46 protein-coding genes, 2 tRNA genes, 4 pseudogenes and 1 riboswitch (1 of these 53 running past the window's edge) are annotated in these 57,671 nt (G+C 60.7%); of the genes and pseudogenes, 29 read left to right on the plus strand and 23 right to left on the minus strand.

What is annotated here, in order from left to right:
- From PHF15_RS13295 to PHF15_RS13365, 15 genes and pseudogenes are all read left to right on the plus strand, one after another.
- Window positions 1-126: pseudogene (locus tag PHF15_RS13295) on the plus strand (elongation factor Tu); the annotation flags it as partial.
- A gap of 30 nt (window positions 127-156) precedes the next feature.
- Window positions 157-232, plus strand: a tRNA-Trp gene (locus PHF15_RS13300).
- A gap of 111 nt (window positions 233-343) precedes the next feature.
- The gene (gene secE / locus PHF15_RS13305; protein WP_300121836.1) at window positions 344-727 is read left to right on the plus strand and encodes a preprotein translocase subunit SecE; all 384 of its coding nucleotides are present in this window, start codon (window positions 344-346) and stop codon (window positions 725-727) included.
- 23 nt (window positions 728-750) lie between these two features.
- Complete coding sequence (gene nusG, locus PHF15_RS13310; protein ID WP_300121837.1) at window positions 751-1,335, plus strand: transcription termination/antitermination protein NusG; 585 nt, start codon at window positions 751-753, stop codon at window positions 1,333-1,335.
- A 130-nt stretch (window positions 1,336-1,465) separates the two neighbouring features.
- Complete coding sequence (gene rplK / locus PHF15_RS13315; RefSeq protein WP_300121765.1) at window positions 1,466-1,897, plus strand: 50S ribosomal protein L11; 432 nt, start codon at window positions 1,466-1,468, stop codon at window positions 1,895-1,897.
- Entirely contained in the window at window positions 1,898-2,593 is a 696-nt protein-coding gene (rplA, locus tag PHF15_RS13320) for a 50S ribosomal protein L1 (protein WP_300121767.1), read from the plus strand.
- A gap of 254 nt (window positions 2,594-2,847) precedes the next feature.
- Window positions 2,848-3,369, plus strand: coding sequence for a 50S ribosomal protein L10 (gene rplJ, locus PHF15_RS13325; protein ID WP_300121838.1), 522 nt, complete (start codon window positions 2,848-2,850; stop codon window positions 3,367-3,369).
- A 42-nt stretch (window positions 3,370-3,411) separates the two neighbouring features.
- Window positions 3,412-3,786: a 50S ribosomal protein L7/L12 gene (gene rplL / locus PHF15_RS13330; protein WP_300121769.1), complete on the plus strand. Its 375-nt coding sequence runs from the start codon at window positions 3,412-3,414 to the stop codon at window positions 3,784-3,786.
- A gap of 239 nt (window positions 3,787-4,025) precedes the next feature.
- Window positions 4,026-8,138 (plus strand): DNA-directed RNA polymerase subunit beta, encoded by a 4,113-nt coding sequence (gene rpoB / locus PHF15_RS13335; protein WP_300121770.1) that lies wholly within the window; start codon window positions 4,026-4,028, stop codon window positions 8,136-8,138.
- Window positions 8,139-8,158: 20 nt separating this feature from the next.
- Window positions 8,159-12,373: a DNA-directed RNA polymerase subunit beta' gene (rpoC, locus tag PHF15_RS13340; protein WP_300121772.1), complete on the plus strand. Its 4,215-nt coding sequence runs from the start codon at window positions 8,159-8,161 to the stop codon at window positions 12,371-12,373.
- A 70-nt stretch (window positions 12,374-12,443) separates the two neighbouring features.
- Entirely contained in the window at window positions 12,444-13,766 is a 1,323-nt protein-coding gene (gene rsmB, locus PHF15_RS13345; RefSeq protein WP_300121774.1) for a 16S rRNA (cytosine(967)-C(5))-methyltransferase RsmB, read from the plus strand.
- Window positions 13,723-14,355, plus strand: a complete 633-nt coding sequence (locus tag PHF15_RS13350; RefSeq protein ID WP_300121776.1) for a DUF4390 domain-containing protein — start codon at window positions 13,723-13,725, stop codon at window positions 14,353-14,355. The genes rsmB and PHF15_RS13350 overlap by 44 nt, the downstream gene beginning before the upstream one ends.
- Window positions 14,352-16,640 (plus strand): ATP-binding protein, encoded by a 2,289-nt coding sequence (locus PHF15_RS13355; RefSeq protein WP_300121778.1) that lies wholly within the window; start codon window positions 14,352-14,354, stop codon window positions 16,638-16,640. The genes PHF15_RS13350 and PHF15_RS13355 overlap by 4 nt, the downstream gene beginning before the upstream one ends.
- Before the next feature lie 40 nt (window positions 16,641-16,680).
- Window positions 16,681-17,352, plus strand: a complete 672-nt coding sequence (locus tag PHF15_RS13360; protein ID WP_300121780.1) for a response regulator — start codon at window positions 16,681-16,683, stop codon at window positions 17,350-17,352.
- Window positions 17,353-17,407: 55 nt separating this feature from the next.
- Window positions 17,408-17,483: transfer RNA gene (locus PHF15_RS13365), tRNA-Phe, on the plus strand.
- 462 nt (window positions 17,484-17,945) lie between these two features.
- On the opposite strand, the gene PHF15_RS13370 is transcribed toward PHF15_RS13365, so the two are convergent.
- The 7 genes from PHF15_RS13370 to PHF15_RS13400 all read right to left on the minus strand — a co-directional run bounded on the left by PHF15_RS13370 (window position 17,946) and on the right by PHF15_RS13400 (window position 23,514).
- Window positions 17,946-18,836, minus strand: a complete 891-nt coding sequence (locus tag PHF15_RS13370; protein WP_300121782.1) for an aminotransferase class IV — start codon at window positions 18,834-18,836, stop codon at window positions 17,946-17,948.
- Window positions 18,837-18,869: 33 nt separating this feature from the next.
- Entirely contained in the window at window positions 18,870-20,105 is a 1,236-nt protein-coding gene (gene glcF, locus PHF15_RS13375; RefSeq protein WP_300121783.1) for a glycolate oxidase subunit GlcF, read from the minus strand.
- 68 nt (window positions 20,106-20,173) lie between these two features.
- Window positions 20,174-21,304 carry a glycolate oxidase subunit GlcE gene (glcE, locus tag PHF15_RS13380; protein WP_300121784.1) on the minus strand — a complete coding sequence of 377 codons (1,131 nt, stop codon included), beginning with the start codon at window positions 21,302-21,304 and terminating at the stop codon, window positions 20,174-20,176.
- Window positions 21,305-21,411: 107 nt separating this feature from the next.
- Complete coding sequence (locus PHF15_RS13385; RefSeq protein ID WP_300121785.1) at window positions 21,412-21,726, minus strand: YqjK family protein; 315 nt, start codon at window positions 21,724-21,726, stop codon at window positions 21,412-21,414.
- A complete protein-coding gene (locus tag PHF15_RS13390; RefSeq protein ID WP_300121786.1) occupies window positions 21,713-22,108 on the minus strand; it encodes a phage holin family protein in 396 nt (131 codons plus the stop codon). The genes PHF15_RS13385 and PHF15_RS13390 overlap by 14 nt, the downstream gene beginning before the upstream one ends.
- Window positions 22,109-22,112: 4 nt before the next feature.
- A complete protein-coding gene (locus tag PHF15_RS13395; protein WP_300121787.1) occupies window positions 22,113-22,424 on the minus strand; it encodes a DUF883 family protein in 312 nt (103 codons plus the stop codon).
- Between the two features lie 112 nt (window positions 22,425-22,536).
- Entirely contained in the window at window positions 22,537-23,514 is a 978-nt protein-coding gene (locus PHF15_RS13400) for an SMP-30/gluconolactonase/LRE family protein (RefSeq protein WP_300121788.1), read from the minus strand.
- Between the two features lie 167 nt (window positions 23,515-23,681).
- Between PHF15_RS13400 and PHF15_RS13405 the strand changes: the two genes are divergently transcribed.
- Window positions 23,682-24,287, plus strand: a complete 606-nt coding sequence (locus PHF15_RS13405; protein WP_300121790.1) for a retropepsin-like aspartic protease — start codon at window positions 23,682-23,684, stop codon at window positions 24,285-24,287.
- 113 nt (window positions 24,288-24,400) lie between these two features.
- Here PHF15_RS13405 and amt read toward each other — a convergent pair whose 3' ends face one another.
- Complete coding sequence (gene amt, locus PHF15_RS13410) at window positions 24,401-25,939, minus strand: ammonium transporter (RefSeq protein ID WP_300121792.1); 1,539 nt, start codon at window positions 25,937-25,939, stop codon at window positions 24,401-24,403.
- 28 nt (window positions 25,940-25,967) lie between these two features.
- On the minus strand, window positions 25,968-26,306 hold the full coding sequence (locus tag PHF15_RS13415; RefSeq protein WP_300121795.1) for a P-II family nitrogen regulator: 339 nt from the start codon (window positions 26,304-26,306) through the stop codon (window positions 25,968-25,970).
- Between the two features lie 338 nt (window positions 26,307-26,644).
- Here PHF15_RS13415 and PHF15_RS13420 point away from each other — a divergent pair, with 338 nt between their 5' ends.
- The gene (locus PHF15_RS13420) at window positions 26,645-28,180 is read left to right on the plus strand and encodes a YifB family Mg chelatase-like AAA ATPase (protein ID WP_300121797.1); all 1,536 of its coding nucleotides are present in this window, start codon (window positions 26,645-26,647) and stop codon (window positions 28,178-28,180) included.
- Window positions 28,181-28,197: 17 nt separating this feature from the next.
- Window positions 28,198-29,463 (plus strand): MFS transporter, encoded by a 1,266-nt coding sequence (locus tag PHF15_RS13425; protein WP_300121798.1) that lies wholly within the window; start codon window positions 28,198-28,200, stop codon window positions 29,461-29,463.
- Window positions 29,464-29,490: 27 nt separating this feature from the next.
- On the opposite strand, the gene metH is transcribed toward PHF15_RS13425, so the two are convergent.
- From metH to PHF15_RS13445, 4 genes are all read right to left on the minus strand, one after another.
- Complete coding sequence (gene metH / locus PHF15_RS13430) at window positions 29,491-32,349, minus strand: methionine synthase (RefSeq protein ID WP_300121799.1); 2,859 nt, start codon at window positions 32,347-32,349, stop codon at window positions 29,491-29,493.
- Window positions 32,350-32,375: 26 nt separating this feature from the next.
- A riboswitch (S-adenosyl-L-homocysteine riboswitch) is annotated at window positions 32,376-32,447 on the minus strand.
- A 130-nt stretch (window positions 32,448-32,577) separates the two neighbouring features.
- Complete coding sequence (gene gap, locus PHF15_RS13435) at window positions 32,578-33,576, minus strand: type I glyceraldehyde-3-phosphate dehydrogenase (RefSeq protein WP_300121800.1); 999 nt, start codon at window positions 33,574-33,576, stop codon at window positions 32,578-32,580.
- 38 nt (window positions 33,577-33,614) lie between these two features.
- Window positions 33,615-35,612 (minus strand): transketolase, encoded by a 1,998-nt coding sequence (gene tkt, locus PHF15_RS13440; protein ID WP_300121839.1) that lies wholly within the window; start codon window positions 35,610-35,612, stop codon window positions 33,615-33,617.
- Between the two features lie 197 nt (window positions 35,613-35,809).
- Window positions 35,810-36,277 carry a CreA family protein gene (locus PHF15_RS13445; RefSeq protein WP_300121801.1) on the minus strand — a complete coding sequence of 156 codons (468 nt, stop codon included), beginning with the start codon at window positions 36,275-36,277 and terminating at the stop codon, window positions 35,810-35,812.
- 254 nt (window positions 36,278-36,531) lie between these two features.
- Here PHF15_RS13445 and PHF15_RS17025 point away from each other — a divergent pair.
- Window positions 36,532-36,869 (plus strand): annotated as a pseudogene (locus PHF15_RS17025) (type I restriction endonuclease); the annotation flags it as partial.
- Window positions 36,870-36,961: 92 nt separating this feature from the next.
- Here PHF15_RS17025 and PHF15_RS13460 read toward each other — a convergent pair.
- Complete coding sequence (locus PHF15_RS13460; RefSeq protein ID WP_300121840.1) at window positions 36,962-37,270, minus strand: hypothetical protein; 309 nt, start codon at window positions 37,268-37,270, stop codon at window positions 36,962-36,964.
- Between PHF15_RS13460 and PHF15_RS13465 the strand changes: the two are divergent.
- Together PHF15_RS13465 and PHF15_RS13470 are read left to right on the plus strand one after the other, a co-directional pair.
- A pseudogene (locus PHF15_RS13465) lies at window positions 37,152-37,760 on the plus strand (transporter substrate-binding protein); the annotation flags it as partial. The gene PHF15_RS13460 and the pseudogene PHF15_RS13465 sit on opposite strands and share 119 nt — an antisense overlap.
- 162 nt (window positions 37,761-37,922) lie before the next feature.
- Window positions 37,923-38,348 (plus strand): annotated as a pseudogene (locus PHF15_RS13470) (IS630 family transposase); the annotation flags it as partial.
- A 178-nt stretch (window positions 38,349-38,526) separates the two neighbouring features.
- Here PHF15_RS13470 and gyrB read toward each other — a convergent pair.
- The 3 genes from gyrB to dnaA all read right to left on the minus strand — a co-directional run bounded on the left by gyrB (window position 38,527) and on the right by dnaA (window position 43,796).
- Complete coding sequence (gene gyrB / locus PHF15_RS13475) at window positions 38,527-41,121, minus strand: DNA topoisomerase (ATP-hydrolyzing) subunit B (protein WP_300121806.1); 2,595 nt, start codon at window positions 41,119-41,121, stop codon at window positions 38,527-38,529.
- A gap of 48 nt (window positions 41,122-41,169) precedes the next feature.
- Window positions 41,170-42,276, minus strand: coding sequence for a DNA polymerase III subunit beta (gene dnaN, locus PHF15_RS13480; RefSeq protein ID WP_300121808.1), 1,107 nt, complete (start codon window positions 42,274-42,276; stop codon window positions 41,170-41,172).
- A gap of 110 nt (window positions 42,277-42,386) precedes the next feature.
- Window positions 42,387-43,796 (minus strand): chromosomal replication initiator protein DnaA, encoded by a 1,410-nt coding sequence (dnaA, locus tag PHF15_RS13485; protein WP_300121810.1) that lies wholly within the window; start codon window positions 43,794-43,796, stop codon window positions 42,387-42,389.
- A 224-nt stretch (window positions 43,797-44,020) separates the two neighbouring features.
- On the opposite strand from dnaA, the gene rpmH reads away from it, so the two are divergent.
- From rpmH to mnmE, 5 genes are all read left to right on the plus strand, one after another.
- The gene (gene rpmH, locus PHF15_RS13490) at window positions 44,021-44,155 is read left to right on the plus strand and encodes a 50S ribosomal protein L34 (RefSeq protein WP_006299042.1); all 135 of its coding nucleotides are present in this window, start codon (window positions 44,021-44,023) and stop codon (window positions 44,153-44,155) included.
- Window positions 44,156-44,205: 50 nt separating this feature from the next.
- Entirely contained in the window at window positions 44,206-44,625 is a 420-nt protein-coding gene (locus PHF15_RS13495) for a ribonuclease P protein component (protein WP_300121812.1), read from the plus strand.
- A complete protein-coding gene (gene yidD, locus PHF15_RS13500) occupies window positions 44,622-44,906 on the plus strand; it encodes a membrane protein insertion efficiency factor YidD (protein ID WP_300121814.1) in 285 nt (94 codons plus the stop codon). Before PHF15_RS13495 ends, yidD begins: the two co-directional genes overlap by 4 nt.
- Window positions 44,903-46,630 (plus strand): membrane protein insertase YidC, encoded by a 1,728-nt coding sequence (yidC, locus tag PHF15_RS13505; protein WP_300121815.1) that lies wholly within the window; start codon window positions 44,903-44,905, stop codon window positions 46,628-46,630. Before yidD ends, yidC begins: the two co-directional genes overlap by 4 nt.
- 93 nt (window positions 46,631-46,723) lie before the next feature.
- The gene (gene mnmE / locus PHF15_RS13510; protein WP_300121817.1) at window positions 46,724-48,130 is read left to right on the plus strand and encodes a tRNA uridine-5-carboxymethylaminomethyl(34) synthesis GTPase MnmE; all 1,407 of its coding nucleotides are present in this window, start codon (window positions 46,724-46,726) and stop codon (window positions 48,128-48,130) included.
- Here the strand turns inward: mnmE and PHF15_RS13515 are convergent.
- The gene (locus tag PHF15_RS13515; protein ID WP_300121818.1) at window positions 48,107-48,934 is read right to left on the minus strand and encodes an ATP-binding cassette domain-containing protein; all 828 of its coding nucleotides are present in this window, start codon (window positions 48,932-48,934) and stop codon (window positions 48,107-48,109) included. The genes mnmE and PHF15_RS13515 overlap by 24 nt on opposite strands.
- Window positions 48,931-50,058, minus strand: a complete 1,128-nt coding sequence (locus tag PHF15_RS13520) for an ABC transporter permease (protein ID WP_300121819.1) — start codon at window positions 50,056-50,058, stop codon at window positions 48,931-48,933. Before PHF15_RS13520 ends, PHF15_RS13515 begins: the two co-directional genes overlap by 4 nt.
- A 142-nt stretch (window positions 50,059-50,200) precedes the next feature.
- On the opposite strand from PHF15_RS13520, the gene PHF15_RS13525 reads away from it, so the two are divergent.
- Both PHF15_RS13525 and PHF15_RS13530 read left to right on the plus strand, forming a co-directional pair.
- On the plus strand, window positions 50,201-51,874 hold the full coding sequence (locus tag PHF15_RS13525) for a GMC family oxidoreductase (protein ID WP_300121820.1): 1,674 nt from the start codon (window positions 50,201-50,203) through the stop codon (window positions 51,872-51,874).
- A gap of 223 nt (window positions 51,875-52,097) precedes the next feature.
- Entirely contained in the window at window positions 52,098-52,856 is a 759-nt protein-coding gene (locus tag PHF15_RS13530; RefSeq protein WP_300121821.1) for a TSUP family transporter, read from the plus strand.
- A gap of 20 nt (window positions 52,857-52,876) precedes the next feature.
- Here PHF15_RS13530 and mrdA read toward each other — a convergent pair whose 3' ends face one another.
- From mrdA to PHF15_RS13550, 4 genes are read right to left on the minus strand one after another with little or no spacing between them, the layout of a single operon-like run.
- On the minus strand, window positions 52,877-54,883 hold the full coding sequence (mrdA, locus tag PHF15_RS13535; RefSeq protein WP_300121823.1) for a penicillin-binding protein 2: 2,007 nt from the start codon (window positions 54,881-54,883) through the stop codon (window positions 52,877-52,879).
- A 34-nt stretch (window positions 54,884-54,917) separates the two neighbouring features.
- Window positions 54,918-55,448 (minus strand): rod shape-determining protein MreD, encoded by a 531-nt coding sequence (gene mreD / locus PHF15_RS13540; RefSeq protein WP_300121825.1) that lies wholly within the window; start codon window positions 55,446-55,448, stop codon window positions 54,918-54,920.
- Window positions 55,445-56,365 (minus strand): rod shape-determining protein MreC, encoded by a 921-nt coding sequence (mreC, locus tag PHF15_RS13545; RefSeq protein ID WP_300121826.1) that lies wholly within the window; start codon window positions 56,363-56,365, stop codon window positions 55,445-55,447. The genes mreD and mreC overlap by 4 nt, the downstream gene beginning before the upstream one ends.
- Window positions 56,366-56,380: 15 nt before the next feature.
- Window positions 56,381-57,424, minus strand: a complete 1,044-nt coding sequence (locus PHF15_RS13550) for a rod shape-determining protein (protein WP_300121827.1) — start codon at window positions 57,422-57,424, stop codon at window positions 56,381-56,383.
- A gap of 199 nt (window positions 57,425-57,623) precedes the next feature.
- On the opposite strand from PHF15_RS13550, the gene gatC reads away from it, so the two are divergent.
- A protein-coding gene (gene gatC / locus PHF15_RS13555; protein ID WP_300121828.1) for an Asp-tRNA(Asn)/Glu-tRNA(Gln) amidotransferase subunit GatC crosses the window boundary here: on the plus strand, window positions 57,624-57,671 show its start. The gene runs 252 nt beyond the window's last position; the window shows 48 of its 300 coding nt (coding positions 1-48); it begins with the start codon at window positions 57,624-57,626; its stop codon lies off the right edge, out of view.

Genomic DNA, 57,671 nt, shown 5'->3' on the forward strand with positions numbered 1-57,671 from the left:
GGTGACAACGTGTCGATCACGGTCAAGCTGATTGCCCCGATCGCCATGGAAGAAGGCCTGCGCTTTGCCATCCGTGAAGGCGGTCGTACTGTCGGCGCCGGTGTCGTGGCCAAGGTGATTGCGTAAGTCATCGGCGAAAGACAGACGAAATAACAAAGGGGCATAGCTCAATTGGCAGAGCGTCGGTCTCCAAAACCGAAGGTTGTAGGTTCGATTCCTACTGCCCCTGCCACCTGACGAAGCTTGTCAGGTGTTCAAAAAGCCCGCTACTCACCTGGCGGGCTTGCGCATCTTAGGATCGCAAAATTTTGGTGACAGATTAAACGGGCAATATCAACATAACATGGCCACCCCTCAAGTTCAAACCGTCAATACCACTGCCGATAAAGCCAAGCTGGCGGCGTCGATTGCTTTGGTGATTGCTGCCCTGGTTGCCTACTACGCGTTGAGCAAGCAGGGTCCGTTGTTCCAGTGGTTGGGATTGCTGGCCTGCCTGGCCCTGGCTGTTGTGATTTTCCTGGTCTCGGAATCCGGAAAGGCGCTGACGGCTTTTGCCCAGGATGCCGTTCGTGAAGTCAAAAAAGTCGTTTGGCCTGCCCGCAAGGAAGCCATCCAGATGACGCTTTATGTGTTTGGTTTCGTATTGATCATGGCGCTCTTTCTGTGGTTGACCGACAAAACGCTGGAATGGTTTTTTTATGACCTTATTTTGGGGTGGAAAAAATAATGACAGATGTGATGGAAACCCCGATGGATGGTGCCGAAGGTAGCCAGGCTGCGCCAGTGGTGGTGCCTGTGAACCCTGATCTGCGCTGGTATGTGGTCCATGCCTATTCGGGCATGGAGAAAACCGTTGAGCGCAACATTCAGGAACGCATCAACCGCTCCGGCATGGAGAACAAGTTCGGCCGCATTCTGGTGCCCATGGAAGAAGTGGTCGAGATCAAGAACGGCCAGAAGAAGACCACCGAGCGCAAATTCTTTCCGGGTTATGTGCTGGTCGAAATGATCATGGACGATGACACCTGGCATCTGGTCAAGCACACCAACAAAGTGACAGGTTTTGTCGGTGGCGGAAAAACACGCCCGTCGCCTATTTCAGAAGCCGAAGTCCAGAAAATCGTCAGCCAGATGCAGGAAGGCACTGAAAAGCCGCGTCATAAGGTCGAATTCGTGGTGGGCGAGTATGTGCGCGTCAAGGAAGGTCCTTTTGCCGACTTCAATGGTTCGGTGGAAGAAGTGAATTACGAGAAAAGCAAGGTCCGGGTCGCGGTCACCATTTTTGGTCGCGCGACACCTGTCGAGCTTGAGTTTTCCCAAGTGGAAAAAGCCTGATCAGGCGCATTTGAATTTGTATTTCGCACTTTCCGACTCGGTGCGAATGTCGAAGAAGCGAGTCGTTAATGTCGGGGAGCCCGAACTGCAGTTTGCAGATGAAGGCGTTAGTACCCGTTAGGAGTTAAACATGGCGAAAAAAATCGTCGGTTTTGTCAAGCTGCAAGTGCCAGCTGGTAAAGCCAACCCATCCCCTCCCATTGGCCCGGCCCTGGGTCAACGTGGCTTGAACATCATGGAATTCTGCAAGGCATTCAATGCCCAGACCCAGGGTGTCGAGCCCGGACTGCCACTGCCTGTGGTGATCACCGCCTTTGCTGACAAGAGCTTCACTTTTGTCATCAAGTCGCCGCCGTCTTCGGTGCTGATCAAAAAAGCCGTCAAGCTCGACAAGGGTTCGGCCAATCCGCTCAAGACCAAGGTCGGCAAGATCACCCGTGCCCAGCTCGAAGAAATCGCCAAGACCAAAATCAAGGACCTGACCGCTGCCGACATGGATGCAGCCGTTCGTACCATCGCCGGCTCTGCCCGCTCGATGGGTGTGACCGTGGAGGGTGTTTAAATGACGCGCTTGACTAAAAAACAAAAAACCCAGCAAGGCAAAGTGGACAGCGGCAAGCTGTACGCGATTGGCGACGCTCTGGGTCTGGTGAAAGAGTTTGCCAACGCCAAGTTCGATGAATCCATCGACGTGGCGGTGCAGCTCGGCATCGATGCCAAGAAATCCGACCAGGTGGTGCGTGGTGCCGTCGTGTTGCCCAACGGCACCGGCAAGACCAAACGCGTTGCCGTGTTCGCCCAGGGCGCCAAGGCTGAAGAAGCCAAGGCTGCCGGCGCTGACATTGTTGGCATGGACGACCTGGCTGCCATGATCAAGGCCGGCGATATGCCGTTTGACGTGGTGATTGCCGCCCCTGACGCCATGCGTGTCGTGGGTACCCTGGGCCAGATCCTCGGTCCACGTGGCCTGATGCCCAACCCCAAGGTGGGTACCGTCACGCCCGATGTGGCCACTGCCGTCAAAAACGCCAAGGCCGGTCAGGTCCAGTTCCGTGTTGACAAGGCTGGTATTGTGCATTCCACCATTGGTCGCCGCTCGTTTGACAGTGACAAGTTGCAAGGCAATCTGGCCGCTTTGGTCGATGCCCTGGTCAAAGCCAAGCCTGCCACCAGCAAGGGTCTGTATTTGCGCAAGGCTGCTATTTCCAGCACCATGGGTGTTGGCGTGCGCGTCGATCTGCAAACGATCGCCGCGTAAGGTGAGAAATTGGGCTGTCTGAAAGGACAGCCTGACGTGGTGGGCTGCGGTGGCTTCCAGGCTGCCGCAGGCCATCCGAGACCGTTGGTGTGCCGAACCGCAAGGTGATGGCGCTTAATCAATGAAAACCAACGCAGATGGCGATCCCGCTGCCCAAGAATTTAAAAGTTCCCAAACAGTTGGTCGCTGCAATATGGTGTGCCCTGATGTGAGATTTAAAACAGCACAAACGGGTACTTTTTAAGGAGTTGACCTTGAGTTTAAATCGCAGTGAGAAAGAAGCGGTCATCAGTGAAGTGACTGGCCTCGCCGCTAAAGCTCAAACGCTCGTGATAGCGGAATACCGTGGCATCACGGTCGCTGATATGACCAAATTGCGCACGACCGCGCGCAGCAATGGTGTGGCCCTGAGCGTGTTGAAAAACACGCTGGCCCGTCGTGCTGTCGCCGGTAGCAGCTTTGAAGTCGTGTCCGACCAGATGACCGGTCCGCTGATCTATGGCTTTTCTGAAGATGCTGTAGCGGCTGCAAAAGTAGTCGCTGACTTCGCCAAAACCAACGACAAGTTGGTGATTCGCGGTGGCGCATTTGCGGGCAAGGCCCTGGACGTGAACGGCGTGAAGCAGTTGGCAAGCATCCCTTCCAAGGAAGTGTTGCTGGCACAGTTGCTGGGCTTGATGCAGTCTCCCATTTCGCGCATTGCGCGTGTGATGGCGGCTTTGGCAGAGCAAAAAGGAGGCGGCGCAGAAGCTCCCGCAGAGGCCGTTGCAGCGTAACGCTTGCAATGAACAGAAATTAATCAATTGTTAGGAAACAAAATGGCATTCGATAAAGACGCATTTTTGACCGCGCTCGACAGCATGACGGTCATGGAACTCAACGACCTGGTGAAAGCCATCGAAGAGAAGTTTGGTGTCAGCGCTGCGGCCATGTCCGCACCCGCTGCCGGTGGTGGCGCTGCCGCTGCCGTGGCCGAAGAAAAGACCGAATTCAACGTGGTTCTGCTTGAAGCAGGCGCCCAAAAGGTGTCGGTCATCAAGGCCGTGCGCGAGATCACCGGTCTGGGCCTGAAAGAAGCCAAAGACATGGTGGACGGCGCTCCGAAAAACGTCAAGGAAGGCGTTTCCAAGGCTGATGCTGATGCCGCTTTGAAGAAGCTGGTTGACGCTGGTGCCAAGGCCGAACTCAAGTAATTGAGTCGTCCCGCGGGCTGGAGTGCTGTCACAGGCCTCCAGCCCTTGGTGTTTTTGCAGAACACACTGGAAAGCGACTTTTTTAAGAGTTTTCCAGTGTCTTCTAACCCCGACAGCAGAAGATACCTTGGTTCGGGTTGCATGCAAGGTGCAACCGTCCGCCATTGATTGGTAGTGGCCAATCACCAAGCGTTAACGTCGTCCAGGACCGTCACAGTCCTCATTTGCCCGGAGATTTCATGGCTTATTCATACACCGAACGCAAACGGATACGTAAAAACTTTGGCAGCCGCGACAGCGTGCTGGCGATCCCCTACCTGCTGCAAATGCAGAAAGATGCCTACACGGCCTTTTTGCAGATGGACGTTTCGGCTAAAAAGCGCACCGACGAAGGCCTGCAAGCTGCCTTCAACGCGGCGTTCCCAATCATCTCGCATAACGGTTTTGTCGAGATGAAGTACCTTGACTACAACCTCGCCAAACCGGCCTTCGATGTGCGTGAATGCCAAACACGCGGCCTGACCTTTTCCTCGGCCGTGCGCGCCCGCGTTCAGCTGATCATTTATGACCGCGAGTCATCCACGTCGCAAAACAAGGTGGTCAAGGAAGTCAAGGAGCAAGAGGTTTACATGGGCGAAGTGCCCCTGATGACCGAAAAAGGCTCGTTTGTCATCAACGGCACCGAGCGTGTCATTGTGTCGCAGCTGCACCGCTCGCCCGGCGTGTTTTTCGAGCACGACAAGGGCAAGACCCACAGCTCGGGCAAGCTGCTGTTTTCGGCGCGCATCATCCCCTACCGCGGCTCCTGGCTCGACTTCGAGTTCGACCCCAAGGACATCCTGTATTTCCGGGTAGACCGCCGCCGCAAGATGCCGGTCACCATTTTGCTCAAGGCCATCGGCCTGAACAACGAGTCGATCCTGGCCAACTTCTTTGTCAATGACAACTTCCGCCTGATGGACAGCGGCGCGCAAATGGAATTTGTCGCCGAGCGCCTGCGCGGTGAAGTGGCACGCTTCGACATCACCGACAAGAGCGGCAAGGTGATCGTGGCCAAGGAAAAGCGCGTCACTGTGCGCCATACCCGCGAGCTGGAGCAGTCCAATACCACGCATATTTCGGTGCCCGAAGACTTTTTGGTGGGCCGCATCGTGGCGCGCAACGTGGTCGATGCCGAGACCGGTGAAATCATTGCCAAGGCCAACGAAGAGCTGACTGAAGTGCTGCTCAAGAAACTGCGCACGTCGGGTGTGCAGGAACTGGCCTGCATCTACACCAACGAGCTCGATCAGGGCCCCTACATTTCGCAGACCCTGCGCACCGACGAAACGGCCGACGAATTTGCCGCCCGTGTCGCCATCTACCGCATGATGCGCCCCGGCGAGCCGCCGACCGAAGACGCCGTGCAAGCCCTGTTCCAGCGCCTGTTCTACAACCCCGACACCTACGATCTGTCGCGCGTCGGGCGCATGAAGTTCAACGCCAAGATGGGACGCCCGGAATCGACCGGCCCGATGGTGCTGACCAACGAAGACATCCTGGCCGTGGTCAAGGTGCTGGTCGATCTGCGCAACGGTCACGGCCAGGTCGATGACATCGACCACCTTGGCAATCGCCGTGTGCGCTGTGTCGGCGAACTTGCCGAAAACCAGTACCGCATGGGTCTGGCCCGTATCGAAAAAGCAGTCAAGGAGCGCCTGGGTCAAGCCGAGCAGGAACCCCTGATGCCGCACGACCTGATCAACAGCAAGCCGATTTCGGCGGCGTTGAAAGAGTTCTTCGGTGCGTCGCAGTTGTCCCAGTTCATGGATCAGACCAACCCGCTGTCCGAGATCACCCACAAGCGTCGCGTCTCTGCCCTCGGCCCGGGTGGTCTGACGCGTGAACGTGCCGGCTTCGAGGTGCGCGACGTGCACGTCACCCATTACGGTCGTGTCTGCCCCATTGAAACGCCCGAAGGCCCGAACATCGGCCTGATCAACTCGCTGGCCCTGTACGCGCGCCTCAACGACTACGGCTTTATTGAAACGCCGTACCGTCGCGTGGTCGATGCCAAAGTCACGATGGACATCGATTACCTGTCGGCCATTGAAGAAGGCAAGTACGTCATCGCTCAGGCAAATGCCGTGCTGGACAAGGAAGGCCGCCTCACTGGCGACCTGATTTCGGCGCGTGAAGCCGGCGAAACCGTCATGGTCACCGCCGACCGCGTGCAGTACATGGACGTGTCGCCGGCGCAAATCGTGTCGGTGGCAGCCTCGCTGGTGCCGTTTCTGGAGCACGACGACGCCAACCGCGCCTTGATGGGCGCCAACATGTCGCGCCAGGCCGTGCCCGTGCTGCGTCCGGAAAAACCGATGGTCGGCACCGGCATCGAACGTGTCGCCGCCATTGACTCCGGCACCGTGGTGGTCGCCACCCGGGGCGGCGTGGTGGACTATGTCGATGCCACCCGTGTCGTGATCCGCGTCAACGACGCCGAAGCGCAGGCCGGTGAAGTGGGGGTGGACATCTACAACCTCATCAAATACCAGCGCTCCAACCAGAACACCAACATCCACCAGCGTCCGATCGTCAAAAAAGGCGACCACCTGGCCAAGGGTGATGTGATTGCCGACGGCGCCTCCACCGACCTCGGTGAACTGGCGCTGGGCCAGAACATGCTGATCGGCTTCATGACCTGGAACGGCTACAACTTCGAAGATTCGATTTTGATCAGCGAGCGCGTGGTGGCCGACGACTGCTACACCTCCATCCACATCGAAGAGCTGGTGGTGATGGCGCGCGACACCAAGCTCGGTGCTGAAGAAATCACGCGCGACATTCCCAACCTGAGCGAGCAGCAACTCAATCGCCTGGACGAGTCGGGCATCATCTATGTCGGGGCAGAAGTGCAGCCCGGCGACACGCTGGTCGGCAAGGTCACGCCCAAGGGCGAGACCACCCTGACGCCCGAAGAAAAACTGCTGCGCGCCATCTTTGGTGAAAAAGCCAGCGACGTCAAGGACACGTCGCTGCGCGTTGACCAGGGCTCGCAGGGCACGGTCATCGACGTGCAGGTGTTCACCCGCGAAGGCATCACCCGTGACCGCCGCGCCCAGCAGATCATCGACGATGAACTCAAGCGCTTCCGGCTGGACCTGAACGACCAGTTGCGAATTGTCGAGGCCGACGCGTTTGCCCGTATCGAGAAACTGCTGGTCGGCAAGGTCGCCAACGGCGGTCCGCAAAAACTGGCCAAGGGCAGCAAGCTCGACACCGCCTACCTGGCTGCGGTCGAGAAGTTCCACTGGTTCGATATTCGTCCGGCCGACGAAGACGTGTCGGCACAACTCGAGAGCATCAAGAATTCGCTCGAACAAACCCGCCACCGCTTTGACCTGGCGTTCGAAGAAAAACGCAAGAAGCTCACGCAGGGCGACGAGTTGCCCGCGGGCGTGCTGAAAATGGTCAAGGTGTATGTGGCCGTCAAGCGCCACCTGCAACCCGGTGACAAGATGGCCGGCCGTCACGGCAACAAGGGTGTGGTTTCCAAGATTGTGCCGGTGGAAGACATGCCGCACATGGCTGACGGTACCCCTTGCGACATCGTGTTGAACCCGCTGGGCGTGCCGTCACGGATGAACGTGGGTCAGGTGCTCGAAGTCCACCTGGGCTGGGCTGGCAAAGGCATCGGCCAACGCATTGGCGACATGCTGCAGCATGAAAGCCGCGTTGCCGAGTTGCGCGAATTTCTGGGCGAGATCTACAACAGCACCGGCCGCAAGGAAGACCTCGCGCAGCTCGACGATGGCCAGTTGCTCGCCATGGCAGAGAACCTGACCACCGGCATGCCGTTTGCCACGCCGGTGTTCGATGGTGCCACCGAGGACGAAATCCGCGCCATGCTCAAGCTGGCTTACCCGGATGACATCGCAGCCGCCAAGGGCCTGACGCCCACGCGCACGCAGGCTTACCTGTACGACGGTCGCACCGGCGACCGCTTCGAGCGCCCGGTCACGGTGGGTTACATGCACTACCTCAAATTGCATCACCTGGTCGATGACAAGATGCATGCCCGCTCCACTGGCCCCTACAGCCTGGTCACGCAGCAGCCGCTGGGCGGCAAGGCGCAGTTTGGCGGCCAGCGCTTTGGTGAAATGGAAGTGTGGGCACTCGAAGCCTACGGTGCAGCCTACACCTTGCAGGAAATGCTCACCGTCAAGTCGGACGACGTGCAGGGCCGCACCAAGGTCTATGAGAGCATCGTCAAGGGTGAGCACTCGATCGAAGCCGGCATGCCGGAGTCGTTCAATGTGCTGGTCAAGGAAATCCGCTCATTGGGTCTGGATATCGAGCTGGAACGCTCGTAATTGATTAAAGGAAAAAAGTTATGAAATCATTACTCGACCTGTTCAAGCAATTTACGCCCGACGAGCATTTTGATGCCATCAAAATCGGCATGGCTTCGCCCGAGAAAATTCGTTCCTGGTCTTTTGGCGAGGTCAAAAAACCGGAAACCATCAACTACCGCACCTTCAAACCCGAGCGTGATGGTCTTTTTTGCGCCAAGATTTTTGGCCCCATCAAGGACTACGAATGCCTGTGCGGCAAATACAAGCGCCTCAAGCACCGCGGGGTCATTTGCGAAAAATGCGGCGTTGAAGTCACCCAGACCAAGGTGCGCCGTGAACGCATGGGCCACATTGATCTGGCCGCGCCGTGCGCCCACATCTGGTTCCTGAAGTCCCTGCCCAGCCGTTTGGGCCTGGTGCTGGACATGACCCTGCGTGACATCGAGCGCGTGTTGTACTTTGAAGCCTATGTGGTGACCGACCCCGGCATGACCCCGCTGAAGAAATACAGCATCATGTCGGAAGACGACTTCGACGCCAAGTTCAAGGAATACGGCGACGAGTTCCAGGCCAAGATGGGTGCCGAAGGCGTCAAGGATTTGCTGCAAAACCTCGACATCGACAGCTCCATCGAGAAGCTGCGCAACGATCCCACCGGCTCTGATCTCAAGATCAAGAAGAACACCAAGCGCCTCAAGCTGCTCGAAGCGTTCAAGAAATCCGGCATCAAGCCCGAGTGGATGGTGCTCGATGTGCTGCCGGTGCTGCCGCCTGACCTGCGCCCCCTGGTGCCGCTCGACGGTGGCCGTTTTGCCACCTCCGACCTCAACGACCTGTACCGCCGCGTCATCAACCGCAACAGCCGTCTGCGCCGCCTGCTTGAACTCAAGGCACCGGAAATCATTGCCCGCAATGAAAAGCGCATGCTGCAGGAAGCGGTTGACTCACTGCTCGACAACGGCCGTCGCGGCAAGGCCATGACCGGCGCCAACAAGCGCGCGCTCAAGTCGCTGGCCGACATGATCAAGGGCAAGGGCGGTCGTTTCCGTCAAAACCTGCTGGGCAAGCGCGTCGATTACTCTGGTCGTTCCGTGATTGTGGTCGGCCCCACGCTCAAACTGCACCAGTGCGGTCTGCCCAAGCTGATGGCCCTGGAGTTGTTCAAACCCTTCATCTTTGCGCGCCTGGAAGCCATGGGCATTGCCACCACCATCAAGGCAGCCAAGAAGGAAGTTGAAACCGGCACGCCGGTGGTCTGGGACATCCTCGAAGAGGTCATCAAGGAGCACCCCGTCATGCTCAACCGGGCGCCCACGCTGCACCGTTTGGGTATCCAGGCTTTTGAGCCGATCCTGATCGAAGGCAAGGCCATCCAGCTGCATCCGCTGGTCTGTGCCGCGTTCAACGCCGACTTCGACGGTGACCAGATGGCCGTTCACGTGCCCTTGTCCGTCGAAGCACAGATGGAATGCCGCACCCTGATGCTGGCCTCCAACAACGTGCTGTTTCCGTCCAACGGCGAGCCCTCCATCGTGCCGTCGCAAGACGTGGTTCTGGGCTTGTACTACACCACCCGCGACCGCATCAACAGCAAGGGCGAAGGCCTGGTGTTTGCCGATACCGGTGAAGTGCAACGCGCCTTTGACGCGGGCGAAGTCGAAATGAGCTCGCGCATCAGCGTGCGCCTGACCGAGTACACCAAGGACAAGGAAACCGGCGAACTCACGCCCAGCACCAGCCTGGTCGAAACTTCGGTCGGCCGCGCCCTTTTGTCGGAAATTCTGCCCAAGGGCCTGCCCTTCGCCTTCATCAACAAGGCCCTGAAGAAAAAGGAAATCTCGCGCCTCATCAACGCTTCGTTCCGCAAGTGCGGCCTGAAGGAAACCGTGGTGTTTGCCGACAAACTGCTGCAATACGGCTTCCGCCTGGCCACCCGTGCCGGCATCTCGATCTCGATCGAGGACATGCTGGTGCCCACGGAAAAACCGGGCATCATCGAACGCGCCGAAGCCGAGGTCAAGGAAATTGCCACCCAGTACACCTCCGGTCTGGTGACCGCCGGCGAGCGCTACAACAAGGTGGTGGATATCTGGGGCAAGGCCGGTGACGAAGTCTCCAAGGTGATGATGGGCCAGCTTTCCAAAGAAACCGTCATCGACCGCCACGGCAACCAGGTGCCGCAAGAGTCGTTCAACTCCATCTACATGATGGCCGACTCCGGCGCCCGCGGTTCTGCAGCCCAGATCCGCCAGGTGGCGGGTATGCGCGGTTTGATGGCCAAGCCTGACGGCTCCATCATCGAGACGCCCATTACGGCCAACTTCCGAGAAGGCCTGAACGTGCTGGAATACTTTATTTCCACCCACGGCGCGCGTAAGGGTCTGGCTGACACGGCGTTGAAAACCGCCAACTCGGGTTACCTGACCCGTCGTCTGGTCGACGTGACCCAAGACCTGGTAGTGACCGAACAAGACTGCGGCACCCACGCTGGCTACCTGATGCGCGCCATTGTGGAGGGCGGCGAAACTATCGAATCACTGCGTGACCGCATCCTGGGCCGCACTGCCGCTGACGATATCCTGCACCCCGAGAACCAGTCGGTGCTGGCACCGGCCGGCACCATGCTTGATGAAGACATGATCGACGGGCTGGAACTGGCGGGTGTCGACGAAGTCAAGGTGCGCACCGCGCTCACCTGCGAAACCCGCTTTGGCATTTGCGCCCGTTGCTACGGCCGCGACCTGGGCCGTGGTGGCTTGGTCAACGGCGGTGAGGCAGTGGGTGTGATTGCGGCCCAGTCGATTGGCGAGCCCGGCACCCAGCTGACCATGCGGACCTTCCACATCGGTGGTGCTGCGTCTCGTGCGGCCATTGCTTCCAGTGTCGAAGCCAAGTCCAACGGCAACATCGGTTTTAACACCACGATGCGTTATGTGACCAACGGCAAGGGCGAACTGGTGGTCATTTCCCGCTCTGGCGAGATCGTCATTCATGACGAGCATGGCCGTGAACGTGAGCGCCATAAAGTGCCTTACGGCGCCATCCTGACGATCAAGCCAGACCAGACCATCAAGGCCGGGACCATTCTGGCCAACTGGGATCCGCTGACGCGCCCCATCATCACTGAATACGCGGGACAGGCCCGATTTGAAAACGTCGAAGAAGGACTGACCGTGGCCAAGCAGGTTGATGAGGTGACCGGCTTGTCAACCCTGGTGGTGATCGACCCGAAGCGCCGCGGCTCTGCCAAGGTGGTGCGTCCGCAAGTCAAGCTGATCGATGCTGTAGGCAACGAGGTCAAGATCCCGGGCACCGACCATGCGGTGACGATCGGTTTCCCGATTGGCGCATTGGTGCAGGTGCGTGACGGCCAGGACGTGGGACCCGGCGAGGTGCTGGCCCGGATTCCGGTCGAGGGTCAGAAAACCCGCGACATTACCGGCGGTTTGCCGCGCGTGGCCGAGTTGTTCGAAGCCCGCTCGCCCAAAGACAAGGGTGTGCTGGCCGAGATGACCGGCACCATTTCATTCGGCAAGGAAACCAAGGGCAAGATCCGCCTGCAGATCACCGACCTCGAAGGCAAGGTCTGGGAAGAACTGGTGCCCAAGGAAAAGAACATGTTGGTGCACGAGGGCCAGATCGTTAACAAGGGCGAAGTGGTGGTGGACGGCCCGGCCGACCCGCAGGACATCCTGCGCCTGCTGGGCGCCGAAGAACTGGCGCGCTACATCGTCGATGAAGTGCAGGACGTGTACCGTTTGCAGGGCGTGAAGATCAACGACAAGCACATTGAAGTGATCGTGCGCCAGATGCTTCGCCGCGTGGTGGTCGAGGCCGCGGGGGATTCCAACTACATCGTGGGTGAGCAGGTGGAACGTTCGGAAATGCTCAATACCAACGACGCCTTGCGTTCTGAGGGCAAGATTCCGGCGACATTCACCAACCTGCTGCTCGGTATCACCAAAGCCTCGCTGTCAACCGATAGCTTCATCAGCGCGGCTTCCTTCCAGGAAACCACCCGCGTGTTGACCGAAGCCGCCATCATGGGCAAACGCGACGGCCTGCGCGGCCTGAAGGAAAACGTCATTGTGGGTCGCCTGATCCCGGCCGGTACCGGTCTGGCGTATCACGAAGCCCGCAAGGTGCGTGAAAACATGGACGACGCCGAGCGTCGCGCCATTGCTGAAACCGAAGCGGCCGAACTGGCGCTGGCCAGTGAGCAGGACCAGGATGAAAGTGCCGACGTCAAGTAATTGACCCTCAAGCAAAAAAACGCCTCACGCCCTGTTTTCAAGGGCCTGAGGCGTTTTTTCATACTGAATCATGAACACGCATTCCCAGATTCCCCTTTGGCGACAATTGCAGGCCTGCGCCAGGGTGTTGCAGGCGATCCTCGGCGGCGCTTCTGGCACGGCGGCGATCGGTGCTGTGGATGCAGCGCTGCGCCCCGGCGTGCAGGCGCTCAGCTTTGCGGTGCTGCGCTCGCTGGGGCGGGCACAGGCCCTGCGCTGTCTGCTGGCGCCGCGCAAGCCATCGGCGCCGGTGGATGCCTTGCTGTGCAGTGCGCTGGCCTTGCTGTCGCAGGAATCAGAGGCGCCTTATGACGCGTTTACCCTGGTCAATCAGACGGTGGAAGCGGCCAAGAAAACGCCCAAGTTGAAAGCCCAGGCTCCTTTTATCAATGCTTGCTTGCGGCGTTTCTTGCGTGAGCAGGCGACCCTGCTGGCGCAAGTGGCGCTGGACCCGGTGGCGCGCTGGAACCACCCGGCCTGGTGGCTGGCCCGGACGCAGGCCGAGTGGCCGACGCACTGGCAAGCCCTCCTGGAGGCCAACAACGCCCAGGCGCCGATGGTGTTGCGCGTCAACACTCGGCGCACCAGTGTGGCCGACTACCTCAAAAAGCTCCAGGCGGCTGGCCTGGAGGCACAACCATTGGGTTTGGTGGGCGTGGTGTTGCAGCACGCCAGCGCGGTGGGGCAGATTCCGGGTTTTGCTGACGGACTGGTATCGGTGCAGGACAGCGCAGCGCAATGGGCCGCGCCCCTGCTGTTGACGGGTTTGCGCGGCCAGACGCCACTGCAGGTGCTTGATGCCTGCGCCGCGCCCGGCGGCAAAACGGCGCATTTGCTGGAGTTTGCCGATGTGGCGCTCACCGCGCTCGACATCGACGCCGAGCGTTGCCAGCGCATTTACGACAACCTGCAGCGTCTTGGGCTCGTGGCCCGGATCGTGGCCGCCGATGCGGCTGATCTGCCGTCCTGGTGGACGGGCCAGTTTTTTGATGCGATTTTGCTCGACGCCCCTTGCTCGGGCTCCGGCGTGGTGCGCCGCCACCCCGACATCCGCTGGTTGCGCCGGCCCACCGACATGGCGCAACTGGCCCGGCAGCAGGCCAGGCTGCTCGCGGTACTGTGGCCCTTGCTTAAACCCGGTGGCCGCTTGCTGTATGGCACCTGTTCGGTCTTTCATGCCGAGGGGCAAGATCAGATCAAGGCGTTCCTTGGCAACAACAACAATGCCATATTGTTGCCATCGCCCGGGCATTTGTTGCCGGGGCAGGTCGCGCAATGGCCAGGTGTCGATGACAATCCAAATCGTGAGCATGATGGTTTTTATTACGCGCTGCTGGAAAAGTCTGCTGCCTAGTCTGTTGCTGGGCTGGCTGGCTACGGCTGTGCTTGGTCTCGGCCTGGCGCAGGCGCAGGCGCCGTCTTCTGAGGCACCGCAGTCGTTGCGCCTGGAGCGTGCCGATGACGCGCTCTGGCTTTCCACCCAGCTTGAATTCGAGTTGTCGCAGGCGGTGGTCGATGCGCTGCACAAAGGCATCCCGATCTATTTTGTGGCCGACGCCGATGTGTTGCGGGAGCGCTGGTACTGGACCAACAAAAAAGTGGCCACAGCCAGGCGCCAGTTTCGTCTGGCCTACCAGCCCTTGACGCGCCAGTGGCGGCTCAACATCATCTCCGGCCAGATCGTCGAAGCTGAACTGGGTCTGTCGTTGAACCAGAATTTTGAATCCTGGAGCGAGGCGCTCAACGCCGTGCGCCGCATTTCCAGGTGGAAGATTGCCGATGCCGCAAACCTGGCGGCAGATGCCCGGCACATTGTCGATTTCCGTTTCAGGCTCGATCTGGCCCAATTGCCACGGCCCCTGCAGATTGGCACTCTGGGTCAATCGGACTGGTCAATCGAGCTCAGCAGAGAGCAGATTCTTGAAGGCGAGACGGTCAAATGAGACTGCCGTCGAGCGCCACAGTTCCGTCTGAAAAGCATTCCAGGGCGGTGCGCTGGCTGCTGGTTCTGGGTCTTGTGGTGATGGTGGCCATTGGCCTGATCCTGCTTTTTTTATTGACCCAGGCCACCACCAACCGCGACCTGTACGAGCAAAACTACGCCAAGCTGTTTGCCGTCAACGTGGTGGTGGCGGTGCTGCTGTTGGGGGTCATCAGCTGGATCGCGGTGCGCTTGATCCGGCGGTTGATGAAGAAAAAATTTGGCAGCCGTTTGTTGGTCAAGCTGGCCGCCATTTTTGCCCTGGCCGGTTTTGCCCCGGGCGTGCTGATCTATGTCGTGTCGTACCAGTTTGTGACGCGCTCCATCGAGAGCTGGTTCGATGTCAAGGTGGAGGGCGCGCTGGACGCCGGCCTGAATCTGGGGCGAACCACGCTGGAGGCCTTGTCGGCTGATCTGGCGGGCAAGGCCCGCGCCGGGGCTGCCAGGCTTGCCGACACGCCTGACGTCAGTGCCGCCTTGCCACTGGAGCGTGCGCGTGATGCCATGGGCGCCGATGATCTTATTTTGTGGGGTTCCTCCGGCCGTTTGATTGCGGCGTCCGGTCAGTCGCGCTACCAGCTCAATCCGGAGTTGCCCAACGCCCAGCAGTTTCGCGCCGCGCGGACGCAAGGCGTCATCACCTGGATCGAGGGCCTGGACGATGCCGTGGTGAGCGACCAGAACCCGTCCCGCATCAAAGCCCTGGCGCTGGTCACGAGCAATCAATTGGGCTCATTCAATGAGCCGCGCTACGTGTTGGCGGTCAAGACGCTGCCCGACACCCTGGTGGCCAATGCCATGGCGGTGACACAGGCCAACCGTGAATACCAGGAGCGGGCGCTGGCCCGCGACGGCCTGCGCCGCATGTACATTGGCACGCTCACGCTAAGCCTGTTCATGGCGGTTTTTGGCGCCGTGCTGCTGGCGGTGCTCATTGGCAACCAGTTGGCCCGGCCCTTGCTGCTGCTGGCCGATGGCGTGCGCGAAGTGGCCGCTGGCGACCTGACGCCAAAGGCATTTCTGCGCGGCACCGATGAACTCGACGGGCTGACCCGATCCTTTTCACAAATGACGCAGCAACTCTCCGATGCACGCCAGGCGGTGCAGACCAGCATGGCGCAGGTGAGCGCGGCGCATGCCAATTTGCAAACCATTCTGGACAACCTGACCGCCGGTGTCATGGTGCTCGACGCCAAGGGGGTGATCAGCGCCTCCAACCCCGGTGCCACCCGTATCTTGCGGGTGCCAATGGCAGCGCATCAGGGCCAGCCCCTGGCCGAGGTGGAAGGGCTGCAGAGCTTTGGCCAGCAGGTGCAGGAACAGTTCGACAATTTTTTCAGCACGCACAGCGAACGCACGCTGGACCACTGGCAGCAGTCCTTTGAATTGGGCGGGATAGGCCGGGCCCAAAGCGGCCGTCCGCCCAACGATGTGATCACCCTGGTGACGCGCGGTGCCGCCCTGCCGGGTGAGCAGCGCTTGCTGGTGTTTGACGATATTTCAGAAATCGTTTCTGCCCAACGGGCGCAGGCCTGGGGCGAAGTGGCACGGCGCCTGGCGCACGAGATCAAGAACCCGCTCACCCCCATCCAACTGTCAGCCGAGCGACTGGAAATGAAGCTAACTGGCAAGCTGGGCGCCACCGAGCAGGCCATGCTGACCAAATCGGTCAAAACAATTGTCGATCAGGTCGATGCCATGAAACGCCTGGTCAATGAATTCCGCGATTACGCGCGCTTGCCGGCTGCAGAACTCAAGCCGGTCAAGCTCAACGACCTGGTGGCGGATGTCCTGCACCTGTACGCCAACGACCTGGAGCAGGTGCCTGTCATGACCGAGCTCGACCCCGACTGCCCCGTCATCATGGGCGATGCCCAGCAATTGCGCCAAGTGCTGCACAACCTGCTGCAAAACGCGCAGGATGCCACCTTGAGCGCCGGGCATGCGGATGCCGATCATGCGGTGCTGATCAAGACCCAATGCCAAGCCAGCACACGCCGTGTCCGCCTGGCGGTATTGGACTGCGGCACCGGGTTTCCGGACCACATTCTGAAACGGGCGTTCGAACCCTATGTGACCACCAAGGACAAGGGCACCGGACTGGGCCTGGCGGTGGTCAAGAAAATTGCGGATGAGCACGCCAGCCGTGTGACGATCTCGAACCGGCTGGAGAACGATACGATCGTCGGAGCGCAAGTGTCGTTATCATTCGCGGTAGAGCAGACGCCAAACCCGCAGGTCATTTGATGGGACATGCTGATACCATTTTCAAGGGAAATAAAAGTACATGGCTAACATTCTGGTAGTGGATGACGAACTGGGCATTCGTGATTTGCTCTGTGAGATTCTTAACGACGAAGGACACACCGTCGAGTTGGCCGAAAACGCCGCGCAGGCCCGCGCCGCACGCTTGCGCGAGGCGCCTGATCTGGTGCTGCTCGACATCTGGATGCCCGACACCGACGGCGTCACGCTGCTCAAGGAATGGTCAGCCGCCGGCGCCCTGACCATGCCGGTGATCATGATGAGCGGGCACGCCACCATCGACACTGCGGTCGAAGCCACCCGCATTGGCGCGCTGGCATTTCTGGAAAAACCGATCACCCTGCAAAAGCTGCTCAAGGCGGTTGAACAGGGCCTGACGCGTGGCGCGCTACGCAAATTGACGCAGTCGATGCCTTCGGTGGGCCTGAAAAAAGGCACGGTGGCGCTGGCCGACATGCCCATCAGTGCGGTCGAACTGGCGCCAGAACCAGGCATGCAGGCCACGCAAAATTTCATGCTCGACAAGCCGCTGCGCGAAGGTCGCGATGAATACGAAAAAGCCTATTTTGAATTTCACCTGGCCAAGGAAAATGGCTCCATGACCCGCGTTGCCGAAAAGACCGGCCTCGAGCGCACCCACTTGTACCGCAAGCTCAAGCAACTCGGTGTTGACCTGACGCGCAAACGCGGCTGAAAAATCAAATCTGCGCCTCAAAACGACCCTTTGCGCTGCTAGAATACGCCCCTTAGGCCTGGTAGCTCAGTCGGTAGAGCAGAGGATTGAAAATCCTTGTGTCGGTGGTTCGATTCCGCCCCGGGCCACCAAATAGCAAAATGGTTCGTTACTGTAGAAGCAGTAGCGAACCATTTTTTTTTGCTGGGTTGTAGGCAACCTTTAGGCAACTTGCCCGAATCCAGCGCCAGCGAATGCCACCGTTCAGCAGAGTTTCGTAACGGTCACAAAAACCCAGCAGGCAAAAAAAGCCCAGCGGATTAGGCTGGGTCGTAACTCTTTCGAGCCGCGCTCAGGGAGGTAAAGCGCAGGGGCTTGATGCCCAAATGCACTGTATCACCTGCAACTGGGGCCAGCTCACGGAAAATTTGTAAGTATGGTCAGTGGTTGTAACAACGACCGCATCAAGCCGCCCTCTTCCGTATCTTCTCCGGTCCCTGCGGGCTGATGCCGGTCTATTTTTGCATGGGCGCGTTGATTCTCAGCCCATCGGACGGCAGCCCTGAAGATTTCGCAGACTTGCACTTGGTCCCTATTGCCGATGCTGTGGCCGGTCAAGGCTGGCGCGATTGCGCCTTGGCCTCGGCGTAGCCTGCGTACAACTGCGCGTACACCGGGCCGGGCTGGCCGGTACCGACTGCCTGGCCGTCGAGAAGGGTCACAGGCAGCACTTCCTTGGTGGCCGATGACAGCAGCAGCTCGTCTGCGTGCTTGACTTCGTCGCGGCTGAGGCGGCGCAGTTCAAACGGGATGCCACGGGCGTGACATATTTCTTCGATCAGGCCATAGCGAATGCCTTCGAGCACCAGGTTGTCTTTGGGCGCGCCCAGCACCTTACCGTCCTTGACCACCCAGACGTTGCTGGCGGCGGCTTCGCTTAAAAAACCATCGCGGAACATCACGGTTTCCAGGGCACCGGCGTCATAGCCGATCTGGCGCGCAAACACGGCGCCCAGCAGGCTGGTGCTTTTGATGTGGGCTTTCTCCCAGCGGAAGTCGTCGGCTGTGACGCAGGCCACGCCCTGGCTGCGTTGCGCCTCAGTGGGCAGCGTCATGGCGTTGGTCATGACAAACACGGTGGGCGTGATGTCGGTGGGCATGACATGGTCGCGCAGGGCCACGCCGCGCGTGATCTGGATGTAGATCAGCTGGTCAAGCGCATCAGCGCCAACGCCTTTGGAGGCCGCAAAAGCCGTCATCAATTGCTTGGCGACGTCGGCCCACTGAGTGTGCGTCAGCGGGTTGGCGACGCGGAACTCGGCCAGGTTGCGGTCAAGCCGCGCCATGTGCTGGGCAAAGCGGAACAAGCGGCCACCGTAGGCCGGCACCACTTCATAGACGCCGTCGCCAAAAATGAAGCCACGGTCCATCACGCTGATTTTGGCATTGGGCAGAGTGGTGAATTCACCGTTGAGGTAACAAGGCAGGGAAGGTAAGGTTGTCATGCCTGAATTATGCGTGGACCGGCCGCTTGCCAGCTATTTTTGCAGCGCCTCGTCCAGCACTTCGATCCAGTGCCGCACCGGCGTGTCGGTGCCGCTTTGCAGGTGGGTGATGCAGCCGATGTTGGCCGAAACGATCTGCGCCGGCTGGTCGGCGCCAAAAGTGGTGGCCAGGTTGGCCAGTTTGCGGTCGCGTAATTGGTAGGAAATGCTGGGGTTGAGCACACTGTAGGTGCCCGCCGAGCCGCAGCACAGGTGCGCTTCGCAGCCGGTGGTCTTGACGTTGAAGCCGAGCTCACCCATGTACTTTTCCACGCCGCCGCGCAACTGCATGCCGTGCTGCAACGAGCAGGGCGGGTGAAAGGCAATGCGGCTGGCGCTGCCCTGTACCCGGCTCTTGAGCTTGTCTGCCAGTTCCGGTAGCCATTCGCTGACATCTTTGGTAAGTTCGCTCACGCGCTTGGCCCTGGTGGCGTAATGCGGGTCGTCGCGCAGGATGTGGCCGTATTCCTTCACCGTGACACCGCAGCCCGAGGCGTTGATGACGATGCCCTCCACACCGGTCTCGATGTGCGGCCACCAGGCGTCGATGTTGGCGCGCATCTCGGCCATGCCGCCGTCCTGGTCGTTGAGGTGGAACTTGACGGCGCCGCAGCAACCCGCCTTGGCCGCCACCACGCACTGGATGCCGGCGGCATCGAACACCCGCGCCGTGGCGCTGTTGATGTTCGGGCTCATGGCGGGTTGCACGCAACCTTCGAGCACCAGCACCTTGCGCTTGAGCGCACGCGTGGGCGTAGGGCCGGCGTTCTGCCTGGTCGGCACCTTGTTTTGCAGCGCGTGCGGCAGCAGCGGCCGCACCAGTTGGCCCAGCGCCATGGCCGGGGCGAACAGCGGTGACGGCAGGCCTTCCTTGAGCGCCCAGCGTAGCGCGCGCTCGCCCGCCGGGCGCGGCACCTGCTCATCGACCAGCTTGCGGCCGATGTCGAGCAAATGGCCGTATTGCACGCCACTGGGGCAGGTGGTTTCGCAGTTGCGGCAGGTCAGGCAGCGGTCCAGGTGCTGCTGCGTCTTGCGCGTGGGCACGGTGCCTTCGAGCACCTGTTTCATCAGGTAAATGCGACCGCGCGGACCGTCAAGCTCGTCACCGAGCAGCTGGTAGGTGGGGCAGGTGGCGGTGCAAAAACCGCAGTGCACGCATTTGCGCAGAATGGCTTCAGCCGCTTGGCCGTCGGGCGTGCCCTGGTATTGGGCGCTGAGTTGGGTTTGCATAGTCTGACTCTAAAGTGTTGGGGACAGAGCTGGCTCTGCTTCGCAGTAGCTGCGGTCTTTCCCGCAAGTTACAGGAGTGGGTACATGCGACCCGGATTCAGGATGCCCGCCGGGTCGAATTCGGCTTTGAGGCGGCGGTGGATTTGCTCCAGGGTGGGTTGTAACGGGCTGAAGCGGTTATTGACCCCCGTGCTGCCGCAGGCCATGAAAACGCTGGCCGAACCGCCTGCCGCTGTGGCGGCCTGGCGCAGTTGTTCCATGGCCGACACAGGCGCGCGCAGCCAGCGCTGGCCACCATGCCACTCCACCAACTGGGGCCAGGGCAGGTCGAGCGCCGGGGCGGTTTGCGGCACGCTCAAACGCCATAGGGCAAGCGGCTCGGGGGCATTGGCGGGCGCAGTGAAGAAGGGCAGTTTCAGGTCGCGGCAAGCGGTCCAGTCGGGTCCGGCTTGGGCGATGTCCATGCGATGTCCTGGCACGTCCTTGAGCAATTTGGTGCAGGCTGACTCGACGGCGGCCACGGCGCCACGCAATCGCAGAAACAGCAGTTCGGGGGCGTTGGCGGCGGTGTCATCGTGCACCCAGCAGCTGGCGTTGAGCGGCAGCGGTTGCGCACCCCAGCGCTGCAGTTGCGCCAGCGCGCTGGCCTGGTCGAGTTCGAACACCAGCGTAGCCTCGGCTGGCGCGACCGGCAGCACCTTGAGCGAAATCTCGGTGAGTAGCCCGAGCGTGCCCAGGGCACCCACCATGAGGCGCGACACGTCATAACCGGCCACGTTTTTCATGACCTGGCCGCCAAAAGTGAGGTGCTCACCGAGGCCGTTGACGAGTTGCACGCCCAGCACGTAGTCGCGCACGCCGCCGACGCTGGCACGCGCCGGGCCGCTCAAGCCGGCGGCCACCATGCCGCCGCAGGTGCCGTTGGCAGGGCCAAAGCGGGGTGGCTCAAACGCCAGGCATTGGCCTTTCTCAGTCAAGGCGGCTTCGAGTTCGGCCAAGGGCGTGCCGGCGCGCATCGTGACCACCAGTTCGCTGGGCTCGTAGCTGACGATGCCACGGTAGGGGGTGGTGTCGAGCAGCTCGCCTTGCAGCGTTTCGCCATAAAAGTCTTTGCTGCCACCGCCGCGAATGCGCAACGGCGTGCGTTGCGCCGCAGCGGTCTGGATGTGATCAATAAGGCGGTGCAGGGCGATGTCCATGGGCATTCACAGGTGAAACGGTGACCCCGATGTTAGAGCACAAGCCGACAGTGATGGATTGAATTTTTCGAACGCTTTTTGTTCGAAAAATTGTGCAGACGCGCTGCCTAGGGCCTTCCGCGCTGCGCCAGATAGGCCAGCAGGGTGTCGCGCCAGCGGCGCGCCAGACCGGCCGATTTCCACAGCCACCAGAGCTTGCCGGTCCAGACCAGCGCGCGTCCCGGTTTGAGTACCATCAGCAGCACCAGCACGGCGGCGGGCCAAATCGGGTTTTGATACAGCCACAGCAGAGCCGACTTGACCTGGTCAGCCACGGCCGCAGGGCCTTGCAGGCGTTGCAAGTCTGCGCGGAGTTGCAGGCGCAACTCGGTGCTGCGAATCAGCAGGCTCTGCTGGCGCAGTTGCAACTCATTGAGGTTCATGGGGTGTCGCGGCCGTGAAGCTGTCGCGGTCGCGTTCAAGTTCGGCCAAGCTCACGCTGAACAGGTTGGACCCAGCGCTCAACTGGCGCTGTGCGGCTTTGAGCATAAGCCATCCGCCAGCCAAAAAGAGCAAAGCCAGCACGCCCACGGCAGCCAGCCGGTAACCATCCCACAGCAACAAAATGACAAAGCCGCAGAACAACACGGCAGCCACGGTCAGGCTCAGGAGCGCGCAAGCCCCCCAAAACAGCCCGACGGCCAGGCGCTGCTTTTCCAGCCCAAGTTCGGTGCCCAGCAAGGCCAGTCGAAGCCTCAGCAGCTCGATGACTGTACCCAAGGATTGCTGCAACTGGCCAAACAGACCGGAGTTGGCGCCTGCCATTGGGTTAGCGGCGGCTGATCAGCAGCCCGACCACCAAGCCCATGCCTGCCGCGATACCGATGGATTTCCATGGGTTTTCATGGACAAACACGTCAGTGGCATGGCCTGCGGCCTTGGCCTTTTCTACCGTAGCCTGTTGCAGGTGGACCAACTCGACCTTGGCCTTGCTCATGCGATCACGAACTCGTTCACGCAGTTGGGCGGTGCTTTCACCGGCTTGGTTGGCGGTGAGTTTCAGCATTTCTTCAGCATCGGCAATGCTTTGATGCAGATCGTCCATGAGTTTGTCTTTGGTGTGTTGAAGGGCGTCTGTCATGATAAATCTCCTGAGAGGTTAAAACTGGAAGTTTCAGTTTAGTCCTGGCCGGGGCTGAATGCACGCCATTCAGCTCAATTAGATGCGCCGGACTTGAGAAATATCATGGCAGTCAGTCCGCAAAAAAGTTGACCGGCAAGCCAGCCACCTCGACCCGCATCGACAGCACCTGGCCCGAGTGCGGAAAAGCCGCCAGTTCTGCATCGCTGCGGTGGTGCCGGGCGCTGGTGATGTACAGGGTTTTGAGGTCTTCGCCGCCAAAACAGGGCATGGTGGGGCATTGCAGTGGCACGGCAAATTCGGCCAGCAGACTGCCATCGGGTGCGAACTGGCACACCCGGCGGCCCTCGAACATGGCCACCCAGTAGTTGCCCTGCACATCGACAGCCGCGCCGTCCGGGCGACCCCGGTAGCCGCCGTTGTTCACGTCGGCCGGGTCGGGTTGCCAGCCGTCTGGTTTTCCCAAGAAGCTGGCAAAAGCACGTCGCCCGCTCATTGTGTTGGTGGCCAACTCATGGTTCCAGGCCCACACGGTGTGGCTGGGCGTGTCGGCCCAGTACAAGGTGCGCTGGTCGGGGCTCCAGGCCAGGCCATTGGCGGTGGTGGCAGGCAGGTCGGCCGGGCTGACCATGCAGCGCACTTGCGGCGCTCCGGTTTGCGCCATGTCGAGGGCGTCAATGCAATAAAGTGCCGCGTTCTTTTTGCTGCGCGTTTCGTCGATGGTGCCTACCCAGAAACGCCCCAGCGAGTCGCACTTGCCATCGTTGGCACGCGTGTGCGCGGGGTCATAGTCCAGCGTGGCCAGATGCTGCAACGGCCCCCCCCACGTTGGCGCACGAAAAATGCCGTTGCGTAGCGCCATCACCAGGCCGCCGCTGGCGGCTGGCGCGATGCAACCGGGTTCGCTGGGCGTATCCCAGGTTTCCACCGTGCCCATGTAGATGTTTGCGCGCAGAATCTGTTTGCCCGCAATGTCCACCCAGTAAAGCATCTGTTCATGTGGGTGCCAGAACGGCGATTCACCCAGAGCAGTTAGGTGATCGGTGACGGGTTGCCAGGCTTCTGGCCTGGTGCTTGGGATGTGGGTCATGGGTCGGATCTCATGGGCGACTATTGTGAATTGAAATACTATGTGTGCCGCGCTGGAGCGAATTTTCAGCGAGGACAGCGCATTGACGAGCAGTTGGCAGATGAAGCAAGTGGCAAGATAGCAAGCGTCGCAAATTTAATCAACAAATATGGATCGCAGAATTAATCATGGGAATTCAAGACAGGGATTGGTATCACGAAGCTCAGCGTGAGCGGGAAAAGCAGCGCCAGATTGAAGAAACGCGCGGCAGATTTTCCGCGTTTTCGCGCAAGCATCTGGCTGTGAAAGCCTTGTCGCCGACAAAGACCGGCCTCATCCCGATGATGATCTTTTGGTGTGTTGTCATGGGGCTTCTGTACATGTTGATGACGCACTACCTCAAGCCCAAACAAGCCAGGGTGTTGGCAAATGGTGATCTGGTGATCAATCGGTCGCAGGATGGCCATTTTTACACCACAGGCGCCATTAACGGAAGAGAGGCCAGATTCATGGTCGATACCGGCGCATCCCTGGTGAGCGTGAGTGAAAAATTCGCCCAGAAAGCATTCATTCGCGGCGGCGTGCCCACCATGTTCCATACGGCCAATGGCGATCGCCCCGGGCGCGTTGTTGAGGGCCTGGGTGTGTCTATCGGACCGGTGAGCGTCAGCAACGTCAAAGTGGGCGTGGGCCTGAATCTTGGTGATGAAAACGAGGCTCTATTGGGCCAGTCGTTCCTGTCGAAATTCGACATCACAATGGTCAAAAATCAGATGGTGCTGCGGTCGCGGTAGCTGAGCGGGAAATCAAAAAAACCCACCACAGCCGAAGCTGGGTGGGTTTCAAACCTCAAGGAAATACTGATTTTCTGGCTGCAGGCCCTTGATGCCTGCGGCCCCCTCTCTGATTACCGGCTGTAAGCCGTTTCGCCGTGCGACGTGACATCCAGACCTTCGCGCTCATGCTCTTCGGAGACACGCAGACCAATCGTCAGGTCAACAATCTTGAAGGCAATGAACGACACCACGCCCGACCAGATGATGGTGGTGAGCACGGCTTTGGTTTGAATCCAGACTTGCGAAGCAATGGAGTAGTCGGCCGATGTCACCATCGACGCTGTGACCCAGTCAGCCACGTAGCCAGGGCCACCCAGCGCCGGGCTGTTGAACACGCCGGTCAGGATGGCACCCAGAATGCCGCAGACACCGTGCACGCCGAACACGTCGAGCGAGTCGTCAGCACCCAGCAGTTTTTTCAGGCCATTCACGCCCCACAAGCCGGCAAAGCCAGACAGGAAACCAATGATCAGCGCACCGCCGATGCCCACGTTGCCAGCGGCCGGGGTGATGGCGACCAAGCCCGCCACGCAACCGGAGGCAGCACCCAGCATGGACGCCTTGCCACGCATCAGTGTTTCACCGACACACCAGGCCAACACCGCAGCCGCAGTCGCGCCAAAGGTGTTGATGAAGGCCAGAGCCGCAAAACCGTTGGCTTCCAGCGCCGAGCCAGCATTGAAACCAAACCAGCCTACCCACAGCAGCGATGCACCGACCATCGTCAATGTCAGGCTGTGAGGCGCCATGGATTCCTTGCCGTAGCCGATGCGCTTGCCCACCATGTAGGCGCCGATCAGGCCCGCCACGGCGGCGTTGATGTGCACCACGGTACCGCCGGCAAAATCGAGCGCACCCGATTGCCAGAGGTAACCGGCCTTGGCGTTCATGGCATCGACCACGTCTTTGGCGCCGTAGGCATCCGGGCCCATCCAGAACCACACCATGTGGGCAATCGGGGCGTAGCTGAAGGTGAACCACAGCGCCATGAACATCAGCACCGCAGAGAACTTCATGCGTTCGGCAAAGGCGCCCACGATCAGCGCGCCGGTGATGCCGGCAAACGTGGCCTGGAAGGCGGCGAACACGATTTCGGGGATGACCACGCCCTTGCTGAAGGTGGCGCCGTTGGCAAAGGTGCCGGCAACGTTGTCCCAGACACCGGCCATGAACAGCCGGTCGAAGCCGCCAAAGAACGCGTTGCCCTCGGTGAACGCCAGGCTGTAGCCGTAGATGAACCACAGCACCACGATCATTGAGAAGGTGACCATCACCTGCATCAGCACCGACAGCATGTTCTTGCTGCGCACCAGGCCGCCATAGAACAGCGCCAGGCCGGGCACGGTCATCAAAATCACCAACAGGGTGGAGACCATCATCCACGCAGTATCGCCCTTGTTCGGGACAGGTGCCGGTGCCGCCTCGGCAGCGGCTGGTGCGGCGGGCGCAGCCGCCGGTGCGGCAGCGGGGGCTTCAGCCGGTTTGGCCTCGGCCATGGCCGCCACGGGGGCAGCATCAGACGCGGCTGGCGCCGCGGGGGTTTGGGCGATGGCGGTGCCGCCAAGCAACAGACTCAAACCCAGGGTGAGGGAGGCAAGTAGTTTTTTCATGTTGGTGATCTCATGTCTGGTTTGTTGGTTAGAGCGCTTCCACGCCGGTTTCACCGGTACGAATGCGGATGACCTGCTCGATGGGGCTGACAAAAATCTTGCCGTCGCCGATCTTGCCGGTGCGGGCAGCGCCTTCGATGGTTTCGATCACACTCTCAACCAGCTCGTCGGCCACGGCGGCTTCCACTTTGACTTTGGGCAAAAAGTCAACCACATATTCGGCGCCACGGTAGAGCTCGGTGTGGCCTTTTTGACGACCGAAGCCCTTGACTTCGGTCACGGTGATTCCCTGCACGCCGATGCCGGAGAGCGCTTCGCGCACCTCATCGAGCTTGAAGGGTTTGATGATGGCGGTAACAAGTTTCATGCAGACTCCTTGGATAGGTAAACGTCATTGATGCCGGATGATTGAAGTTTCATAAGCTCTCCAACGGTTAAATGGACAGGCTGGTTAAGCAGGGTTCGTGCCAGATATTTCCGCTCCAAATGATGCAAGACGGTTGTTATTGCGAGTCGCGCAGCGGCGTGGTAATCCATGCAGCTTGGAGGCATGGATTGCTTCACTGCGCTTGCAATGACGATGTTCTTTGATGTGAACAAGGCTGGTGCGCTAAGATGTTCATGAAATAAAACAGCACGCACCATAAGAGTGCATATTTGTTTGTCTGTTGGCGGCAAACGCACTTTTTAAAGCGGAGTATCTCGATGAGTTTGTCTTTGGTGCAAAGCCGGGCCCTGCTGGGGCTGGAGGCCGCGTCCGTCACGGTCGAGGTCCATCTGGCCAACGGCTTGCCCAGTTTCACGCTGGTTGGGCTGGCCGATGTGGAGGTCAAGGAAGCGCGCGAACGGGTGCGCTCGGCGCTGCAAAACTCGGGCCTGGAATTTCCCAGCAACAAAAAAATCACTGTCAATCTGGCGCCGGCCGACCTGCCCAAGGACTCCGGCCGCTTCGACCTGCCGATCGCCCTGGGCATCCTGGCGGCCAGCGGCCAGATCGATGCCGCCCGCCTGGCCGGTTATGAATTTGCCGGTGAATTGTCGCTCTCGGGCGAATTGCGCGCGGTGCGCGGTGCCCTGGCGATGAGCCTGGCACTGCACGCCAGCCATGTCGTGACCCAGCTGGTGTTGCCCCCCGGCAGTGCCGAAGAAGCCGCGCTGGTGCCCGACGCGCAGGTCTATCGGGCGCAGCACCTGCTCGATGTGGTGCAACATTTCCTGCCGCAAGCGGCCGACGCGCCTGCCATTGAGCCCGCCAGCGGCTGGAGCCGCATCAGCGCGTTGACGCAAATGCAACAAGCGCACTACCCCGACATGGCCGATGTGAAAGGCCAACCGGCTGCCAAACGGGCGCTCGAGATCGCCGCCGCCGGTGGCCACAGCCTGTTGCTGATGGGGCCGCCGGGGGCCGGCAAGTCGATGCTGGCGCAGCGCTTTGCCGGTCTGTTGCCGCCCATGACCACCGACGAGGCGCTGGAAAGCGCGGCCATTGCCAGCCTGGGCGGACGCTTTGTGCTGGCGCAATGGGCGCAACGCCCCACCTGCCACCCGCATCACACGGCAAGTGCGGTGGCGCTGGTGGGCGGTGGCTCGCCACCGCGCCCGGGCGAGATCTCGCTGGCGCACCATGGTGTGCTGTTCCTCGACGAGTTTCCCGAGTTTTCGCGCGCCGCGCTGGAAGCCTTGCGCGAGCCGCTGGAGACCGGGCGCATCACCATCTCGCGGGCGGCGCGACGCGCCGACTTCCCGGCCCAGTTTCAGCTGATTGCGGCCATGAATCCCTGCCCGTGCGGTTATTTGGGGTCATCGCAAAAGAGCTGCCGCTGCACACCCGATCAGGTGGCGCGCTACCAGGCCAAGCTCAGTGGGCCGCTGGTGGACCGCATCGACCTGCATGTGGAAGTGCCCGCTGTCGCCAGTGCCGACCTGCTGCAGGCGCCCGCGGGCGAATCCAGCGCCGACATCCGCGCGCGCTGCACTGCGGCACGCAAGCGCGCTGTGGCAAGGCAAGGCGTGGCCAACCAGGCGCTGCAAGGGCGGGAACTCGACACGCACTTGTTGCTGGACGAGGCGGCGGCCAAGTTTTTGAATGTGGCCGCCACCCGCCTGGGCTGGTCGGCGCGCAGCACCCACCGCGCGCTCAAAGTGGCGCGCACCATTGCCGACCTGGCAGGCGCCCGCAGTACCCAGGTCAGCCATGTGGCCGAAGCCATGCAGTACCGGCGGGCGTTGCGCACCAGCTAGCACCAAAGAGCATCGTCATGGCGAATGAGGTGAAGCAATCCATGCCGTCCAATCGTTTTGATGCCGCCTTTGTGTTGCGCCTGTCACTGGCGCAACTTATCAGCTGGGGCAGCGTTTTTTATCTGTTTTCCTTGCTCATCGATCCGCTGGAACGCGACCTGGGACTGAGCCGCGCGCAAGTGTCGCTCGCGTTCAGCCTGGGTCTGCTGGCCGAAGGCTTGTTGGCCTATCCGGTGGGGCGCTGGATCGACCGCGGTCACGAGCGGGCGGTGATGACGGCTGGCTCGGTGCTGGCCGGGACGTGCCTGCTGCTGCACAGCGTGGTCACCAGCCAGACCGGTCTGTATGTTGTCTGGGCGGGCTTGGGCACGGCCATGGCGGCGGTGCTGTATGCGCCGGCTTTTGCCCTGGTGACGCGACGCTTTCCGCACGACTTTCGCCGCGCCATCATCACGCTGACTTTTTTGGGCGGCCTGGCCAGCACGGTGTTTATTCCGCTCACGGCCGCTCTGATGAACGCCTTGGGCTGGCGCGCTGCCCTGGTCGTGCTGGCACTGCTGCACCTGCTGCTGTGTGCGCCGCTGCACTGGTTCACCTTGCAGGGTGCGCCGCAGCGTCAGCGGCGGGTCGCAGGCAGGGAGGCCAGCCGCGATGCGGGCCTGCGACCTTTGCTGCGCAGCGCGCCTTTCGTGCTGATCGGTGTTTTCACCGTGCTGATGATGTCGGTCACCGTCGCCATTCCGGCCCACATGGTGAGTCTGCTGCGTGAAAACGGCTTGCCCGAGCTCTGGGTGATTGCGCTGCCGGCCGCCATTGGCGCGGTGCAGGTGGTGGGGCGTTTGCTGCTGTATTTTTTTGAGCACCATGCCGATCTGCACCGGGTGAACCTGCTGGTGCCGCTGCTGATCCCGCTGGCGGTGGGGGTGCTGCTGCTGGCACCCTTGACGGGTTCATGGCAGGTGGCGGTGGTTGGCCTGTTTGTGCTGCTCTACGGCCTGGGCAATGGCATGCTCACGATTGTCAAGGGCACGGCGATTGCGCAGTATGTGAGCCGTGACCACGTGGCCACGCTCAACGGTGCCCTGGGTGTGCCGCTGGCGCTGGCACGCGCTGCGGCACCGCTGATGCTGGGCGTGGTGTGGTCGCCGCAGGCGGGCTACAGCCACGGCTTGTGGCTGCTGCTGGGCCTGAGCGTGCTGGGCGTGGGCGCACTGATGCTGGCGCAGCGCCGGAGTCTGCGCCAGACCGGCCTGAAGTCGTCAGGAGCCGGCGGCCCGGGTTGATCCAGCCCGGCGTTGCACGGGCAGGGATTACAAATTAGGCGCCAGCAGGCGCTGCAGTTCACGCTCGTTCATGCCGCGTCGTGCGGCCAGGTCCTTGAGCTGGTCGTCGCCAATCTTTCCCACGTTGAAGTACACACTGTCGGGGTGACCAAGGTAGAAGCCACTGACGCTCGCCGCCGGATTCATGGCCAGGCTATCGGTCAGCGTCATGCCGATGTCGGCACATTGCAGCAGCGCGAACATGTCTTTCTTGACGCTGTGGTCGGGGCAGGCCGGGTAGCCCGGCGCCGGGCGGATGCCCCGGTACTTTTCGGCAATCAAGTCGGCCGCTCCCAACGGTTCATTGGGCGCATAACCCCACAGGTCGGTGCGCACTTTTTTGTGCAGGCACTCGGCAAAGGCCTCGGCCAGCCGATCCGCCAGTGATTTGAGCAGGATGGCGCTGTAGTCGTCATGGGCGGCCAAAAACTGCGCTTCCTTCTTGTCGATGCCAAGGCCTGCGGTGACGGCAAAGACGCCGACGTAATCTTTGATGCCCACGTCATCGCGAGGCCACAGGCCGTGGCGATCCATGACTGCGGACGGCAGGGATCGCCGCGCTTCACTCGCAACGACGGTTCGTGGCGCGACAAAATCTGCCAGGCAGCGGCTGGGTCGCATGACGCCGTCGATTTCTTCCTTGGCGGCTTGCTGGCGCAGGCCGTACCAGGTCATGGCCACGGTGCTGCGACTCTCGTCGGTGTAAAGCTCGATGTCATCGTCGTTCACACTGTTGGCGGGGTAAAGCCCGACGATGGCATTGGCGCTGAGCCAGCGGCCTTCGATGATCTTTTTCAGCATGGTCTGGCCATCGGCAAAGATTTTTTTGGCCTCGACGCCGACCACCTCGTCTTCCAGAATGGCGGGAAACGGCCCGGCCAGGTCCCAGGTCTGGAAGAACGGGCCCCAGTCGATGTACTGTGCAATCTCGCTCAGGTCGAAGTTCCTGAAGACACGCTTGCCGATGAACTTCGGCGTGGTCGGCCGGTAACTGGTCCAGTCAATGGGTGTCTTGTTGGCGCGGGCCTTGGCCAGCGGCCACAGCGGTGTGACCTTCTTGTTGGCGTGTTGCTGGCGCACGCGCTCGTAGTCGGCGTCGAGTTCCAGCACAAACGCGCCGACGCCGTCGCCGAGCAGATTTTGCGCCACGCCCACGCTGCGCGAAGCGTCGGGCACATAGACCACCGGGCCGTCGTAATGCGGCGAAATCTTGACCGCAGTGTGCACCCGGCTGGTGGTGGCGCCGCCGATCAGCAGCGGGATTTTTTTGATGCGGAAGTAGTCGTCCTTTTGCATCTCGCCGGCCACATAGGCCATTTCTTCCAGGCTGGGCGTGATCAGGCCCGACAGGCCGATGATGTCGGCGCGCTCGGCCTTGGCGCGCGCCAGAATCTCGTGACACGGCACCATCACGCCCATGTTGACCACGTCGAAGTTGTTGCACTGCAGCACCACGGTGACGATGTTCTTGCCGATGTCATGCACGTCGCCCTTGACCGTGGCGATGATGATCTTGCCCTTGGTCTGCACGTCGCGGCCGGCCGCTTCGTCGCGCAGTTTTTCTTCTTCGATGTATGGGATCAGATGCGCCACTGCCTGCTTCATGACGCGCGCGCTTTTCACCACCTGCGGCAAAAACATCTTGCCTTGGCCGAACAGGTCGCCGACGATGCTCATGCCGGCCATCAGCGGCCCTTCGATCACATGCAGCGGGCGCCCGCCCCGGGCGATGATGGCTTGGTAAGCCTCCTCGGTGTCGGTCACGATGAAATCGGTGATGCCGTGCACCATGGCGTGGCTCAGGCGCTGCTCCACGCTCACGGGCTGCTCGGGTGTGCCGCGCCATTCGAGCTTTTTCGACTCATCTTTCGCGCCGCTTTTGGCGGTTTCGGCAATCTCGACCAGCCGTTCACCGGCATCCGGGCGGCGGTTCAGCACTACGTCTTCGACACGCTCGCGCAGCTCGGGCTCCAGGTCGTCATAGACGCCGACCATGCCGGCGTTGACGATGCCCATGTCCATGCCGGCCTTGATGGCGTGGTACAAAAAGACGGTGTGGATCGCTTCGCGCACCGGGTCGTTGCCGCGGAAGCTGAACGAGACATTGGACACACCGCCGCTGACCTTGGCGCCCGGCAGGTGCTGTTTGATCCAGCGCGTGGCGTTGATGAAATCCACCGCGTAGTTGTTGTGCTCTTCGATGCCGGTGGCAATGGCGAAGATGTTGGGGTCGAAGATGATGTCTTCCGGCGGGAAGTCGACTTCGTCGACCAGGATGCGGTAGGCGCGTTCGCAGATCCCGATCTTGCGCCCGTAGGTGTCGGCCTGGCCCTGCTCGTCGAACGCCATCACCACGGCAGCGGCACCGTAGCGGCGCAGCAATTTGGCCTGCCGCTTGAACGCGTCCACGCCTTCCTTCATGCTGATCGAGTTGACCACCGCCTTGCCCTGCACGCAGCGCAAGCCGGCCTCGATCACGCTCCACTTGCTCGAATCAATCATCACCGGCACACGCGAGATGTCGGGCTCGGAGGCAATCAGGTTCAAGAAGCGCACCATGGCGGCCTGGCTGTCGAGCATGGCCTCGTCCATGTTGATGTCGATGATCTGGGCGCCGTTTTCGACCTGCTGGCGCGCCACGCTTAAGCCCTGGTCAAAGTCGCCGTTGAGGATCATGCGTGCGAAAGCCTTCGAGCCGGTCACATTGGTGCGCTCGCCGATGTTGACAAAAGTCGCCGTCTGAGCCGTTTGAGGGCTTGGGGCAGACGCGTCGGCAAGCGGCGCAACGCCAATCGTCAACGGCTCCAGGCCGGACAACTTCATGGGGGGAACAAGGGTTTCAGACATGCAACTCACCTGTGGATTTCAATTGTGGCAGGTGAGCGTCGTTGGGATGACTCCAAGCCTGACGGGCCGTGTGGTCCGCTGCAACGCTCCTTGGAAGTCCGTGATTTTAAGGGCTGTTCGTGCTGCTCGTTATCGGCTTGCGCAGAGCCAACACGAGTTGGCTGACCACGGTCATACGAAGTTAAAAAGCGCCCATGCAGGCGCTTTTTTGCTTGGGGTATGGAAGGCTTACTTGGTGACCACGCGCACCATTTCCAGGCACTTGTTGGAGTAGCCCCACTCGTTGTCATACCAGCTCACCAGCTTGACGAAAGTGCCGTCCAGCGCAATGCTGGCGTCGGCGTCGAACACACTGGTGCGGGTCTCGCCACGGAAGTCGGTGGCCACCACTTTTTGGTCGGTGTAACCCAGCACGCCTTTCATGGCGCCTTCGGATTGCGCCTTGATCTCGGCGCAGATTTCGGCCATGGTGGCGCTGGTGTTGAGTTCGCAAGTCAGGTCAACCACCGACACGTCGCTGGTCGGCACGCGAAACGACATGCCTGTGAGCTTTTTGTTCAGCTCGGGGATCACCACGCCAACCGCCTTGGCAGCACCAGTGCTGCTGGGGATGATGTTTTCCAGAATGCCGCGGCCGCCGCGCCAGTCCTTGTTGCTCGGGCCATCCACGGTTTTTTGCGTGGCGGTAGCCGCGTGCACCGTGGTCATCAAGCCGCGTTTGATGCCGAACTTGTCGTTGATCACCTTGGCCAGCGGCGCCAGGCAATTGGTGGTGCAGGATGCATTGGAAATGACGGCCTGGCCGGCATAGGTTTTGTCGTTCACGCCAAACACAAACATCGGGGTGTCGTCCTTGGAAGGCGCGGACAGGATGACTTTTTTGGCGCCAGCGTCGAGGTGCTTCTGGGCACCGGCCTTGTCGAGGAAGATGCCAGTGGATTCGATCACCACATCGGCGCCGACCTCGTTCCACTTCAGGTTGGCCGGGTCGCGCTCTTGCGTCAGGCGGATCTTTTTGCCGTTGACCACCAGCGTGTTGCCTTCGACCGAGACCTCGCCCTTGAAGCGGCCATGGACGCTGTCGAATTGCAGCATGTAGGCCAGGTAGTCAGGCTCCAGCAGGTCGTTGATGGCAACAACTTCAATGTCGCTGAAATTCTGTAGGGCAGAGCGCAACACGTTGCGGCCGATGCGGCCGAAGCCGTTGATACCAATCTTGATTGTCATGATTCTTTCCTCGGGTTGAAACAAAAAAACTTACCTCGTTATTTTCGCAGCACTTTTTCCACCGTGTCCGCGACGTTTTCCGGTGTGAAGCCAAAGTGCTTGAACAGCACTGGCGCCGGCGCGGACTCGCCGAAGCTGTCGATGCCGACCACCGCCGCACAGCCGTATTGCCACCAGCCGCCACTGACGCCCATTTCGACCGCAATGCGCGGCACGCCCTTGGGTAGCACTGCCGTCTTGTAGGCAGCATCCTGCTGGTCGAACGTGGTGGTGCTGGGCATGGAAACCACGCGCACGGCAATTTTGCGGGTCGCCAGCAGTTCTTGTGCTTTGAGTGCCAAAGGCACCTCGGAGCCGGTGGCGATGATGACGGCCTGCGCTTTTTTCTTCAGGCCCACCTCGGTCGGTTCGGCCAGCACGTAAGCACCTTTGCTGATATCGCCCAGGCTGGACTTGGGGGCGTAGATAATGTTCTGGCGGCTCAGCAGCAGGGCCGTGGGCTTGGCTTTGTTTTGCAGCGCCACGGCCCAGGCCACGGCCGTCTCAGCCGTGTCACCGGGGCGCCAGACGTCCAGATTCGGGATCAGGCGCAGGCTGGCCGCATGTTCGATCGACTGGTGCGTGGGGCCGTCTTCGCCCAGACCGATGCTGTCGTGCGTGAACACATGCACCACGCGCAGCTTCATCAGCGCGGCCATGCGGATGGCATTGCGGCTGTAGTCGCTGAACGTGAGGAAGGTGCCGCCATAGGGGATGAAGCCACCATGCAGCGCCACACCGTTCATGATGGCGGCCATGCCGAATTCGCGCACGCCGTAGCTGATGTGTCGGCCACCGTTGCCGATGCCGCTCAGGGAATCAAAGCGCAGGCTGGGCGTGCTCTTGGTGTTGGTCAGGTTGGAACCGGTCAGGTCGGCCGAGCCACCGAGCATTTCGGGCAGCGCGGCAGTGAACGCTTCGAGCGCGAGCTGGCTGGCCTTGCGGCTGGCCACGGTCTCGGCCTTGGTGTGCGCGGCCACCGCAGTGTCCACCGCCACCTGGGCAAAGTTCTTGGGCAGCTCGCCCTTCATGCGGCGCACCAGTTCTTTGGCAAGCGCCGGGTGGGCTTTCTTGTAGGCGGCGAATTTGTCGTTCCAGGATTTTTCTGCGACGCTGCCTGCGGCTTTGGCATCCCAGGCGGCGTAGATGGCTTTGGGAACCACAAACGGCGCAGACGTCCAGCCGATGGCGGTACGCGTGAGTTTGATTTCTTCCGCGCCCAGCGGCTCGCCGTGGGCTTTGGCGGTGCCGGCGCGATTCGGCGAGCCCGCACCAATGGCGGTCTTGCAGATGATCAGCGTCGGCTTGTCGGCAGATTTTTTGGCCTCGGCAATGGTCTCGGCGACCAGCGCGGCATTTTGCCCGTCGATGGGGCCGAGCACGTTCCAGCCGTAAGCCACAAAACGCAGCGCGGTGTTGTCGATGAACCATGGGCTGACCTGGCCGTCGATCGAGATGCCGTTGTCGTCGTAGAGGGCGATCAGCTTGTTGAGCCTCCAGGCCCCGGCCAGCGCGCAGGCCTCGTGGCTGATGCCTTCCATCAGGCAGCCGTCGCCCATGAAAGCGTAAGTGTGGTGGTTGACCACGTCCAGGCCGTCACGGTTGAATTCCTGGGCCAACAGCTTCTCGGCCAGCGCCATGCCGACCGCGTTGGTGATGCCCTGGCCCAGCGGGCCGGTGGTGGTTTCCACACCAGGGGTCACGTCCACTTCGGGGTGGCCCGGCGTCTTGCTGTGCAATTGGCGAAACTTTTTCAGCTCAGCCATGGGCAGCTTGTAGCCGGTCAGGTGCAGCACCGAATACAGCAGCATGGAGCCGTGACCGTTGGAAAGCACAAAGCGGTCGCGGTCGAGCCACTTGGGGTTGGCCGGGTTGTGCTTGAGGTGGCTGCCCCACAGCGCCACGGCCATGTCGGCCATGCCCATGGGCGCGCCGGGGTGGCCCGAGTTGGCGGCCTGCACCGCGTCCATGCTCAGCGCGCGGATGGCGTTGGCCATGTCAGCAGGAGTCACGGCAGCGGCGCTTTGGGTTGCCGGAGGGGTTTGGGTGGTTTCAGCCATGGAGGGATGCCTTATCAGATTGAACGAAGTGGATGACTGAATTTTACGAATTCAATTGTTCCGGTTAAAAAAACAATCAACCACCCTGTTGATAAAAATCAGGGTCGATGAAAAAACTTGCAGCTTGTCGTGGCTCATTTCAGCGGTATCGGCTGCGCTGCCGGGACCGGCACGGCCGTCACGCTGTTCTTCGGGCTGCCATCGATCAGCTTGTCGGAGTACACCAGATAGACCAGCGTGTTGCGCTTGCTGTCCACCATACGCACCACGCGCACATGCTTGAACAGGAAGGAGGTGCGGGCATTGAACACTTCGTCCTGCAGGGCGATCTTGCCCTTGAAGGCGATCGGGCCGATCTGGCGGCAAGCCACCGCCGCGTCAGACGTGTCTTCGGCCAAGCCCAGCGCCCCTGCGTAACCGCCTGTTTTGGCGTGCGACAAATAGCAGGCCACCCCGACCACCTCGGGGTCGTCGAACACCTCCACCACCACTTTGTCGTTGGGACTCAACAGTTTGAATGTGGTGCTGACTTCGCCCACAGTTTCGGCAATGGCGCCTGACGATGCCAATAGAACAGCAATGGCCAACAACAATTTTTTCATCGAATGCACTTTCAGCGTGGTCAAGATCACCCGGCCAAAGCGCAAGCGAAAACGCGCCCGGTCGGGTGTTGAGCGCTGATTGTCAACGGCTTTTGATAGTCAGCATCTCTGAGCCCATCCCGCCTAGAACGGCTTGAAGGGAGACAGCTCATGCCAATGGCATTCGTCAACCGCAAAATTGAAAAAGTGCCAACGCATTGGGTCCACGTTCCCATTCTGCAGAGCCGCCGGTCTGCCACACAAAAGCTTTCGGCATGAACAAACAGAACCTCAGCGAAGATGACACCAGCGCAAAATTCATCACACCGGCGCTGTACCGGGCCGGTTGGGCCGAAGCCGCCATTCGCCGTCAGGTGGCTTTTACGTCGGGTCGCATCATCGTGCGGGGCAAGCTGGTCACGCGCGGCAAAGCCAAGCGGGCTGACTATGTGCTGTATATCGGGCACTTTCCATTGCCTTGATCGAGGCCAAGCACAACTTCAAGTGCGTGGGCGACGGCATGCAGCAGGCGCTGGACTACGCCACCACGCTCGACATTCCCTTCGTTTTCTCCAGTAACGGCAACAGTTTTGTGTTGCATGACCGCACCGGCACATCACTGCAACTGAAAATTAGTTAGTGTAGGGGTGAGCAAAGTCTTGCCGGTCCCACCATTTGAAATCAACGGCTTAGATTTATCCGGATTCAAAGTTTTGCCGGTTTTGCAGGCAAAGTCTTGCCGAAAGTTGGACTTCTGAACCCAAAGACTTGCCGTTTGGTTTCCGGCAAAAGTTTGGTGTGAAAAAGTGCTTCAAAACTTTTCAAGTTCGGCTCAAACAATGCACAAGCAGAGTGACAGGCAGACATTCCTGATTCGGCCCTGCGCGAGCAATACGTGCCTTTCGGGCACTCGAATTTCCAGACGATCATTCGTGAAATCAAGGCCTTTGCAGCACAACCTGGTGGCCAGGCCATCGTGGTGATGACCGTGGTGGGTGATTCGGTGCCAGCCATGTTCAAGGAGGCCATCAATCAGGGCGTGAAAGCCACTGACATCCCGATCCTGGGTCTTGACGTTGTTGACAGCGACCTGGAAGGCCTTGACACCACCCCGCTGGTCGGTCATCTGAGTTGCTGGTGCTACTTCCAGAACGTTGACACGCCACTGAACAAACAGTTGAAGACCGAGTGGCGCCAATATGTGGAAGCCAAGAAGCTGAAACATCGCCCCGATATGGTGATTGACCCAATGGTGGGCTATGTCCCCCAAGGCAGGGAGGTGTTTCCGGATCTTACCGCGGACGAAAACTTGCGCATTGGAGCCCTCACTGGGGAGCGACGTCTGGCATCCGCTCAAAAAGTATTTACATATTCGGACGTCAATCAGCTATTCCCAGTGCTCAAAACAATGAGTTCCCGTGTGGCGGGAAACCTTTCAGGCGGACAACAGCAACAACTGGCCATTGCCCGCGCGCTATTGACTAATCCGGCGCTCTTAATTCTGGACGAGCCCACGGAGGGTATCGTTGAACTGACGGGCTTGAGCTACCCGGCAGTGCGCGCCACGATCGATCTGTTCGAGACAGGTGGCTGGACAGCCATACGGCCATCACGTCGTGGACGCCCCAGAGGCGATGGACGGGTATTGAGCCCAGCGCAGGAAGATACCCGCCAGAAGCTCTCCATGATCGCCACCGTCACCAACCAGGGCAAGACCCGCTGAATGATCATTGAGGAAGCCTTTGACGCCGACAAATTCATCGAATTTCTGCAAGCCCTGATCAAGGACGCAGGCAAGAAGTTGTTCCTGATCCTGGACAACCTGCGGGTGCATCACAGCAAGGTCGTCAAGGCCTGGGTGGCTGAACGTAAGGAACAAATTGAACTCTTTTACCTGCCCAGCTACAGCCCGCAGCTCAATCCCGAGGAAAGGCTTAACGCAGACCTGAAACAGGAGATGAGCAAGCGCGTGCCGGTTCGTACCAAGGCCAAGTTACGCCATGCGGCCAACGAGCATATGACGATGCTGGAGCAAAACCCGCAGCGGGTTATCGGTTATTTCCAGGATCGGCATGTGCAATACGCGGATTGAGACTTCATCGGGCCGGATCAATAGTCGGCATAACCTATCACACCACAAAGCAGGAAAACTTTGGTATCGCCAACAAGAACAAATATAAATTAAACAAAGCTATCGCGGAATCTCTTCAATAGCTTTCTCAATTTATGAGCTCAAATTTCTCACCTTATGACCCTATCTACACAAGGCATCAGGTATCGATATTCCCCGCCTGCAGCGCATTCATTTCGATGAACTCGCGGCGCGGTTCCACCTCGTCGCCCATCAACATGGTGAACACCTTGTCGGCTTCGATGGCGTCGTCGATCTGCACCCGCAGCAAAGTGCGCACCGTCGGGTCCATGGTGGTCTCCCAGAGCTGTTCGGGGTTCATTTCACCCAGCCCTTTGTAACGCTGGCGGCTGGTTGAGCCTTCGGCCTGGGCGATGAGCCAGGCCATGGCCTCGCGGAAGTCGCTGACCTTTTGTTCCTTTTGGCGCTCGCCTTCGCCGCGCGTGACCCTGGCCCCCTCGCTGAGCAAGCCCTTGAAGGTTTTGGCGACTTCGTTCAGGGCCGCATAGTCGGCGCCATGGACAAAGTCCTGCGTCAGCACACTGCTCTTGATGTTGCCGTGCAGGCGGCGGCTGATGCGCAAAATGGGTTTGTCACTGCGAACATCGAATTCGCCAGCCACTTCGGCGTCGGGCAATTGCGCTTGCAAGGCGATGGCGGAGGCCTCGGCGTCGGCGACCGTGTCCAGATTCAGCGCCACGCCGTCGGCAATGGCGCGCAAGGCGGACACGTCGAGAAAGTTCGCCAGCCGGGCAATGACGGATTGGGCCTGCTGGTGCTTGCGCGCCAGCTCGGTGAGCGCGTCGCCGGTCAGCACCGTGCTGTTGTCGCCGCCGGTGTAGACCGTGGCATTGACCAGCGCGATGCGCAGCAGGAAGTTGTCGAGGTCGGTGGCGCCCTGCAGGTACAGCTCCTCGCGGCCGGCTTTCACCTTGTAGAGCGGCGGCTGGGCGATGTAGATGTGGCCGCGCTCCACCAGCTCGGGCATCTGGCGGTAGAAGAAGGTGAGCAGCAGGGTGCGGATGTGGGCGCCGTCAACGTCGGCGTCGGTCATGATGATGATGCGGTGGTAGCGCAGCTTGGCCACGTCGAAGTCGTCGTTGCCGGTGCTGCCGCCGGCCTTGCCGATGCCGGTGCCCAGGGCGGTGATGAGCGTCAAAATTTCATTGCTGGTGAGCAGCTTCTCGTACCGCGCCTTTTCCACGTTCAGGATCTTGCCGCGCAGCGGCAGAATGGCCTGGAACTTGCGGTCGCGACCCTGCTTGGCAGAGCCACCGGCGGAGTCGCCCTCGACGATGTAGATTTCGCACAGCGCCGGGTCTTTTTCCTGGCAGTCGGCCAGTTTGCCGGGCAAGCCCATGCCATCAAGCACGCCCTTGCGGCGCGTCATGTCGCGGGCCTTGCGGGCGGCTTCGCGGGCGCGGGCGGCCTCGACGATTTTGCCGACGATGATCTTGGCGTCAGCCGGGCGCTCCTGCAGGTAATCCCACAGCAGTTTTGACACGATGTCTTCGACCGGTCCGCGCACTTCGCTCGACACCAGTTTGTCCTTGGTCTGGCTGCTGAACTTGGGCTCGGGCACCTTGACGCTGAGCACGCAGGTCAGGCCTTCGCGCATGTCGTCGCCGGTCACTTCGACCTTGGCTTTTTTGGCGATCTCGCTGTCGTCGATGTATTTGTTGATGATCCGCGTCATGGCCGCGCGCAGACCGGTGAGGTGGGTGCCACCGTCGCGCTGCGGGATGTTGTTGGTGAAGCACAACACCTGCTCGTTGTAGCCGCTGTTCCACTGCATCGCCACTTCGACGCCGATGTTGGAGTCTTGGTCGCTCTGGCGGTCACCCATGGCGTGAAAGATGTTGGGGTTGAGGACCGTTTTGCCCTTGTTGATGAAGTTCACGAACCCGCGCACGCCGTCAGCGCCGGAAAAGTCGTCTTCCTTGCCGGTGCGCTCGTCTTTCAGGCGAACGCGCACGCCGTTGTTCAAAAAGCTCAGTTCGCGCAAGCGCTTGCTGAGAATTTCATAGTGAAAATCGTTGTTTTCCTTGAAGATGTCGGTGTCGGGCAAAAAATGCACTTCGGTGCCACGGCGCTCGGTTTCGCCGGTGACCCGCATGGGCGACACATCGACGCCATTCACGGTTTCGATCAGGCGGTTCTGCACAAAGCCCTTGCTGAATTCGAGCACATGCACCTTGCCGTCGCGGCGCACCGTGAGGCGCAGCATTTTGCTCAGCGCGTTGACGCAACTCACGCCAACGCCGTGCAGGCCACCCGAGACCTTGTAGCTGTTCTGGTTGAACTTGCCGCCGGCGTGCAGCTCCGTCAGGGCGATCTCGGCGGCGCTGCGCTTGGGCTCGTGCTTGTCATCCATCTTGACGCCGGTCGGGATGCCGCGTCCGTTGTCCACCACTGACACCGAGTTGTCGGTGTGGATGGTGACCAGAATGTCGTCGCAATGACCGGCCAGCGATTCGTCGATGGAGTTGTCCACCACCTCGAACACCAGGTGGTGCAGGCCGGTGCCGTCGGAGGTGTCGCCAATGTACATGCCGGGGCGCTTGCGCACGGCCTCCAGGCCTTCGAGGATCTGGATCGAGCCTTCGCCGTAAGCCTCGGATGCGCCTGCCTGGTGGGCGTCGATGGTGGGCTGAAAGTTGGAGCTGTCAGCCGTGCTTTCGCCCGTGTGAACGCTGTTCTCAGGGGTTTGGGCGGGCGTGTTTTCTTCGGTCATGGCGGAGTCAGTGGGGTTTGAAAGGGGCAGGGCAGCAGGCGCTGCCGTTTAAATGCGCATGGGCATCACCACATACTTGAAGTTGGTGTTTTCGGGGATGGTGAACAGCGCCGAGCTGTTGCCATCGGAGAGTTGCAGCGTCACCATGTCTTGCGACATGTTGCTGAGCGCATCAATGAGGTAGGTCACGTTGAAGCCGATTTCGATGCTGTCACCGCCGTAGTCGATGTCGAGCTCGTCCACCGCTTCTTCCTGCTCGGCGTTGTTGGCCGCCACGCGCAGGGTGCCGGGGTCGATGTTCAGGCGCACGCCCTTGAATTTTTCGCTGGTCAGAATGGCGGTGCGCTGCAGCGTGGCCAGCAGGGCGGCGCGGCCTAGTGTGATGCTGTTTTGGTGGTTGCGGGGAATGACGCGGTTGTAGTCGGGGAACTTGCCCTCGACCAGTTTGCTGACGAATTCCATGCCGTCAAAGCTGAACTTGGCCTGGTTGTTGGCAAATTGCATCTCGATGGCGCCTTCGGCATCGGACAGCAGGCGCTGCAACTCCAGCACGGTCTTGCGCGGCAAAATGACCTCTTGCTTGGGCACTTCGACGTCGAGCGTGGCGCTGGCAAAAGCCAGCCGATGCCCGTCGGTGGCGACCAGGCTCAATTGCAGGCCTTCGGCAACGAACAAAATACCGTTGAGGTAGTAGCGGATGTCATGCACGGCCATGGCAAACGAGACCTGGCTCAGCAGCGCCTTGAGCGTTTTTTGTGGCACGCTGAAGGCCGGGCCGAAGTTGGCCGACTCCTGCACCAGGGGAAAGTCTTCGGCGGGCATGGTCTGTAGCGTGAACTTGCTTTTGCCGCCTTTCAAAATCAATTTGGTGGCGCTGGATTCGAGCGACACCAGCTGATCGTTCGGCATGGTGCGCAGGATGTCGATCAACTTGCGCGCGCCCACCGTGGTGGTGAAATCACCGGTATCGCCGCCCAGCTCGGCCACCGTGCGGATCTGGATTTCGAGGTCGCTGGTGGTGAGTTGCACAGCATCGCCGGTTTTGCGAATCAGCACATTGGCCAGGATGGGCAAGGTATGGCGACGCTCCACAATGCCCGAGACCGCCTGCAAAACCGACAAAACCTTGTCCTGGGTGGCTTTTAAAACAATCATGTCATCCTCTTAAGGTCAATGGCTGATGAGCTCGGCCATGGTATTGGCCCAACCCGGTTTGAAATAACAACGCTATTTTCCCACTCATTTGCTTCAGTCCTGAATTTGCTTCAGCCTTTGAGCGTTTGTTCCAGCACGTGCAGTTGCTGGTTGAGTTCAGTGACCTGCTGGCGCTCGGCACCAATCTTTCGTACCGCATGCAGCACCGTGGTGTGATCGCGCCCGCCAAACATCTCGCCGATTTCGGGCAGGCTTTTTTGCGTTAGCTCCTTGGCCAGGTACATGGCAATCTGCCGCGGCCGGGCAATGCTGGCCGGGCGCTTTTTTGAATACATGTCGGCGATCTTGATTTTGTAATAGTCGGCCACCGTTTTCTGGATGTTTTCCACCGAGATTTGACGGTTCTGGATGGAAAGCAGGTCGCGTAGCGCTTCGCGCGCCAGCAAAATCGAGATTTCTTTTTGGTTGAAGCGCGAATAGGCCAGGATTTTGCGCAAGGCGCCTTCGAGCTCGCGCACGTTGGAGCGCACATTTTTGGCGACAAAAAAGGCCACCTCTTCAGGCATTACGATGCCCTCGGCCTGCGCCTTGTTGATCAGGATGGCGACGCGCATTTCGAGTTCGGGCGGCTCAATGGCCACCGTCAGGCCGGAGTCAAAACGCGACACCAGGCGCTCATGAATATCAGTGAGACCTTTTGGGTAGGTGTCGCTGGTCATGACGATGTGCGACTTTTTGGCCAGCAAGGCCTCGAAGGCGTTAAAAAACTCCTCTTGGGTGCGCTCCTTGTTGGCAAAAAACTGCACGTCATCGATTAGCAGCAGGTCGAGCGAGTGGTAGCGCTCCTTGAATTCGTCAAAGGCCTTGCGCTGGTAGGCCTTGACCACGTCGGTAACGAACTGCTCAGCATGGATGTAGAGCACCTTGGCGCTGGGGTGGTCAGCCATCAGCTGATTGCCCACCGCGTGCATGAGGTGGGTTTTGCCCAGACCAACGCCGCCATAAATGAACAATGGGTTGTACAGGCGACCCGGCATGCCGGCCACGTGCATGGCCGCCGCGCGCGCCATGCGGTTGGCGCTGCCTTCGACCAGGGTGTCGAACGTCAAAGCCGTGTTAAGGCGGCTTTTCAGCGGTTCGGCCGGGCGAAAATGATCGGCTTCGGCCAGCGTCTCTGCGAGCGCGGCAGATGCCGCCACTTTGGGCTCAGACTTGCGGACCACGGCTTCGCGCGGCGCCAAAGCCAGCTCGACCTGCACGGCCTGACCGGTCATGCGCTCCATCAGCAGGGCCAGACGCTGGCTGTACTGGGCCCGGATCCAGTCCATTTTGAAGCGGTTGGCAACAAAGATAGTGACTTTGCCCAAGTCGTCGGCGACCTGGGCCGAAAGCGGCTTGATCCAGGTCTGAAACTGTTGCTCGGGGAGTTCCTGCGCCAGTTGATCGATACAGGATTGCCAGAAATCTGCGCCACTCTGGTCTTGCACGGCTGGGGGTGTGGGGTGGAGTCCCTCGGTCATTTTGCGATTTGTTTCTGTGGATAATTTTGATTTCTGACCCTCTGCATTCTAATTTATCAAATGCTTATCCACACTACGGGTCTTCCCGTGATTTACCGTCCGTTCAAAAGTTTGCGATAATCTGCGGTTCGCCTGAACTGTTCGGGTGAAATTAACGTTGATGCCGTTGGCATATTCAATCAAACGGGGGCAGTCCGCCTCTGAGCTTCTTAGGATTTCCGAAAATGAAACGCACTTACCAACCCTCCAAGATTCGTCGCGCCCGCACGCATGGCTTTTTGGTGCGCATGAAAACCCGTGGCGGTCGTGCCGTGATCAATGCGCGCCGCGCCAAAGGCCGCAAGCGTCTGGCTGTCTGATTTAACAGTGGGCGCAGTCTGCCAACGTTTGCCGCAACGCTCGCCTGATCTTGCAACGGCTCAAAAGTCGGCGCCAGTTTCAAGCCGTGCTCGCGGGATCGACCCTGTCGCGCACCCCGCACTTCGCCCTGCATGCGCTGGCGCTGGATGCTGACCCAGTGGATTTGACGGTGACGCCAATGTTCAACGTGCCCGCGGTTTGGCTCGGTGCCATGGTGCCCAAGCGCTGGGCCAGGCGCGCCGTGACACGCAACGCCCTGAAACGTCAGATTTACGCCGTGAGCGAGTTGTACCAGGCGCAATTGCCAGTCGCCGCCTACGTGGTCCGGCTGCGCAGTGGCTTCGACCGGATGCAGTTTGTGAGCGCTTGTTCTGACGCCCTGAAACTGGCGGCACGCGCCGAGTTGCACCAATTGCTGGCCCGCGCTGCGCGAGCGCTGCCACAGGTTCACACGCCGGCAGACGCATGATGAACCGCTTGCTGATCGGGCTGATCAAGGCCTACCGCTTGTTGTTGAGCCCTTGGCTGGGCTCGTCGTGCCGCTTCGAGCCGACCTGTTCCGTTTATGCACTGCAGGCCCTGCAACGCTTTGGCGCAGCCAAGGGCAGCTACCTCATGTTGCGTCGCATCGGGCGCTGCCATCCCTGGTGTGATGGCGGTCTCGATCCGATTCCCGAGGCCTCTCCTGAGACCTCGCCCTGTTTGTTTACCCGGTTGATACCCTCTTCCATTCCAAAGAAGTCCTCATGAACGATATCCGTCGCACCATTTTGTGGGTGATTTTTGGCTTTTCCATGGTCATGCTGTGGGATCAATGGCAGGTTTACAACGGCCGCAAAGCCACTTTCTTCCCCGGCAACACACCCGCCGTCTTGCAAGCCCAAGACCCAACAGCCGCCGCCAGCGTGCCAGGCAGTCTGCCCAGCAGCGTGCCTTCGGCCAGCAGCAGCGTGGCGGTTGCGGACCAAATCGCCGGTGCTGTGCCCGCCTTGGCGGCGCCTGTTGCAGCGCCCGCCGCCGGGCAGGAACTGGTGCTGGTCGAGACCGACGTTTTCAAACTGACTTTCGGCACCGAAGGCGGCTCGCTGGTCAAGGCCGAAATGCGCAAGCACGCCGACATGGCGGACAAAAGCCGCAATTTTGTGTTGTTCGACGACAGCAAGGATCGTGTTTACCTGGCCCAGTCCGGCCTGATTGCCGGCGCGGGTGGCCCGGCCTTGCCGACCCACAAAACGGTGATGACGCTGGCTCCCGGCGAGCACAGCCTGAAGGAAGGCAGCCAAAGCCTGGAACTGCGCTTTGAGTCGGCAACTGTGGGCGGAGTTCAATTGGTCAAAACCTACACCCTGACACGCGGCAGCTATGTGGTGGCGGTCAAACACGAGGTGGTCAACGTGGGCGCCACCGCGCTGGCACCACAGCTTTACCTGCAATTGGTGCGTGACGGCAACAAGCCGCCGGGCGAATCCTCGTTCTATTTCACCTTTACCGGCCCGGCGGTTTATACCGAAGCCAAGAAGTACCAAAAAGTCAACTTTGAAGACATTGAAAAGAACAAGGTTGACATAGAAAAAACAGCCGAGAACGGTTACGTGGCCATGGTGCAGCACTACTTTGCCAGCGCCTGGTTGCTGGGCGACGGCATCAAGCGCGACCTGTTCATGCGCAAGGTTGACACCAACCTGTACTCGGTGGGCATGATTGCGCCGCTGGAGTCGATTGCACCGGGTGCGCGCAAAACGATCGCAACCACGCTCTACGCCGGCCCGCAAGAAGAAAAAATCCTGGAGGCACTGGCCCCTGGGCTGGAACTGGTCAAGGACTACGGCTGGTTGACCATCCTGGCCAAGCCACTGTACTGGTTGCTCGACAAGCTGTACAGCGTCATCCACAACTGGGGTTGGGCCATTGTGGCGTTGGTTCTGTTGCTCAAGATTGCCTTTTACTGGCTCAACGCCAAAGCCTATTCCAGCATGGCCAAGATGAAGGCGGTGAACCCGCGCATCGTGGAAATGCGCGAGCGCCTGAAAGACAATCCGCAGCAGATGCAGCAGGAAATGATGCGCATCTACCGTGAGGAAAAGGTCAATCCGATGGGTGGCTGCTTCCCGATCATGGTCCAGATTCCGGTGTTCATTGCGCTCTATTGGGTGCTGCTGGCCAGCGTCGAGATGCGCAACGCGCCCTGGTTGGGCTGGATTCAAGACCTCTCCAGCCCCGACCCGTTCTACATCCTGCCGATTGTCATGACGCTCACCACCGTGCTGCAGACTTCACTCAATCCGGCACCGCCTGACCCGATGCAGGCCAAGATGATGTGGTTCATGCCGCTGGCATTCAGCGTGATGTTCTTCTTCTTCCCGGCCGGTCTGGTGCTGTACTGGATCACCAACAACGTGTTGTCGATCGCCCAGCAGTGGGTGATCAACACCCGCATGGGCGTGCCGCCGAAGTTTCATTTGCCGAAGTTCTGAAACCTTGTGGGACAGACCAAAGCGACACGGAGTGCGCGTGCTCTGTCCCCAACATTTTGGCGGCTGTTTCGCAGGCACGCGGCCTGACCTGTCGTGAGTCTGCCGCGCCACAGTGACCCGATCGTGGCCATTGCCACGGCGCCCGGTCGCGGCGCGGTCGGCATGGTGCGGGTCAGCGGTCGCGGCCTTCACTCGCTGGTGCTGGCGCTGTGTGGGCGGGCGCTCAAGCCGCGCGAAGCCACTTACACCCCATTTTTGGACGACCAGGGCCAGGCCATCGACCATGGCCTGGCGCTTTATTTTGTCGCGCCGCATTCTTTCACCGGCGAAGACGTGCTGGAGTTGCAGGCCCACGGCGGGCCGGTGGTGCTGCAATTGCTACTGGCGCGCTGCCTGCAGGCGGCGGCAGAAGCCAACACTGACGGGCAGGAACGGCTGGCGCATTTGCGCGTGGCGCTGCCAGGCGAGTTCTCCGAGCGCGCCTTTCTCAACGACAAGATCGACCTGACACAGGCCGAAGCCATTGCCGATTTGATTGATTCCAGTACCGAGACAGCCGCTCGCAGCGCCAGCCGCTCGCTGGCGGGTGCTTTTTCGAAAGAAATTCACAGCCTGCGCGATGCACTGATCCATTTGCGCATGTTGGTCGAAGCAACGCTCGATTTTCCTGAAGAAGAGATCGACTTTTTGCAAAAGGCCGATGCCCAGGGGCAGCTTTTGAAACTGATTCAGAATTTGACGGCCCTGATGGCGCGCGCGCGGCAGGGCGCGCTGCTGCGCGAAGGCATCAAAGTGGTGATTGCGGGCCAACCCAACGCCGGCAAGTCGTCGCTGCTCAACGCGCTGGCCGGGGCTGAGCTGGCCATCGTCACCGCAGTGCCAGGCACCACTCGCGACAAGGTGCAGCAAACCATCCAGATCGAGGGTGTGCCGGTGCATGTGGTGGACACCGCCGGTCTGCGTGAGAGCGAGGACGAGGTCGAAAAAATTGGCATCGCCCACGCCTGGGATGCCATTGCGCAAGCCGATGCGGTGCTGTTTCTGCGTGACCTGACGCGCATGGATCAGGCCGATTACCGCGCCGATGACGCCGTCATCGCCCGAACCATCGCCCAAAAAATACCCCGGCAGGTGCCGGTGATCGAGGTCTGGAACAAGCTTGATGCCGCGCCAGCGCAAAGCCTGCCGGACGGCGTGCAACTGTCGGCCAAAACCGGCATCGGGCTCGACGCGCTGCGCCATAAGCTTCTCCAAGTGGCCGGCTGGCAGTCTGGTTCGGAAGGCGTCTTCATGGCCCGCGAGCGTCATGTGCAGGCCCTGCGACAGACCCAAGATCATTTGCAGGCGGCACAAGGTCACTTGCAAAGCCAGGCGCAAGCGCTCGATCTGCTGGCAGAGGAATTGCGGCTGGCGCAAAACGCCTTGGGTGAGATCACCGGCGAATTCACCTCGGACGATTTGCTGGGCGTGATTTTTTCAAGTTTTTGTATCGGCAAGTAAGCTCGAAGGCGCGTACAGCGGCTCTTGCAGCAGGGCGCTGGCACGGCGGCCGCGTTCACCCAGAAAAAACTCCTTGATGAACGGGTGCGGGTGCGCCATCACCTCGGCGGCGCTGCCATCGGCCACGATGTGGCGGTCTGCCACTACGGCGATACGGGTGCTGAGTTCCAGCAGCGTGTCGAGGTCATGCGTGACCATCACCACGGTCAGGCCCAACTCCTGGTGCAGCGACTGCAATAGCGCACAAAATTCGTCGGCGCTGCCGGGGTCAAGTCCGGCGGTGGGCTCGTCGAGCAACAACAGCGGCGGGTCCATGATCAGGGCGCGCGCCAGCGCCGCGCGCTTGATCATGCCGCCCGACAACTCGGCGGGCATCTTGTGCGCGGCCGACGGGTCGAGCCCCACCATGCGCAGCTTGACCATGGCCACGTCAACGATGAGGTCGCGCGGCAGGGTATTGAGCTCGCGCAGGGCGAAGGCGATGTTGTCGAGCACGCTGAAGGCTGAAAACAGGGCGCCGTGCTGAAACAGCATACCCACCCGGCTGGCCGCGCCCTCGCGCCCCATGCTGGAAGCAGCCTCGCCCAACACCGTGACGCCGCCGCGCGCGGGCACTTCCAGCCCCAGCATCTGGCGCAGCAGCACGGTTTTGCCACTGCCGGACCCACCCACGATCGACACCAGCTCGCCAGCGTCAATGCGCAGGCTCAGGTCTTGGTGAATCACGACATCGCGCCCGGCCTCGTGAAACACTGACCACAACTTGTCAATCTCGACCACGGGCTGGTTCAGCGGCTGGTTCATAGGCCGACGTTCTTGAAAACCACGGCAAACACTGCATCCACCAGCAGCACCACCGTGATGGCCGTGACGACCGAGGCGGTGGTGCCCCGCCCCAGGCTTTCGGTATTCGGCTTGACGCGCAGGCCATAGTGGCAACCGATCAACGCAATCAGCAGTCCGAACACCACCGACTTGCCCAGCGCCAGCCACAGGTTACTGATCTCGACAGCATCTGGCAGCGTGGCAAAAAAATACGCAGGCGTCACGCCCAGCACCACATCGGCGGCCAGCATGCCGCCCAGTAGCGCGGCCAGCGTGGTCCAGACGCTGATCAGCGGCATGGCAATGGCCATGGCCATTGCGCGTGGCAGCACCAGCCGGTAGCCTTGGGCGATGCCCATGACGCGCATGGCGTCGAGCTCTTCTGTCACGCGCATCACGCCGATCTGCGCGGTGATGGCCGACCCCGAGCGCCCGGCAATCAGGATCGCCGCCAGCATCGGCCCCAGTTCGCGGATGACCGCAAGACCGAGGATGTTGACGATGAAGGTGTCGGCGCCAAACTGGCGCAGTTGGCGCGACATCAGGTAGGCCAGCACCACGCCGATGGTGAAGCCCACCAGGGCAGTGACCGGTAGCGCCGTCGCCCCGATGCGGTACAGGTGACCCGAAACGTCGCGCCACGGACCGCGCCCGGGCGCCCGCAGCAACCTCAAACCATCCAGCAGCAACTGGCCCAGCAAGACCAACATTCCCACCGCATGGTCCCACAGCATCCAGAGCAGCTTGCCCAGGTGCAAGAAAGCTTGCCACGCCGATCGGCGTGCCGGCTTGACGGCTGGTGTCGTGAAGTGCGCCACCCGCTCCAGCATGGTGCGTTGCACAGGGTGCCATTGCAATTGCGCCGGCCACTGGCGGCCCCAGGAATTCCACAGCAATTGCGCGCCGGTGTGGTCCAGCCGGGTGATGGCGCGCAAGTCCCAACTCACGATGCCCTTGGTGACCACATCAGCCAAAACTTGGCTGATGTGGCACCATCTGGCCGGCTCGGCCAGCCGCGCCGCGCTCCAGCTGCCGCCCAGCACGGCACAGTGACCGCCGTCGGGGGTGGCTTGCAAGTTGAGCGTGGGGACGGCTTCGGGCATGGTGCAATCGGGTAGGTCTGGAATCTTAACGGCAACCGGATGGTGGCTGGTCTTTTCGACCCGGTGCGAGCCATGGGGCAAAATATTCGCCGAGACAAGGCCCTTGCAGCGCCATGACCACCACAAAGGAAAGACATTCGCGATGAGCACCCACTTTGACTACATCATCATCGGCGCCGGCACGGCCGGCTGCCTGCTGGCCAACCGCCTGACGCGAGATGCGTCCAAACGCGTCTTGCTCATCGAGGCGGGCCGTCAGGACAACTACCACTGGATTCATATTCCGGTGGGTTACCTGTATTGCATCGGCAACCCGCGCACCGACTGGTTGTACAAGACCGAGCCCGATGCCGGTCTGAACGGGCGCAGCCTGCGCTACCCGCGCGGCAAGGTGCTGGGCGGCTGCAGCAGCATCAACGGCATGATCTACATGCGCGGCCAGGCACGCGACTACGCGCAGTGGGCGCAGCTCACCGGGGACGATGCCTGGGGCTGGCAGAACAACCTGCCGGACTTTACGGCCCATGAAAGCCATTACAGGCTGGATGGCCAGCGGCTTGAAGCGCCTGACAAGCTGGCCCAGTTCAAGCAATTTCACGGTGCGGGCGGCGAGTGGCGGGTGGAGAAACAGCGCCTGCGCTGGGATGTGCTTGACGCCTTTGCCCAGGCTGCGCAGCAAGCCGGTATCGCTGCCACGGATGACTTCAATCAGGGCGACAACGAAGGCGTCGGCTATTTTGAAGTGAACCAAAAAAGCGGCTGGCGCTGGAACACCGCCAAGGCCTTTTTGCGCCCGGTCTGCACCAATCGCCCCAACTTCACGCTCTGGACCTCGGCCCAGGTGGTCAAGCTCACGATTGAGGCGCAAACCAGCGGCGGGTTGCGTTGCACCGGTGTCGAGGTGCAGACGCCCAGCGGCAGGGTCAGCGCGCAGGCCGCAAACGAGGTCGTCTTGAGCGCCGGCAGCATCGGCTCGCCGCAGATTTTGCAGCTCTCCGGCATCGGCCCGGGCGCCTTGCTGCAGCAACACGGCGTCAAAGTGCTGCATGACGCGCCCGGCGTCGGGGCCAACTTGCAGGACCACCTGCAGATTCGCTCGGTGTACAAGGTGCAGGACGTCAAGACCCTCAACGTGCAGGCCAATTCGCTGTGGGGCAAGGCCATGATCGGACTGGAATATGCGCTCAGGCGCAGCGGCCCGATGAGCATGGCGCCGAGCCAGCTGGGGGCGTTTACCCGCAGCGATGCCAGCCAGCCCTACCCCAATGTCGAGTACCACGTGCAGCCGCTGAGCCTGGAGGCGTTTGGCGAGCCGCTGCACAGCTTCCCGGCGTTCACCGCCAGTGTCTGCAACCTGAACCCCACGAGTCGCGGCAGCGTTCAGATCAAGTCGCCGGACTTCACTGCGGCCCCCGCCATCGCGCCCAATTACCTCAGCACCGAGGCTGACCGCAAGGTGGCGGCAGATTCCTTGCGCCTGACGCGCACCATCGTGGCGCAGCCGGCGTTGGTCAAGTACCAGCCCAAAGAGTTCAAACCCGGCGTGCAATACCAGACCGACGACGATCTGGCACGCCTGGCGGGCGACATTGCCACCACCATTTTTCACCCGGTGGGCACCACCAAAATGGGCCGCGCAGAGGACCCGCTGGCGGTGCTGGACGCGCATTTGCGGGTGCGCGGGCCGGGCGGTTTGATTGCCGGGTTGCGCGTGGTTGATGCCGGCGCCATGCCGGTGATCACCAGCGGTAACACCAATTCACCTACCCTGATGATGGCCGAAAAAGCGGTGCGCTGGATTGCGGCGGGATCCTGAATCCGCAGCGCACCAAAGAAGCGCCCGTCAAGGGTAATTCCCGATAGCAAGGCACCCAATTGGCGCATACATTCGCACCATCACCGGGCAAAGCAAAGCTGTGCAAGGTGAAAGGCCCCAGGAGATCAGACCCGTCAGGGTCAGACAACACAATAAAGACAAGGCACCGGCAACCCCGGTGCCTTTTTAATTTTGCATATGCCTAATCCGTGACAATGCCGCCATGGAATTGCTGATTGTCTCTGTTGCCTCCCTGTTTGCCGGTTTTGTCGATTCCATCGTGGGCGGTGGCGGGCTGATTCTGATACCCGCCCTGTTTGCCACTTTTCCCACTGCGCACCCGGCCACCCTGTTCGGCACCAACAAGGGGGCTTCGGTGTGGGGCACGGGCATCGCCACCTGGCAGTACAGCTGCAAGGTGCAGATGCGCTGGGCGGCACTGCTGCCGGCGGCGGGCGCCGGGCTGCTGGCCTCGTGTGCCGGGGCTTGGCTGGTGACAGTGGTATCGCCCGAATTTTTACGCAAGGTGTTGCCCTTTGTGCTGCTGCTGGTGCTGCTCTACACGCTGGCCAAAAAAGAACTTGGCCGCTCCCACGCACCAAAGTTTTCCGGCTTGCAGGAACAATTGATCGCCGCCGGCATTGGCGGCGTGATCGGCTTTTATGATGGTTTTTTTGGTCCCGGCACCGGCAGTTTTCTGGTGTTTTTGTTTGTTCGCCTGTTGGGCTACGACTTTTTGAGCGCCTCGGCCGCGGCCAAGCTGGTCAACACCGCCACCAACCTGTCGGCGCTGGCGCTGTTCATCGCCAAGGGCCACATCTGGTGGCATTTTGTGCTGGCCATGGCGCTGGCCAATGTGCTCGGCAGCCTGGCTGGCACACGGCTGGCGCTCAAGCACGGCACTGGCTTTGTGCGCGTGGTGTTTTTGTTGGTGGTCAGTGCGCTGATCCTGAAAACTAGTTTCGATGCGTTTGTGCACTGACGGCTCGTAAAGCAATAGGCCTACTGAACCGGCATTGACGCTGCTGACGCAGGCGGTTGCGCCGCCACCGGCACCGCGGCCATTGAACCACGCGGCCAGGGAACGTTTGCGGCCGGCAGCGGCTGGCCGACGGGCGCTGAAGCCTGGCCCTTGCGCACCAGGGCCATGTCTTCGTCGTTGGGGTAGTGGCCCAGCAGCCAGTAATCAAACGCCCTGCGCGCGATCGGAGCGGCTGAGGTCGAACCGAAACCGGCGTTTTCGACAATCACGGCCAGCGCAATTTTGGGATCATCGGCGGGCGCGAAGGCGATGTAGAGCGCGTGGTCGCGCTGGCGCTCTTCCATGCGGGCAGCGTTGTATTTCTCGTTTTTTCCAAGCGACACCGCCTGCGCCGTGCCCGTTTTACCGCCACTGAGGTATTGCGCTCCGGCAAACACGCGGCGCGAAGTGCCCTCCTGCGTCACCCCGACCATGGCGCGGCGAATTATGTCCAAGTGTTCAGGCTTGAAGCCCAGGTTTGCAGCGGGTTGCGGCGCTACCGGCACATCTGCCCGGGTGGTGGCATCCTGGGTTGCCACCACCAGTTGGGGCGGGTGTTTGATGCCGTTGTTGGCCAGTATGGCGGTGGCTTGTGCAAGCTGCAGCATGGTGAAGCTGTTGTAGCCCTGGCCAATGCCCAGCGAGATGGTTTCACCGGCATACCATTTCTTTTGCTCCGGGCGCTTGTAGTAGTTCCGCTTCCACTCCTGACTGGGCAGCACGCCGCGCACCTCGCCCTCGACGTCGATGCCGGTGAGCTGGCCAAAACCCAGCGGGGCCATGAAGTCGTGGATGGCGTCGACACCGATCTCGTTGGCCAGCGAGTAAAAGTAGGCGTTGCTCGACTCGACGATGGCGCGGTGCATGTCCATGATGCCGCCGCGCTCGTTCTCTGGGCTGCCAAAGCGGTGGCCGCCGAACATGTAAAAACCGGGGTCGTTGATCTGCGTGCTGGCGGCGCGCTTGCCTGTGGTGAGCGCCGCCAGCGCCATGAAAGGCTTGTAGGTGGAGCCCGCCGGGTAAGTGCCACGCAAAGCCCGGTTCAGCAGCGGTTTGTCAATGGACTCATTGAGCCCCTGCCAGCTTTCCTGGTCAATGCCTTCGACAAAAAGGTTGGGGTCGAACGTGGGCTTGCTGACGAAGGCCAGCACCTCGCCGGTCTTGGGGTCGAGCGCCACCAGCGCGCCGCGGCGCTCGCCAAACATGTCCTCGATGAGTTTCTGCAACTTGATGTCGATCGACAGTTTGACGGTGTTGCCAGGCGTGGAAGGCTGGCTCGACAGGCGCCGGGTGGCGCGGCCACCGGCCGAGGTCTCCATGGCATCGACACCGGTGGTGCCGTGCAGTTGCGTCTCGAAGCTCTGCTCGACGCCGAGTTTGCCGATGTATTCGGTGCCGCGGTAATTGGCGGCATCCTCGGATTCGTCGAGAGCTTCTTTTTCTGCCGTGTTGATACGCCCGATATAGCCGATCACATGGCTGGCCAGCTCGCCATAGGGATAACTGCGAAACAGCCGCGCCTTGATGTCAACCCCGGGAAAGCGGTAGCGCTGCGCCGCAAAGCGGGCCACCTCTTCATCGGTAAGGCGGCTGCGCAGCGGGACGGACTCGAAACTTTTGCCTTCTTCGCGAAGTTTTTTAAAGCGCCGCCGGTCGCGCGGCGTTACCTCGATAACTTGTGCCAGGTCATCGATGGTTTTTGCCAGGTCGGCGACCTTGGAGGGGGTGATTTCCAGCGTGTAGGCCGAGTAGTTGCTGGCCAGCACGATGCCGTTGCGGTCCAGAATCAGGCCGCGGTTGGGCACCATCGGCACGATGGCGGTGCGGTTGTTTTCAGCTTGGGCGCGCAAATCGTCGTGGCGCAGCACCTGCAGGTAGAACAGCCGCGTCACCAACAGGCCAAAACACACCAGCACCAGCAGGCTGGCCACCAGCACCCGCAGGCGAAAGCGGGCCAAGTCGAGTTGTACGTTGCGGATGACCTTCATGAACGCTTCAACAAAGGGGGCAAGACCAGCAGGCTCACAAAGGTCGGTTGGCGTCCGGATCGGGCGCGCGTTTTTGCGGCAGCAGCAGCACCACGCTGACCAACGGCCACAGCAACGCCTCCAAGGCTGGCGCCAGCAGCAGCGACCATCCGGGGAAGTCGTCGCCGGCAAGCAGGCGCAGCGACAGGGTCAGGGCATGGGCCGCCACAAACAGGGGAAACACCTGCGCCGCTTGCGACGGCACGCTGAACCACAGCAGGCGGCGGTGCAAGGCAATCGCCAGAAAGCTCAGCACAGCGTAGGCCAGGGCATGCTGGCCAAGCAGCGCGCTTTGGTGAACGTCCATCGTCAGGCCCAAAAGGAACGCCGCACTCATGCCCACTCGCATCGGCTGATGGATGGTCCAGAACACCAGCACCAGCGCCAGCACGTCGGGCAACCAGGCCGCGCGCCCGAACAAGCCCATATTGACCAGCATGTTGAAGCCCAGGGCGACCAGCAGGCTGCTCCAGATGAAGAGCGAACTGGCAGGCAGCAGCAATTGCTGACCGCGCGGCATGATCATGGCTGACCTCCCTGGGTGCCACGCGCGGACTCGGCTGCTGCAACGGGTTTGGCCGGCACCTGATTCATCAGGGGTTTGAGCACCAGCACATGAAGAGTGCCGTCCAGGCGGGCAACTGGCGCTGCCGTGATGCGGGCAAAAGCCGATTCGGCCCGGCTTTCCGTTTTCAGCACGCGGGCCACCTGCAGGCCGGGCGGGTAGATGCCATCAACGCCGCTTGTGGTCAGCAGGTCGCCGGCCACCATATCGACGTTAGCATCCATGTAGCGCAACTCCAGGGTGCCGTGGCGCAAGCTGGCGTTGCCAAAGGCCAGCCCGCGGGCGCCGGTGCGCGCGTTGAGCACGGGAATGGCCTGGTTGGGATCGGTGATCAGGGTAACTTCGCTGACCGAGGGGTAAACCCGGGTGACCTGGCCCAGCACACCCGACTCGTCCAGCACCGGTGCGCCCGCCGCCACGGCATCGAGGGCACCCTTGTCGAGGATGACTTTGCGGGTGTAGGGGTCGGCGGCGTCGTACAGGACCTGGGCCGCCAACGCCGGCGTGTTGATGCGCGCGCGCATCTCGAGCAAGGCGCGCAGACGAGTGTTCTCGAGCGTGAGCTGCTCGACTTGCTGGGCGCGCTGGGACTGCAAACCCAACTGGTACTGGGCCGCTGCTTCCCTGGCCTGGGAGCGGTTCAGGGATTCAAAATACTGGCTGCCGCCCTGCGCCCAGATGATGGGGCGCAGCACCAGCCATTGCACTGGATAAAGCGCGGTGGCGATCACATCGCGTAGCGGCTGGGTAACCTGAAAACGCACATCGGTCACCATCAGCAGAAGCGCCAGGGTGCTGAAAAAAATCAACTTGGACAGGGCGGACGGACCCTGCCTGAAAAAGGGCGGCGGTGTGCTGTCCAGCGTACCGAGAGGCATCGCTGTGTGGCCCGCTTATTCGCTGGTAAAAATGGAGCCCAGCCGGTCCATCTGCTCCAGCGCCATGCCGCAGCCGCGCACCACGCAGGTCAGCGGGTCCTCGGCCACCAGCACCGGCAGGCCGGTTTCTTCGGCCAGCAAACGGTCCAAGTCGCGCAGCAGCGCGCCGCCGCCAGTGAGCATCATGCCGCGGTCGGCAATGTCGGCGCCCAGCTCAGGGGGGGTTTGTTCCAGCGCATTCTTCACGGCCGACACAATGTTGTTGATCGGGTCGGTCAGGGCTTCGAGGATTTCGTTGCTGGAAATGGTGAAGCTGCGTGGCACACCCTCTGACAAGTTGCGGCCACGCACCTCCATCTCGCGCACTTCGCTGCCCGGAAAGGCCGAGCCGATGTTTTTCTTGATGGCTTCGGCAGTGGGCTCGCCAATCAGCATGCCGTAGTTGCGCCGTATGTAGTTGATGATGGCCTCATCGAAGCGGTCGCCGCCAACGCGGACACTGCCTTTGTACACCATGCCGCCAAGCGAGATCACGCCGACTTCGGTGGTGCCGCCGCCGATATCGACCACCATGGAGCCACTGGCCTCCGATACCGGCAAACCGGCGCCAATGGCGGCTGCCATGGGTTCCTCGATCAGATACACATCGCTGGCACCGGCACCGAGGGCGCTTTCGCGGATGGCGCGGCGCTCGACCTGGGTGGAACCGCAGGGCACGCAGATGATGATGCGCGGGCTGGGGCGAAAGATCGAGCGCGGGTGCACCATCTTGATGAACTGCTTGAGCATTTGCTCCGTGACCGTAAAGTCGGCAATCACGCCGTCTTTCATGGGGCGGATGGCTTCGATGTTGCCAGGGACTTTGCCCAGCATGGCCTTGGCTTCCTTGCCGACCGCCTGAATCGTCTTTTTGCCTTGCGGGCCACCTTCGTGACGAATGGCGACGACCGAGGGTTCGTCGAGCACGATGCCCTTGTCGCGCACGTAAATCAGGGTGTTGGCGGTGCCAAGGTCAATGGCGAGGTCAGTCGAAAAATACTGACGAAATGATCCAAACATGGGTAAATCCTTTGGGCATATGGGGCGCTTCGGCCCGCATATCGCCAAGTAACGAGTTCAAAATGGGTTAACTTTGGGCTTAAAGTCGCGCTGCTGCACGCTGCCGCTCAAGGGATGGATAATACCCTATTGCCTGTGCATAACTTTTTTAAAAACCATGTTTTGGCCTTCACTTACACCCTGTTTCGATTGAACACCCATGTCAATTTCCCTTGCTGATATCGACCGACTGGCGCATTTGGCGCGG

The sequence above is a fragment of the Rhodoferax sp. genome, from assembly GCF_028689295.1.
GTDB lineage: Bacteria > Pseudomonadota > Gammaproteobacteria > Burkholderiales > Burkholderiaceae_C > Rhodoferax.

Coding starts and splice junctions, on each gene's coding strand:
- secE (WP_300121836.1), top strand. CDS start 344: ATGGCCACCCCTCAAGTTCAAACCGTCAATACCACTGCCGATAAAGCC.
- nusG (WP_300121837.1), top strand. CDS start 751: ATGGATGGTGCCGAAGGTAGCCAGGCTGCGCCAGTGGTGGTGCCTGTG.
- rplK (WP_300121765.1), top strand. CDS start 1,466: ATGGCGAAAAAAATCGTCGGTTTTGTCAAGCTGCAAGTGCCAGCTGGT.
- rplA (WP_300121767.1), top strand. CDS start 1,898: ATGACGCGCTTGACTAAAAAACAAAAAACCCAGCAAGGCAAAGTGGAC.
- rplL (WP_300121769.1), top strand. CDS start 3,412: ATGGCATTCGATAAAGACGCATTTTTGACCGCGCTCGACAGCATGACG.
- rpoB (WP_300121770.1), top strand. CDS start 4,026: ATGGCTTATTCATACACCGAACGCAAACGGATACGTAAAAACTTTGGC.
- rpoC (WP_300121772.1), top strand. CDS start 8,159: ATGAAATCATTACTCGACCTGTTCAAGCAATTTACGCCCGACGAGCAT.
- rsmB (WP_300121774.1), top strand. CDS start 12,444: ATGAACACGCATTCCCAGATTCCCCTTTGGCGACAATTGCAGGCCTGC.
- PHF15_RS13350 (WP_300121776.1), top strand. CDS start 13,723: ATGATGGTTTTTATTACGCGCTGCTGGAAAAGTCTGCTGCCTAGTCTG.
- PHF15_RS13355 (WP_300121778.1), top strand. CDS start 14,352: ATGAGACTGCCGTCGAGCGCCACAGTTCCGTCTGAAAAGCATTCCAGG.
- PHF15_RS13360 (WP_300121780.1), top strand. CDS start 16,681: ATGGCTAACATTCTGGTAGTGGATGACGAACTGGGCATTCGTGATTTG.
- PHF15_RS13370 (WP_300121782.1), bottom strand. CDS start 18,836: ATGACAACCTTACCTTCCCTGCCTTGTTACCTCAACGGTGAATTCACC.
- glcF (WP_300121783.1), bottom strand. CDS start 20,105: ATGCAAACCCAACTCAGCGCCCAATACCAGGGCACGCCCGACGGCCAA.
- glcE (WP_300121784.1), bottom strand. CDS start 21,304: ATGGACATCGCCCTGCACCGCCTTATTGATCACATCCAGACCGCTGCG.
- PHF15_RS13385 (WP_300121785.1), bottom strand. CDS start 21,726: ATGAACCTCAATGAGTTGCAACTGCGCCAGCAGAGCCTGCTGATTCGC.
- PHF15_RS13390 (WP_300121786.1), bottom strand. CDS start 22,108: ATGGCAGGCGCCAACTCCGGTCTGTTTGGCCAGTTGCAGCAATCCTTG.
- PHF15_RS13395 (WP_300121787.1), bottom strand. CDS start 22,424: ATGACAGACGCCCTTCAACACACCAAAGACAAACTCATGGACGATCTG.
- PHF15_RS13400 (WP_300121788.1), bottom strand. CDS start 23,514: ATGACCCACATCCCAAGCACCAGGCCAGAAGCCTGGCAACCCGTCACC.
- PHF15_RS13405 (WP_300121790.1), top strand. CDS start 23,682: ATGGGAATTCAAGACAGGGATTGGTATCACGAAGCTCAGCGTGAGCGG.
- amt (WP_300121792.1), bottom strand. CDS start 25,939: ATGAAAAAACTACTTGCCTCCCTCACCCTGGGTTTGAGTCTGTTGCTT.
- PHF15_RS13415 (WP_300121795.1), bottom strand. CDS start 26,306: ATGAAACTTGTTACCGCCATCATCAAACCCTTCAAGCTCGATGAGGTG.
- PHF15_RS13420 (WP_300121797.1), top strand. CDS start 26,645: ATGAGTTTGTCTTTGGTGCAAAGCCGGGCCCTGCTGGGGCTGGAGGCC.
- PHF15_RS13425 (WP_300121798.1), top strand. CDS start 28,198: ATGGCGAATGAGGTGAAGCAATCCATGCCGTCCAATCGTTTTGATGCC.
- metH (WP_300121799.1), bottom strand. CDS start 32,349: ATGTCTGAAACCCTTGTTCCCCCCATGAAGTTGTCCGGCCTGGAGCCG.
- gap (WP_300121800.1), bottom strand. CDS start 33,576: ATGACAATCAAGATTGGTATCAACGGCTTCGGCCGCATCGGCCGCAAC.
- tkt (WP_300121839.1), bottom strand. CDS start 35,612: ATGGCCAACGCCATCCGCGCGCTGAGCATGGACGCGGTGCAGGCCGCC.
- PHF15_RS13445 (WP_300121801.1), bottom strand. CDS start 36,277: ATGAAAAAATTGTTGTTGGCCATTGCTGTTCTATTGGCATCGTCAGGC.
- PHF15_RS13460 (WP_300121840.1), bottom strand. CDS start 37,270: ATGGCTGGCACCGAATCACCCACCACGGTCATCACCACGATGGCCTGG.
- gyrB (WP_300121806.1), bottom strand. CDS start 41,121: ATGACCGAAGAAAACACGCCCGCCCAAACCCCTGAGAACAGCGTTCAC.
- dnaN (WP_300121808.1), bottom strand. CDS start 42,276: ATGATTGTTTTAAAAGCCACCCAGGACAAGGTTTTGTCGGTTTTGCAG.
- dnaA (WP_300121810.1), bottom strand. CDS start 43,796: ATGACCGAGGGACTCCACCCCACACCCCCAGCCGTGCAAGACCAGAGT.
- rpmH (WP_006299042.1), top strand. CDS start 44,021: ATGAAACGCACTTACCAACCCTCCAAGATTCGTCGCGCCCGCACGCAT.
- yidD (WP_300121814.1), top strand. CDS start 44,622: ATGATGAACCGCTTGCTGATCGGGCTGATCAAGGCCTACCGCTTGTTG.
- yidC (WP_300121815.1), top strand. CDS start 44,903: ATGAACGATATCCGTCGCACCATTTTGTGGGTGATTTTTGGCTTTTCC.
- PHF15_RS13515 (WP_300121818.1), bottom strand. CDS start 48,934: ATGAACCAGCCGCTGAACCAGCCCGTGGTCGAGATTGACAAGTTGTGG.
- PHF15_RS13520 (WP_300121819.1), bottom strand. CDS start 50,058: ATGCCCGAAGCCGTCCCCACGCTCAACTTGCAAGCCACCCCCGACGGC.
- PHF15_RS13525 (WP_300121820.1), top strand. CDS start 50,201: ATGAGCACCCACTTTGACTACATCATCATCGGCGCCGGCACGGCCGGC.
- PHF15_RS13530 (WP_300121821.1), top strand. CDS start 52,098: ATGGAATTGCTGATTGTCTCTGTTGCCTCCCTGTTTGCCGGTTTTGTC.
- mrdA (WP_300121823.1), bottom strand. CDS start 54,883: ATGAAGGTCATCCGCAACGTACAACTCGACTTGGCCCGCTTTCGCCTG.
- mreD (WP_300121825.1), bottom strand. CDS start 55,448: ATGATCATGCCGCGCGGTCAGCAATTGCTGCTGCCTGCCAGTTCGCTC.
- mreC (WP_300121826.1), bottom strand. CDS start 56,365: ATGCCTCTCGGTACGCTGGACAGCACACCGCCGCCCTTTTTCAGGCAG.
- PHF15_RS13550 (WP_300121827.1), bottom strand. CDS start 57,424: ATGTTTGGATCATTTCGTCAGTATTTTTCGACTGACCTCGCCATTGAC.